The organism is candidate division WOR-3 bacterium (genome assembly GCA_039801245.1).
Taxonomy (GTDB): domain Bacteria; phylum Hydrothermota; class Tepidihabitantia; order Tepidihabitantales; family Tepidihabitantaceae; genus JAOABP01.
In genome coordinates, this window is sequence record JBDRUF010000010.1 from 1 (window position 1) to 44,306 (window position 44,306).

General features: G+C 48.7%; 32 protein-coding genes. 23 read left to right on the forward strand and 9 right to left on the reverse strand.

What is annotated here, in order from left to right:
- Both ABIK47_02465 and ABIK47_02470 read left to right on the forward strand, forming a co-directional pair.
- Nucleotides 1-110: JAB domain-containing protein (locus tag ABIK47_02465; protein MEO0019488.1), on the forward strand; the 110-nt coding region annotated here is incomplete at its 5' end.
- 52 nt (nt 111-162) lie between these two features.
- Complete coding sequence (locus ABIK47_02470) at nt 163-1,359, forward strand: Wzz/FepE/Etk N-terminal domain-containing protein (protein ID MEO0019489.1); 1,197 nt, start codon at nt 163-165, stop codon at nt 1,357-1,359.
- Nucleotides 1,360-1,362: 3 nt separating this feature from the next.
- Here the strand turns inward: ABIK47_02470 and ABIK47_02475 are convergent, their stop codons facing one another.
- Nucleotides 1,363-2,712, reverse strand: a complete 1,350-nt coding sequence (locus ABIK47_02475) for a hypothetical protein (protein ID MEO0019490.1) — start codon at nt 2,710-2,712, stop codon at nt 1,363-1,365.
- A 93-nt stretch (nt 2,713-2,805) separates the two neighbouring features.
- Here ABIK47_02475 and ABIK47_02480 point away from each other — a divergent pair, with 93 nt between their 5' ends.
- The 11 genes from ABIK47_02480 to thpR all read left to right on the forward strand — a co-directional run bounded on the left by ABIK47_02480 (nt 2,806) and on the right by thpR (nt 15,082).
- Entirely contained in the window at nt 2,806-4,284 is a 1,479-nt protein-coding gene (locus tag ABIK47_02480; GenBank protein ID MEO0019491.1) for a flippase, read from the forward strand.
- Nucleotides 4,277-5,710 (forward strand): O-antigen ligase family protein, encoded by a 1,434-nt coding sequence (locus ABIK47_02485; protein MEO0019492.1) that lies wholly within the window; start codon nt 4,277-4,279, stop codon nt 5,708-5,710. Before ABIK47_02480 ends, ABIK47_02485 begins: the two co-directional genes overlap by 8 nt.
- 266 nt (nt 5,711-5,976) lie before the next feature.
- Nucleotides 5,977-7,089, forward strand: a complete 1,113-nt coding sequence (locus ABIK47_02490) for a glycosyltransferase family 1 protein (protein ID MEO0019493.1) — start codon at nt 5,977-5,979, stop codon at nt 7,087-7,089.
- Nucleotides 7,082-8,248: a glycosyltransferase family 1 protein gene (locus ABIK47_02495; GenBank protein MEO0019494.1), complete on the forward strand. Its 1,167-nt coding sequence runs from the start codon at nt 7,082-7,084 to the stop codon at nt 8,246-8,248. Before ABIK47_02490 ends, ABIK47_02495 begins: the two co-directional genes overlap by 8 nt.
- Nucleotides 8,241-9,395 (forward strand): glycosyltransferase family 2 protein, encoded by a 1,155-nt coding sequence (locus ABIK47_02500; protein ID MEO0019495.1) that lies wholly within the window; start codon nt 8,241-8,243, stop codon nt 9,393-9,395. The genes ABIK47_02495 and ABIK47_02500 overlap by 8 nt, the downstream gene beginning before the upstream one ends.
- A gap of 64 nt (nt 9,396-9,459) precedes the next feature.
- Nucleotides 9,460-10,179 carry a pyridoxine 5'-phosphate synthase gene (locus ABIK47_02505; GenBank protein MEO0019496.1) on the forward strand — a complete coding sequence of 240 codons (720 nt, stop codon included), beginning with the start codon at nt 9,460-9,462 and terminating at the stop codon, nt 10,177-10,179.
- Entirely contained in the window at nt 10,176-11,843 is a 1,668-nt protein-coding gene (secD, locus tag ABIK47_02510) for a protein translocase subunit SecD (protein MEO0019497.1), read from the forward strand. Before ABIK47_02505 ends, secD begins: the two co-directional genes overlap by 4 nt.
- A 1-nt stretch (nt 11,844) precedes the next feature.
- Nucleotides 11,845-12,750 carry a protein translocase subunit SecF gene (gene secF, locus ABIK47_02515; GenBank protein ID MEO0019498.1) on the forward strand — a complete coding sequence of 302 codons (906 nt, stop codon included), beginning with the start codon at nt 11,845-11,847 and terminating at the stop codon, nt 12,748-12,750.
- A gap of 78 nt (nt 12,751-12,828) precedes the next feature.
- Nucleotides 12,829-13,299, forward strand: a complete 471-nt coding sequence (locus ABIK47_02520) for a phosphatidylglycerophosphatase A (GenBank protein MEO0019499.1) — start codon at nt 12,829-12,831, stop codon at nt 13,297-13,299.
- Nucleotides 13,300-13,301: 2 nt separating this feature from the next.
- Nucleotides 13,302-14,525, forward strand: a complete 1,224-nt coding sequence (locus tag ABIK47_02525) for a competence/damage-inducible protein A (protein ID MEO0019500.1) — start codon at nt 13,302-13,304, stop codon at nt 14,523-14,525.
- Entirely contained in the window at nt 14,522-15,082 is a 561-nt protein-coding gene (thpR, locus tag ABIK47_02530; GenBank protein MEO0019501.1) for an RNA 2',3'-cyclic phosphodiesterase, read from the forward strand. The genes ABIK47_02525 and thpR overlap by 4 nt, the downstream gene beginning before the upstream one ends.
- A gap of 193 nt (nt 15,083-15,275) precedes the next feature.
- Here thpR and ABIK47_02535 read toward each other — a convergent pair whose 3' ends face one another.
- Nucleotides 15,276-17,648, reverse strand: coding sequence for a T9SS type A sorting domain-containing protein (locus tag ABIK47_02535; protein MEO0019502.1), 2,373 nt, complete (start codon nt 17,646-17,648; stop codon nt 15,276-15,278).
- A 189-nt stretch (nt 17,649-17,837) separates the two neighbouring features.
- Between ABIK47_02535 and ABIK47_02540 the strand changes: the two genes are divergently transcribed.
- The 6 genes from ABIK47_02540 (at nt 17,838) to priA (ending at nt 28,919) form a co-directional block, all read left to right on the forward strand.
- Entirely contained in the window at nt 17,838-18,281 is a 444-nt protein-coding gene (locus ABIK47_02540) for an NfeD family protein (protein MEO0019503.1), read from the forward strand.
- Nucleotides 18,278-19,201: an SPFH domain-containing protein gene (locus ABIK47_02545; protein ID MEO0019504.1), complete on the forward strand. Its 924-nt coding sequence runs from the start codon at nt 18,278-18,280 to the stop codon at nt 19,199-19,201. The genes ABIK47_02540 and ABIK47_02545 overlap by 4 nt, the downstream gene beginning before the upstream one ends.
- A 66-nt stretch (nt 19,202-19,267) precedes the next feature.
- Entirely contained in the window at nt 19,268-22,027 is a 2,760-nt protein-coding gene (locus ABIK47_02550; GenBank protein MEO0019505.1) for a cation-translocating P-type ATPase, read from the forward strand.
- On the forward strand, nt 22,024-23,739 hold the full coding sequence (locus tag ABIK47_02555; protein ID MEO0019506.1) for a BamA/TamA family outer membrane protein: 1,716 nt from the start codon (nt 22,024-22,026) through the stop codon (nt 23,737-23,739). The genes ABIK47_02550 and ABIK47_02555 overlap by 4 nt, the downstream gene beginning before the upstream one ends.
- Before the next feature lie 9 nt (nt 23,740-23,748).
- A complete protein-coding gene (locus ABIK47_02560) occupies nt 23,749-27,147 on the forward strand; it encodes a translocation/assembly module TamB domain-containing protein (protein ID MEO0019507.1) in 3,399 nt (1,132 codons plus the stop codon).
- A complete protein-coding gene (gene priA / locus ABIK47_02565; protein ID MEO0019508.1) occupies nt 27,147-28,919 on the forward strand; it encodes a primosomal protein N' in 1,773 nt (590 codons plus the stop codon). Before ABIK47_02560 ends, priA begins: the two co-directional genes overlap by 1 nt.
- Here the strand turns inward: priA and ABIK47_02570 are convergent.
- Nucleotides 28,912-29,706 carry a hypothetical protein gene (locus tag ABIK47_02570; protein MEO0019509.1) on the reverse strand — a complete coding sequence of 265 codons (795 nt, stop codon included), beginning with the start codon at nt 29,704-29,706 and terminating at the stop codon, nt 28,912-28,914. The genes priA and ABIK47_02570 overlap by 8 nt on opposite strands.
- A 330-nt stretch (nt 29,707-30,036) precedes the next feature.
- Between ABIK47_02570 and ABIK47_02575 the strand changes: the two genes are divergently transcribed.
- Together ABIK47_02575 and ABIK47_02580 are read left to right on the forward strand one after the other, a co-directional pair.
- A complete protein-coding gene (locus ABIK47_02575; protein ID MEO0019510.1) occupies nt 30,037-31,293 on the forward strand; it encodes a HAMP domain-containing sensor histidine kinase in 1,257 nt (418 codons plus the stop codon).
- A 1-nt stretch (nt 31,294) separates the two neighbouring features.
- Complete coding sequence (locus tag ABIK47_02580) at nt 31,295-32,806, forward strand: bifunctional response regulator/alkaline phosphatase family protein (protein MEO0019511.1); 1,512 nt, start codon at nt 31,295-31,297, stop codon at nt 32,804-32,806.
- A 12-nt stretch (nt 32,807-32,818) separates the two neighbouring features.
- On the opposite strand, the gene ABIK47_02585 is transcribed toward ABIK47_02580, so the two are convergent.
- The 5 genes from ABIK47_02585 to asnS all read right to left on the reverse strand — a co-directional run bounded on the left by ABIK47_02585 (nt 32,819) and on the right by asnS (nt 41,807).
- Nucleotides 32,819-35,977, reverse strand: coding sequence for a UvrD-helicase domain-containing protein (locus tag ABIK47_02585; GenBank protein MEO0019512.1), 3,159 nt, complete (start codon nt 35,975-35,977; stop codon nt 32,819-32,821).
- Complete coding sequence (locus ABIK47_02590; protein ID MEO0019513.1) at nt 35,978-38,779, reverse strand: PD-(D/E)XK nuclease family protein; 2,802 nt, start codon at nt 38,777-38,779, stop codon at nt 35,978-35,980.
- A gap of 105 nt (nt 38,780-38,884) precedes the next feature.
- Complete coding sequence (locus ABIK47_02595) at nt 38,885-40,270, reverse strand: hypothetical protein (protein ID MEO0019514.1); 1,386 nt, start codon at nt 40,268-40,270, stop codon at nt 38,885-38,887.
- Nucleotides 40,245-40,502, reverse strand: coding sequence for a hypothetical protein (locus tag ABIK47_02600; protein ID MEO0019515.1), 258 nt, complete (start codon nt 40,500-40,502; stop codon nt 40,245-40,247). Before ABIK47_02600 ends, ABIK47_02595 begins: the two co-directional genes overlap by 26 nt.
- A 12-nt stretch (nt 40,503-40,514) precedes the next feature.
- A complete protein-coding gene (gene asnS / locus ABIK47_02605; protein ID MEO0019516.1) occupies nt 40,515-41,807 on the reverse strand; it encodes an asparagine--tRNA ligase in 1,293 nt (430 codons plus the stop codon).
- Between the two features lie 430 nt (nt 41,808-42,237).
- On the opposite strand from asnS, the gene ABIK47_02610 reads away from it, so the two are divergent.
- Entirely contained in the window at nt 42,238-42,621 is a 384-nt protein-coding gene (locus ABIK47_02610) for a hypothetical protein (GenBank protein MEO0019517.1), read from the forward strand.
- A gap of 44 nt (nt 42,622-42,665) precedes the next feature.
- Here the strand turns inward: ABIK47_02610 and larA are convergent, their stop codons facing one another.
- Nucleotides 42,666-43,898 (reverse strand): nickel-dependent lactate racemase, encoded by a 1,233-nt coding sequence (gene larA / locus ABIK47_02615; protein ID MEO0019518.1) that lies wholly within the window; start codon nt 43,896-43,898, stop codon nt 42,666-42,668.
- Between the two features lie 63 nt (nt 43,899-43,961).
- On the opposite strand from larA, the gene purE reads away from it, so the two are divergent.
- Nucleotides 43,962-44,306: 5-(carboxyamino)imidazole ribonucleotide mutase (purE, locus tag ABIK47_02620; GenBank protein ID MEO0019519.1), on the forward strand; the 345-nt coding region annotated here is incomplete at its 3' end.

Consider the following 44,306-nt stretch of genomic DNA (forward strand, 5'->3'; position numbering starts at 1 on the left):
TGACTAAAAGGCTTTTTGAGGCGGGAAGGGTTTTAGGTATCAGGCTCGTTGACCACATCATTATCGCGCAGGATAGATATTACAGTTTTCGCACCCATGGGCTACTTTAGGGAATAGGGATGCCCTAATTGACAATTGATATAGTTTTTTTAGACTCTGGGCGTGAACCGATTGGTTAATTACCTCGCCATAATTCTGAAATGGCGCAAGCTGATTGTTCTTAACACCGTTATTATCACCGTGATTGTGTTAGCGGTTTCGTTTATATTGCCAAAGCGTTATACCGCTACCGCGCAACTGTTACCGCCAACAGATGAAGGGGATATTTTTGGCTTGACCAGTGTGCTGGGAACAGGGTTGGGTGGTTTGAGTAAGTTGCGCATCAGTGGTCTGGGGGGCGCGGCAACCGCTTCGGATATTATGGCAGGCATACTCTCCAGTCGGACAATCGTGGCTAAGGTTGCTGATGAGTGCAGTATCGCCTACTACTATCGGATTAAGCCGACAAAAACCGAGCTGGTGCAGAGGCAACTGCGAAAGATGACAAAGGTTGGTGTGGGGAGCGAGGGGATTGTGCGGATAAGTGTGGAGGCAAAGACCCCGCACCTCGCAGCGAAGATTGCCAATGCCTATATCAGCGAACTGGACAATTTTCTCCGCACATCAAATATCAGCCGGGGTCATAATATGCGGGTTTTCTTAGAAAGGCGGCTGGGAGAGATGGAGAAAACGCTCGCTATTGCCCAGGAGTCGTTAAAGGTATTTCAGGCTCGGCACAAGGTTGTTGCCGTTGATGAGGAAACCAAGGCGGCAATTGATGCCTATGCCCGGCTCAAATCCCAGGCTTATGTAAAACAGGCAGAACTGGAGGCGATTAAGGATATCTCCAGCCCTGACAACCCTTACTACATTAATCTTCAGCGGGAGGTGCAGGCTTTCTCAGACCAGTTGCGGCAGCTGGAGCATGGTGGAGCAAAAGGTTTTGGCGTTGGCTTTGGTGTCTCTTTTGAGCATCTGCCTGAGGTGGGTGCGGAGTTTGCGCGGCGTTATCGGGACTATCGGATTTTGGAGGAGGCGTATGCGATGCTCTATCAGCAGTATGAGTATGCCAAGGTGTTGGAGGCTCGGGATGCGCCGACATTAACCGTCTTGGACTATGCGGTGCCACCGCAGCGCCACAGTTTTCCCAAACGGAGTATCTTCACGATAGGAGGGTTTGTATTTAGTCTTGCCCTTGGGGTTGGTTTTGCCTTTATTAGTGAGTATTTTGAGTATCTGCGCCGGGTGAAGGCAGAAGAGTATGCCTCTTGGGTGACTCTTTGGGCTGAGGTGAGGCGGGCATTCCGTGGGCATCTGTAGCTTCTACTTACGAATGATTCCCCGCAGGAACTGAGGGTCATACCAGTCCCAGACCCGTGCGGGATTTTTGTCAACATCAACAGGCTCGGCGTTCCATCTTTCTGTTGCCCGGTTCATGGCACAGTTGAGATGGATAAGAAAACTTATTGTGGCACTAAAAATAAATAGCGATGTTAAAACCGTTCTTTTAAAGTGGTTGAGGGTGGGGAGTTTTTTAAAAACCGGGATTAGGAAGTAGATAAAATAAGGGATGACATCGGTAAAGTAACGAGGACCCAGGGTATGGCCACCATACCAGTTGGGAAAGGCGGAGATGACAATCCAATGGAGGAGGATGATAATGATCAAAACGATATCAATCTCCTCCTTTTGATGCCGCAACTTTTCAACCATCCCGTAGATTGAAAAGAGTAATACCGGCGAGAAAACGAATACCCCCCGACTGGGGCTGAAAAGGGTGCCCAAAAGTCCCTCAAGGAGATGCGTGGTTGAGGTGGCACTTTGGAGATAATATGGCGAGAGGGGAAGATGATAAATATGGAGGTTATAAAGAACAAACGGGACAAGGATGGCAAGACCCCAGAAGAGATAAAGTAGGAAATAACGGCGATAGTAAAGAAAGACATAGATGGAAAAGGCGATGATGGCGATGGCGTTGGTGGGGCGGCAAATAAACGAAAAACCCAGGGGCAGGCTGAGAAACTGCACGAGGGCTGGTTTTGTTTTTGCTTTAATAACCAAGAAAAGGGCGATGGTTAAAAGCAATATGGAGGGCGTATGTTGCCACAGAGCCCGACTGGCAGTTGACCATGCCGGAGTGGCGAAGGCAAATAGAAGGGCTATTGCGAGCGCGCCGTTCCTCTTTAAATGAAACAGGGCTAAAGAATAGATAAATAGGGCGGTAATGGCAACAAACAGGGATGCTATTATCACCTCGGCAAGTTGGTGAGCGGTGATAACTGTTAATTGTGATGGTGGTTGACTCATTAATCTTTTCACAAGGGCTTCCAGAGGAGGAAAGGTTTGGAAGAGGAGGGGAAATACCTTATCAAGAATATAAACAAATGGTATTGCCAAAATGGAGGCACCGATGGGATAACGGAAATAGATATGACCATCGACAAATTCATACAGATAGGAGGGTTCCTTGAGGACGAGAGGGCGATATTCATCTAAATCGGTGTTTCCTTCCTTAATAATACTCATCGCGGTATGAATAGACCAGCGGGAGTCATCAGAGGTGGCGTTAAGGCTGACGGAATGAAGGAGAAAGACAACGAAAAACATAACAATCGCTGTCAGGGTGTTTTTGGATTTTGAACCTCCTGAACATTCAGTTTGGTTTGACCACATAACAGCATCGTATAAAAAAAACCTATCTAAGTCAATGAGTAATTTGACACCCTTCAGGTATTTTTTAAACTTGGTTGTGGGTGAGATTTTATAATGGCTTCTTTACCATCATTGGACGCTGACCACCCCGTCGTAACCGGGCGGCTGATTGCTGCCAATACCTTTTTCCTTGCGATTGCCGATATTGCCAATAAATTGATTATGTTTGGATTTTATGTGGTAATAGCCCGGAAACTTAGTGTTGAGGATTACGGGGTGCTTTCCTTCGCACTGGCATTTGTAACAATGCTGGCGGTCTTCTCGGATCTGGGGTTAGGAACAATAACCGCCCGTGGTGTTGCTCGGGATAAAAGAAATGCTGCCAAGTATGTGAGAAACGCCTTGGGGATAAAACTTTTTGCCGCCTTTGGGGTAGTAATCTTGATTATTGTCTTGGTGAACATTTTGGGCTACCCTTGGCGGACGGTTAAAATAGTCTACATCACCAGTGTGTTTGTTCTTGAGACCGCGTTTACCTCCTATTTTGTATATGTATTTCAGGGATTCGAAAGGATGCATTGGACCTCGTTGACCCGTCTACTGCAGAGTGGAATTTTAATTGTGGGGGCGCTACTTATCCCTCCAGGTGCGAAAGCGGTGGAGATGTTTGCCCTTTTATATGTCGTGAGTGGTTTTATTGCCGCCCTTTTTGCCTTCGTAGTTATTTCCTGCTTTTTTGTCAGACCGGGACTCAGTTTTGACCTCTCAGAGTGGCGCAATATGATTCAGGCGGCAGCACCTGTGGGAATAACACTTATCCTTGTTACCTTTTATTACTGGAACGGCTCAACATTTCTCTCCAAGATTCACGGGGATGCGGCAGTTGGCATCTACACTGCGGCTTACAGGTTGGCGCTGGCGGTCACCTTCCTCGGGCTTGCCTTTTCCAGTGCCCTTTATCCGGTGTTTTCCCGGCTTTTCGTCTCCGATTTGCCCCGGTTGCAAAAGGCTTTTGAGAGAGCGTTGAGGTATATGACATTACTGATGGCACCAATTGCGGTAATCGGGAGCGTCTTACCAAAACCCATTACACTCCTGGTGTATGGTTCGAATTATGGAGGGACGGTTGGGGTGTTGGCGGTAATGATATGGTGGAGTTTTTTTGCCTGCCTCAATTCCTTAATCAGCAATTACTTTATCGCAATAGATAAACCGGTTGTCGGGACAATTCAAGCGGCAATCTCTTTGGGGGTTAATGTCTTGGGTAATATTATTCTTATCCCCAAGTGGGGAGCGATTGGTGCGGCAATTGCGATTGTGAGTGCGGAGGCGATTGGCACAGGCTACCTGTTTATCAGGCAGTTGAAAACTGCCGCTGGAATCAAATTCAGCCGTTTTGTGATAATTTTGCTGTTAGGGTTTGGCGCTGCAATTCCAGTGGGAGTGGTTGCGCTGGTTGGGCGGAGCTGGAATCTTTTGGCGGTTTTGGTGTTGAGTGCGATTGTTTATATGATTTTTCTCCTATTAACAGGTGGTATTAATCGCCAGGATTTGAAGTTTGGCTATGCGTTGTTGAAAAAACAGAATGAGTGAGGTTTTAGGGGTAAAGGCGTTTTCTTTTAAAAAAGGGCAGTTGCACCTTTTCCTCATATTTGAGACGGGTCTTATTCTAATCTTTCTTTTTTTGCTCTATTTGGGTCTTCCCGGTTTGGCAATTGCGGTGCTGATAGCCCCTTTTCAACTGTTATTATGGGCTTTGCTCGTTAATGATATCCAAAGGGTGCTCGTGGCCTTTATGACCTTTTTGCCATTTTCTGGTGTCTCGTTTTTTCCCCCGCCTTATGACAGGTATATTTTTTTCACAGGAACAGTTTTTCTTTTGGTTTTTTTGAAAATGACAGATTACCTGGGTGCGGAGGGGTTAAGACCGAAGACCGAAGAGGAAAGGGCAAGGTCTGCTGGTTCGCACACACCGGTGATTTCTCTTAAATGGGTGCCATTTCTCTTGTTGGGAATATGGACGGTTCTTTCCACGGTCAATGCCATCCGGCATGGGTGGGGTCGCGGCTTTCTATTAGTGATGACAGCAATTACCGTTGAGGTGTTGATAATCGCCTATTTCTTGGCAACAGCGCCTAAGGCAATTGAGGATGTGAAAAGGTTGTTATATCTTCTGGTGGGGATGACAGTTTTGGTGGTGATATTAATCACTCTCCTTTCCCCCTCGCGTGATGTGATCTGGGGTCTAGGAGGAAGAATGATTAGGTTGCCTCTCACCGAGGTCAATCTTAATACCGTGGGCTTTTTTGTAGGTCCTGTGGCGGTTTTGGCATTGGGGATGGCAGAGGGAGAGAGTCAAAAAAGGGAGCGTTTTTTACTTAGGGTCGCGGTGGTTTTCCTTGTGATTATGCTTGTTCTCACAAAGTCACGCGGCTCTTGGTTTGGATTTGGTGCTGCTTTTCTTTATCTTTTGATAAGAGCCCGCTCCCCGTGGCTGCTTTTCCTGGCGGTGGTCTTAGCTATAGGGATAACCGGGCTTTCCATTTTCCGGGGTGTCTTTTTAGGAAGGCTTGAGAGTGTGAGTGCCTATGACCCCTCGCTTTTTGGACGGGCGATATTATGGAACTTCGCCTATAATATTGGCAAGGCCAACTGGCTTTTTGGTGTGGGGATAGAGAACTTTCGTTATGTGAAGCACTTTTACGGTTTTCCGCTACCTCTTTCCCGAGGATTGGACTTCAATTCCCATAATATCTATCTGGAAATTTTTGTGGATTTAGGGGTTGTTGGGCTTTTTGCTTTTATCTGGTTGTTGGCTGGTGCCTTTATTCGGTATTTAAAGGTGAAAAGGGAGTGGGAGGGATGGGGATTAAGTCTTGGTTTGAGCGCAGCGCTTGTTGCCTATTGCATCCACGGGCTGGCTGACTGTGTTTTATTTATGCCCGGCGTTTTTGCCTTGCTGGGAGTTTTTATAGGGTTGAGTATCGCTATCGAGCGCTTGGCGGCTAAGTATACATAAAAATATACAAAATTAGAGGGATAAAATTGAGTTATCTTTCGGATTTCCGTAACTTAGCCGTAGTTCACTTTTTCCGAGATACTATCCCCGGGGCGATTTTGGTCCTCGTCGTCATATCAGCCCGAAAGAGCAAAACCAGGTTTTGGGTAATTTAAGGGCGTAAGGGAATTTTTGCGGGGGGAGATGTGGTTGAGTTGTAACTTGGCTTGACTGAGGGTGATTTGCCTCTATACTTTGCGAGGTGAATATTTCCTGCGGCTATCATTATGCGGATTGGCGTTGACGGCATCTCCTTTGCCTTTGAGTTTACCGGGGTGGGCAGGTATTTGCTCAGTATGCTCCAGGAGCTGGTGCAAGTGGTTAGTGCCGATGAGGTTATCATCTATTCACCAAAGCCAATTGACCTTTGCCTTCCGGGAAGCAACTATCGCATCCGCACAGTGCCGAATTTGTTGTCTCGCCGACCCACGCTTTGGACACAGTTTATTCTGCCGGGGTTGCTGAAAGAGGATAAAATTGATGTTTTCTGGGCGCAGCCGACCAATCTGCCACTCCGACTCAAACATCCTTGCCGCCGGGTTTTGACCCTTCACGACCTGGTCCCATATATTGCACCGGAAAGTATGCAGTTGCGGGCGCTTTTGCGGATGCGGCTGCTTTTGAAGCCGGTTGCCAATGCGGCAGATGTTGTTGTGTGTGTGTCGGGGTTTACGGCAAAGATGGGAGAGAGGTTTTTAAGACTTAACGGCAAAAAGATTAGAGTGGTGAAGGAGGCGGCTGCCTTTGGTTTTAAGCCGCTGCCCAAGGAAACGGCACGGGCAATTGTGAGGGAGAGGTTTCACCTTGATGGCGACTATCTCATTTTTGTCAGCACGATTGAGCCCAGAAAAGACCATCCCACCCTATTCAAGGCGCTCAGGCTGGTTCCTGAGGCGCCGTTATTGGTTTTAGTGGGCTCCAGGGGCTGGAGGTCAAAGGGGGTCTTTCAGGAGATGGCGAGGCTCGAGAAAGAGGGAAGGGTGCGTTATCTCGGAAAGGTTGCCGACGAGGACCTGAGAGCGCTTTACAGTGCGGCGCTCCTGGCGGTTTACCCTTCACGGTATGAGGGGTTTGGCCTGCCGGTGTTGGAGGCGATGGCTTGTGGGTGTCCGGTCCTTTCCAGCGACTCGTCAAGCCTGCCCGAGGTCGGGGGTGAGGCGGCGGAGTACTTTCGCAGTGGTGATCACGAGGACCTTGCCAAAAGGTTAAGGGGGTTGCTTAGAAACGAAGAACGGCTAAAGGAAATGGTCCGGCAGGGTTTTGAGAATGTCAATAAATTCAGTTTTCGCAAGGCGGCTGAGGAGTTGGTGAAAATATTCCGGGAAGTGGTTTATGACTAAACCAATTATTGCGCTTGATGCGCGGCGGGCGGTCAGGCGGATGAGTGGCATCGGGAACTATGTTTTGCAACTGGCGCGTTATCTACCCAAATTGGCCCCTGAGTTCAGATTTGATTTGCTCCTTGACCGCCCCCTAAGACCGGATACGGTACCCGATGGCTGCAGGCAACAGGTGATGGGTAGGTTTGTCGGTGATGGCACACCCTTGGCAAAATTTTATTCGCCATTCTGGTTGAACCTTTATGTGCCGAAGTATCTTGAGCGAAATGAGGTAGCGCTTTTTCACGGGACAAATTTCGTCAAGCCGCTTTGGGCAAAATGCAAAACGGTGGTAACAATTCACGACCTTTCGTTTCTGCGCCTCCCTAAGGCATACGGTCCTATTTACCGGCGCTATATGAAACTGCAGGTCCAATTAGCCTTGCGAACAGCAAAGGCAATCATTACCGGCAGTAACTCGGCAAAAAGGGATTTAATTGAGATTTTAAGGGTTCATCCGGAGAAAATTACAGTCATTTATAACGGGGTTGGGGATGATTTTCTTAAAAGACACCCTGAATCCTATCTCCAACAGGTGCGGTTGAAGCTGAACTTGCCCAGCCGCTTCATCCTTTATGTGGGTGTTATTGAGGTGAAGAAGAATCTCATTCCTTTGATTGAGGCGGGTGTCAATGTCATTAAGAAGGGGCTGGCGGATGCACTTATCCTTGCCGGGAGGGATGGGAGAGGTGCGAATAAAATTAAAGGGTTTGTTCGGAAATTGGGGCTGGAAAAAGATGTGAGATTTTTAGGGTTTGTCCCGCAAGAGTTACTTCCAGGACTCTACTCTTTGGCACGGGTGGTGGTTTTTCCTTCCTTATATGAAGGGTTTGGTCTGCCGGTTTTGGAAGGGATGGCTTCAGGGGTGCCGGTGATTCTTTCCGGTTCTTCCTCTCTTCCGGAGGTCGCCGGTGATGCGGGTTTTATTCTTAAAGAAGCTACCTCTAACGAGATTGAACATGCTTTACGAATGGTACTGGGGAATGAGTCATTATGGCAACAGTTGCGGGAGCGGGGGTTGAAGCGCGCCCAAGGGTTTAGCTGGCGAGAGTCGGCGGCAAAGCATCTTGAGGTCTATCGTAAAATTCTACTTGAGACTAAACGTGGAGACAATGTTTAATATCATTGCCATCGTATTTTTTTGGCTACCGCTTGGATTATTGACTTATCACTGGTTTGGTTTCCCTCTTATTCTCTGGCTCTTGGTAAAAATTTATCGCTCGAAGACGCCACAAGGGGAGGGGTATCAATTGCCCAAGGTAACGGTAGCCATTGCTGCTTGGAATGAAGAGTTAACGATAGAAGCCAAACTGCATAATTGTTTGAGCCTTGAATATCCTAAAGAAAAGATGGAAATTCTTGTTGGGACAGATGCGGTTACTGACCGCACTAACGAGATCGTGTTGCGTTTTGCAGAAAATGATTCTCGTATTCACTTGATCACTGTATCGGAGCGCATCGGCAAGAGTGCGGTAATTAACCTTCTCGCAAAGGAGGCAAGCGGTGATGTCATCCTTTTTACCGATGCTGATGTACTCCTCGAGCCAAATACATTGATGGCAGGGGTGAAGCATTTTTATGACCCCAAAGTGGGACTCGTTCTCCCAGCTTACAAACGGGTAAATAAAGAGGGAGTAGCTCCAGAGGGGTTATGGGATAAATATGAGAATAAAATCAAGGAGATGGAAGGTAAGTTAGGAGTGGCTGTTGGGGTTTACGGTTGGGCGATGTTTATGCGGAGGTCCGCGTTTTACCCCCTACCTCCTGATACTATAAATGACGATTATGTTCTCGGGATATTTGCATTCCGCCGTGGTTATAGGTCTGTTTATGAACCCAATTCAATCTCTTGGACGAAGATTGAACCGCCTGAAATCGAGTTCAAAAGAAAGATGAGGATAAGTCGCGGGAACGCACAGCAGTTCTTTCGCTACAGTGACATTCTTTTACCCAAGTACGGACTCGTTGCTTTTGTCTTTTTTTCTCACAAGTATCTACGCTGGCTTGGTCCGTTTTTTCTTTTGTCGATGTTTGCTGCCAGCGGTATAAATGCTCGCACGCCCTTCTTTTTGTGGATGTTTGTTCTTCAACTTATTATATACAGTACCACGCCCTTACTTCTCTGGATGCGGGGATTTTGGCGGAAATTTCTTTTCCCCCAATACTTCATTTGGACAAATCTGGCTTTACTCGCAGGCTATTGGCAATTTTTATTTGGAAAACGATTAAAGTATAATTGGTTAAGGACTGAGCGGAGGATTGATTGAGGTTTACTTTGGACCCAAAGAGATAAATTGACAGTTAGCAGTTTCTTCTATAAAATCGGCAATAATGCGAACACTTTCGGTTAATATTGACCATATCGCCACGCTCAGGCAGGCGCGACAGGAGAGTTTTCCTGACCCGGTGCAGGCAGCGGCTCTGGTTGAGTTGGGCGGTGCAGATGGCATTACCGTGCATCTCCGTCAGGACCAGCGGCACATCAACAGGCGAGATGTAAAACTCCTGCGCACAACAATCAAGACGGAACTGACTGTGGAGATGGCGGCAAAGCCAGAACTGGTTCGTTTTGCTCGGCTGGTGAAACCAGACCAGGTAACGCTGGTGCCCGAGGTGATTACTGAGGTGACAACAACCCAAGGGCTTGATGTGCTCAAAGAGCGGCGACGGTTAGCGCGCGTGGTAGCGGATTTACGAAAGGCAGGAATCAGGGTTTGTATATTTATTGAGCCCGATCCGGCTCAGATTAAGGCAGCAAGAGAGATGGGCGCGCAGGTGGTGGAGTTAAATACCGACCGCTACAGTAAGGAGCCGAAGCGGAGGCAGTTTCATCTTCAGCGTTTGCAAAAAGGTGCGGAGGCGGCGAGAGAGTTAGGGTTAAGCGTTCATGTGGGGCATGGACTTGATTATTTAAATGTCGTGCCGATTTTGGAGAACAATATCGCTGAGGGCTTTTCCATCGGGTTTGCGATTGTTGCCCGGGCGGTTTTTGTCGGTTTGAAGGAGGCAGTGGCAGAAATGAAAAGGCTTATCCAGGAGGTGCGGACTTGAGAGGCGCAAAAATCAAGATCGCCATCTGGCTGATTGTTTTTGTTATTGCCGGGGTAGTACTTTATCCCAGTTTTCAGCTCTATGTGCTTTTACCCAGACAGGAGCGGTCATTGAAGGAGCGGCTGGCACAGGCACCAACCGCAGCGGACAGCCAGCGGGTTTTGACCGAGATTAGCGAGTTCAACCGTCATAAAGCTGCACTTTATGAAAAGAGGATTCTCCATCTTGGGCTGGATTTGGTCGGTGGGATGCATGTGGTTCTGGATGTGGATAGAAGTCAGTTGACTGAAGAGGAGGCAAAAAGGGCGCCAGAGCTGGCGCTTGAAGTTATCAGGAACAGAATTGACCAGTTCGGCGTTTTTGAGCCGACAATTCAGAAGACCGATAAGGGCAGGATTTTAGTCCAGTTACCCGGCGTTGACCGGGAGCGGGCATTGAACATCATCAAGCAGCCAGCGCATCTCACCTTCCAGTTGGTTGAGGAGAAGGCAAAGGTTTATGATGCCCTGAAGACAATCGATGAGCGTTTGCAGGCGTTAGGTGTGGTTAAAACAATCGCAGAATCGGCAACCACACCGGGAATTGATAGCGCGGGTAGGGAGGCGGCGCCGGGTTCTCTTTTGAGTTATCTGCGCGGTGAGGGTGATGAACTGGATTTGATGATTTCTGCTGCCGACACAGCGGTTTTTTCCAGCCTCTTAGAAAAGGGAAAGGAGTTCTGGCCACAGGGTTATGAGTTCAGGTTTGGTCCAGTTGAATCTGAAGAGTATGCCAAGGTTGTGCGGGTTTATCTGTTAAAGAGCGAGCCGGAATTGGTGGGAACAAGGTTGCGTAGGGCAGAGCCGGCAATTTATCAAGGCACAGACCTTGAGCGGGCAAACACCTGGGTGGTGAATTTTGAACTTGATCGGGAAGGGGCAGCAAAGTTTGCCTCGGTTACCGGCAGGAATGTGGGCAGGAGGCTGGCGATTGTCCTTGACGGGGTTGTCCGTTCTGCACCGAGGATTCAGGAGCGGATTCCCAATGGTAGAGGTCAGATTACGATGAATGACCGCAGGGGAGACAAGGCGCGGGATTTGTCCATTGTCCTTAATTCCGGTGCCCTGCCCGCGCCGGTGCAGGTGGTTGAAGAGCGCTCAATCGGTGCATCTTTAGGTGCGGATGCAATTAGGCGAGGGCTTTTGGCCAGTCTTGTTGGTGCGGTTGTGGTGATTGTTTTTATGCTAATTTATTATGGTGTTGGTGGTGTTCTTGCGGATATCGCCCTTTTCTTAAATATGTTTCTATTACTTGCGGTGCTGGCGGCTTTAAGGGCAACACTTACTTTGCCGGGTCTTGCCGGCATCGCTTTGACCATCGGGATGGCGGTTGATGCCAATGTCTTGGTTTTCGAGCGTATCCGCGAGGAGTTGCGTGCGGGCAAGACGCCGATGGCAGCGGTTGATACTGGATACGAGCGGGCGCTGGTGACCATCATTGATGCGAATGCCACGACCATCATCACCGCGATTGCCCTTTATTTCATCGGCACAGGACCGGTGCGCGGTTTTGCCATTACCTTGGCGGTTGGTCTGGTCATCAATGTGCTTACCGCGGTATTTCTGACGAGGTTCATCTTTGACTGGTTCCTTGCCCGTTTTGAGGTCAAAACCTTAAGGATATAATATGAGGATTATTGGCGATACCAACATACCTTTTGTGCAAAGGCGCAGGTTTTTCTTTGTTCTCTCAGCGGTCCTGGTTCTGGCAAGTGTGCTTTTGATTGTTATCAAAGGTTTCCGTTACGGGATTGATTTTACCGGTGGAAGTCTTGTTCAGGTTCACTTTTCTCGCCCGGTGAAGATTGATGCGGTGAGGCAGGCGCTGACAGCAATGGGCGAAGGCGGCGCCTCAATCCAAGAGACCGAGACCGGTGATTTTCTCATCCGGGTGAAACCCTCGGAGAAGTCGGGTGATGAGTCCAGCTTCTCGGTTAAATTGAGGCAGCAGTTTGCCGCATCTTTTCCTGATAACCCCTTTGAAATCCTGCGGGATGAGGCGGTTGGTCCGCGCATCTCCAAGGAGTTGCAGAGCAAGGTTATCTGGGCGGTCCTTCTCGGAATTATCGGCATTCTTATCTATGTCAGTTTCCGGTTTGACTTCAGGTTTGGCACCGGCGCGGTCCTGGCGCTGGTTCATGACACGCTCATTACTCTGGGTTGCTGCTCGCTTTTCAACAAGGAAATCACCATTACCCTGATTGCGGCAATTTTGACCGTGATTGGTTATTCGGTTAATGACTCAATTGTTGTTTCTGACCGCATCCGCGAGGATACGAAAAAGGTGCGTAAGGGAGGCTTTGCCGAACTCTGCAACCGGGCAATAAATCAGACCCTGAACCGCACAACCATAACCGCGCTTACCACCCTTTTTGTTACCATTGCCCTTTTGATTCTGGCTTCGGCAGAGATAAGGGATTTCGCCTTTGTTCTGACCATTGGCATCGTCATCGGCACCTACTCCTCAATCTTTATTGTTGCCAATCTGGTTGTGGAACTGGAGAGCCGTTTTCCGACCAAGCGCCGGCGTTAAATAGTTCTTGGTTATTAGTTTTTGGTTTTTAGTTATCAGTTCTATAACCACCAAACCAAAAACCACAAACTAAAAACTATGAACCCCAAACTCAAATTCTGGTTTCAGGCGGCATTGGGTTCGGGTCTTTTCACCGGTTATTTTCCTATAGCACCGGCAACGGTAACAAGTTTTTTTACCTTAATTCCCGCCTTTTTTCTCTGCCGGCTGCCTTTGCTCTCGGCACTTATTATCGTTATGGTTTTTTTCCTCGGGGTCTGGCTTGCCGATGATTTGGAAAAGGTATGGGGAAAGGACCCGAAAAGGGTGACGATTGATGAGATTTGCGGCACACTTATCACCTTCTTTTATCTGCCAGTATCAATCTGGGGTCTTGTCCTCGGGTTTTTCCTCTGGCGCGGTTTTGATGTTTTGAAACTGCCCTTTATCAACCAGATTCAGAGGGTAAAAGGGGGCTGGGGGGTGATGCTGGATGATGTCCTTGCCGGTGTTTGTGCCAATGTGGTTTTAAGGGTTTTGGTTTTGTTAATTCCCTGGTTAAGGGGTTGAATATGAGATGCGAGATTATCATTGTTGGTGATGAGGTTCTTTTGGGCAGGGTGGTTGATACCAATTCTGCCCTGATTGCGCAGCGGCTGGAAAAAATCGGGATAAGTGTCAGCCGGGTTATCCGGGTCGGTGATGACAAGGAGGCGATCAAGCGGGCGCTTGCCGGGGCATTGGTCCTTTCCCGGCTGATTTTTGTTGCCGGCGGTTTCGGACCGACCCCTGATGACAAAACCCTGGATGCTGTGTGCGAACTCCTTGAGCGCAAGGTTTTAATGCATGAGCCCACACTCAAGAGAATCAGCGCCTTTTTTGAAAAGAGAGGTCTGCGGATGCCAGAGATGGCAAAAAGGCAGGCTCTTGTCCCTGAGGGTGCGGCTGTCTTTGAAAATCCCTTAGGGATGGTGCCAGGGATGGTACTGGAGCATCAGGGAGGCACAGTTGTGCTTTTGCCCGGAGTGCCGCAGGAACTTGAGGTTTTGCTTGACAGAGGGGTCCTTGAGCACCTCAAGGCAAGGTTTGCCCCAGAAAAGGTTTACCATTCAATCCTGAAGACATTTGGTGTGATTGAATCAAGGGTTGCACCAAAGGTAATAAGAACGGTTAAGAAATATCCTTTGGTTTCTGTCGGTTTTTATCCCTCGGTTTTGGGGGTTGACTTGCTTTTTTCTGGCAGGGATGAAGAAATGGTTAATGCTTGTGCCGATGATGTGGCGGGTTTTCTCAAGGAGCGGGTTTACGCCCGGGAGGAGAAGAGCCTGGCTGAGGTTGTGGGTGGGATTTTAAAGGAAAAGGGGCTAACCCTTGCCACTGCCGAATCCTGCACCGGCGGGCTTGTTGGCGACCTCTTGACCAATGTTCCGGGCAGTTCTGAATATTATCTTGGCGGTGTTGTTGCCTATTCAAACAGGATTAAGATGAAGGTTTTAGGTGTGCGGGAAAGGACGCTTGAGAATTTTGGCGCGGTTAGTGCCCAATGCGTGAGGGAGATGGCTCTTGGTGTGTGCCGGGTTATCGGTGCTGATGCGGGTATTGCGGTTTCCGGGATAGCGGGTCCTGGAGGCGGGACAAAGGAGAAGCCGGTCGGTCTGGTTTATATCGGGGTTGCATTTAAAAACAGGGTGAAGATAGAGCGGAGGATATTTTCCGGGACGAGAAGGATAATTAAAGAGCGTTCTGGATATGGTGCGCTTGACCTTCTGCGCCGGGTTTTGACAAAGGGGTTATGAGCGAGAAGGTTCGTTCCTTTGTTGCGGTGGACACATCGGAACAGGTGAAGTCTGAACTTGCCCGGCTGATTGGAGAACTCAAGGTTAGGACCCAACTGAATGTGAAATGGGTAAAACCCGAGCAGATGCATCTCACCCTTGTTTTTTTGGGTGAGGTGAGTTTGGATTTTATCCAAAGGGCAAAGATTGAACTGGGCGCGGTTGCGCAAGGGTTCGGACCATTTGATTGCCGCTTGAAGGGTCTGGGCGGTTTTCCCAGTACCAATAAGGCAAGGGTTTTGTGGGCGGGTTTGGAAAAGGGTGAGGATGAACTCAAAAGGTTGCAATCCGCGGTTGCAGAGGCGCTCAAAAGGATTGGCTATGTGCCCGAAAAGAGACCCTTCAGCCCGCATCTGACCCTGGGCAGATTAAGAGAGCCGGACAGTATTGGATTTATTCAAGGGGTTTCGTTTGCCAGTTCAAACTGGCTTGTTAAAGAACTGATTTTATTCAAAAGTGAACTAAAGCCCACCGGTCCTGTTTATACGAAAATTTCTCAGTTTCCGCTCAAGGGTTGAATTAGAATTTTCCCCCTGAAATCTACCCCCGGGGTCACTCCCCCTGTCATATCCTTTATTTTATTCCATTTTAGATTGGCGGCTGAAATTATTATCGCAAGGCAATGAAAAATAAGGACTTTAATGAAATATGCATCTAAATTATTAAACTGCAAACCAGTAACTATTAAATGTTCTCTAACTTTTGTTTAAATCATTTCACTACTTGGAACTTTCTGACCTGATTGCCACTCTCAAGGAAATAGACACCGGGGCTCATATCTTTGAGAGGTAAGGTCAGTTCCTTTTCATCAAAAGGTGGGGCGATTATCCTTATCAACTTTCCTGAAGGGTCAAAGATTCTTATGAGACCAGCGTTTTGCGGCAGGCTGACAGCAACAGCCGATTTTGCCGGGTTGGGATAGACTCTTAACGATGGTCGGTCAACGGGGCGCGGAGAGCGTTCTTCTGCAACCCCGGGCATTTCATCCCGAATCACCGAAATGCTATGACCGTAATGGTTCGCTACATAGACCCGGTTTTGCGCCGGATTCCAGACCATCGCTTTGGGCCTGTTGCCGACACCGATAGTTGTAACAATCTGGTTGGAACTGCCGTCAATTATTGTCAGGTTGTTGCTGAATGAGTTGGCACAATATACCTTATTGTTGAATGGGTTGTAAAGCAGAGAAGATGGACCATCGCCGACCGCAATCGTTGTTATGATATTAGAAGAGCTGCCGTCAATTACGCTGACATTATTGCTCACCGAATTGGTACAGTAGACCTTGTTATTTTGGGGGTTATAGCATAATGCTGCAGGACCACTATCCACCGCTATGGTTGTCAACACCTCATTGGTCAAGCCGTCAATGATAGTAATATCGTTGCTCCAGTTGTTGGCGCAGTAGATACGGTTGTCCTGACTGTTATAACATAGGGCGCGCGGGTTATCACCAACGCTGACCGTAATAAGAATTTCATTTGTCTCGCCATCAATCACTGTGACATCATCGCTTTCCCTATTGGCACAGTAGACCCGGTTGGTCTGCGGGTTGTAGCAGAGGGTGGGGTCGCCATTTCCAACTGTTAAGGTTGCCAGAACCTCGTTTGTCGCTCCATCAATCACGAACACTCTACCTGCGGAAGCGCCATACACCTTATTGCTCTGTGAATTGTAACAGAGCGCATAAATCCAGTAGGGTTCAAGTTTCACTGTCGTTATCACCTCGTTGGTAGCGCCATTAATTATTGTAACGCTGTAACCGCCGCCGTTGGCACAATAAATCTTATTCTCCTGGGGATTGTAGCAGAGCGCTTCGGGAAATGTTCCCACTCTCAGGGTGGTCAAAAACTGGTGGGTTTCGCCGTCAATTATGCAGAGTTTGTAGTGCGGACGGCCGGTGGCTACATAGAGTTTATTGTTCTCAGAATTATAACCTAAGGCAACCGGTATGAACGCAGCAACTGGAATCGTTGTCAGCACCTCATTGGTTTCGCCACCAATCACGCTGATGTCCTCAGATTCATAATTAACTGAGTAAATCTTGTTGTTCTGAGGATTGTAACAGAGAGACCATGGTGCTTCCCCAACCTCCACATTTCCCAGCACTTCGTTGGTAACTCCATCAATCATGGTAACAGTTTCATGCCCTACATTTGCGCAGTAAACTCTATTATTAAGAGAATTGTAACATAATTTCTGCGGTACAGCGTCGACCTTCACAGATGTCAAGAGCTCGTTGGTGGCACCATCAATTATGCTCACATCGTCGCTCATAGAATTGGCGCAATAGACCTTGTTACCCTGTGGGTTATAGCATAGCGCCCAAGGTCCTTCCCCTACGGGAACCGTTGCCAGCACCTCATCAGTAGTCCCGTCAATAACAGTGACATTATTGCTGTATTCATTTGCGCAATAGACACGGTTAGTCATTGAGTTATAACACAGGGCAGAAGGATAATCGCCAACTGCAACTGTTGCTAACACTTCGTTGGTTGCGCCATCAATGACCGTCACATTGTGGCTAAAGAAGTTGACACAGTAGACTTTGTCGTTCTGGGGGTTGTAGCAGAGTGCGACAGGACGAGCGCCAGTGGAAACAGTTGCAAGCACCTCGTTAGTCTCGCCATCAATTACGGTCACATTATCACTGCGGTTATTTGCACAGTAAACCTTATTATCCCGCTCATTGTGACAGAAGGCAATCGGATAGGTGCCGACCGTAACTGTTGCGATAACTTTATTGGTGGCACCATCAATTACATAAACACCCTCTCTATCATTGCAACAGTATATTTTGTTGTTCTGGGAATTGTAACCCATCGCCCAAGCACCACCGTCTAAAGGTATCTTTGCTGTCTTTTCGTCGGTTGTGCCATCAATGACAAGAACGCAGTCACTCTCCTCGCTGCCGACATAGATGGCGTTGTTTGCAGGATTATAGATAATGTGCTGCGGTTCGTCGACACCAACCATCGTGTCCGGCAGATAGATTGTTGTTTCCAGCCACTGGCTGAAAACAAGCGCTGGGAAAAGAAGGCAAATCGCGCTCAAAATTAATAACGAGCACCGGCACTTCTTCATTTATTCCTCCTTGTTATCTCTATAGTAATTATAACATAGAAATCTAATTTGTCAAGAAGTCTTGTCGGGGATTTCAGGGTTTGTTTGTTGCCATCCGCTTGACTTTTACTGAGAAGCGGGCATATTATATTTATTGAGGCAGAATGAGTTGATGTGGCTGGCGTTAATCCAGAGTAGAAGGAGGCTATTATGCCTGTTTTAAAGCCGATTGTCTGGATTATTTTGGGTCTGGTGTTGGCGGCGCTGGAGATGGTTGTTCCCGGTCTGGTCATTATCTGGTTCGGTCTTGCCGCGGTTATCACCGGTGTTTTGTCAATCTTTATTCATAACCCCTATTTTCATTATGCGGTATTTCTGCTCTTGTCCGGGCTGGGGATTTTTCTGGCGCAGTGGATTGGGAGAAGGATAACAAAGCCCGAGCCCGAGCCGGTTGGGGCGTTGCGATTGTCAGGTGCGATTGGTGTGGTGGTCAAGGATATCAAGCCGCCGGAGTTGGGAAGGGTAAAGGTTACCGGTGAGGAGTGGCTGGCAGAGTCAAATGTGGCAGTTGATGCCGGAGTAAAGGTACGGGTTTTAAGGGTTGAAGGAACCCGTTTGATAGTTGAGCCAGTTGAGGAAAGGAGCGAAAAATGACCGTTTTAATTATCGTCATTGTATTTTTCCTTTTTATCTGGGCGGTTTTGGGTCTGAAGATTGTCCGTCCCTATCAAAGGGGCGCGGTTGAGCGGTTGGGGAAGTATCAGCGCCTGGTTCAGCCAGGTTTGAACTTCATCATTCCGTTTTTAGAGCGGCTGATCAAGGTGGATATGCGGGAGCAGGTTGTGGATGTGCCGCCGCAGGAGGTCATCACCAAGGACAATGCGACCGTGACCGTTGATGCGATTGTCTATTATGAGGTTACCGACCCGGTGAAGGTTTTGTATAATGTAGCAAATTTCCGTCTCGCAACAATCAAACTGGCACAGACCAATCTACGCAATGTGATTGGCGATTTAACCTTAGATGAGTCGCTGACATCAAGGGAGAGGATTAATGCCAAGTTGCGGGATGTTTTGGACGAGGCAACCGATAAGTGGGGGGCAAAGGTAACCAGGGTGGAGTTGCAGCGGATTGAGCCGCCAGGTGATGTGACTGAGGCGATGCACCGGCAGATGAAGGCTGAGCGTGACCGCCGGGCAATCGTTTTGGAGGCAGAGGGTGTCAGGCAGGCAGCGATTCTCAAGGCTGAGGGTGAGAAGCAGGCAAGGATACTGGAGGCAGAAGGTCAGGCAGCAGCGATTCAAAGGGTGGCGGATGCGGAGAAGTACAAACTCTTAACCGTTGCTGAGGGTGAGGCGCAGGCGATTGAGCGGGTTTACGCTGCAATCCATAAAGGCAACCCGACCAAGGATTTGATAACCATCAAGTATCTTGAGGCGCTGGCAAAGATGGCTGAGGGCAAGGCGACAAAGATGTTTATTCCCTATGAGGCGTCAGGTGTCTTGAGTGCGCTGGCGATGATTGCCGATGTCTTGAAGGAGAAAGCGGGCGAAAAGGACGAGGGTAAAGTATAAGATTGGTTCTTAGTTCCTGGTTCTTAGTTATTTGTTTTTGAACTGCGACTATGAACTATTCACGGTATGGCAGATTGGCATCTTAAGAGCATCCAAGAGGTTGTTCGGGAGTTAGGTTCGGACCTGAATAAGGGTTTGAGTTCTGAGGAGGTTCGGCGCCGGCTAAACAGTTTTGGCAGAAATGAGTTGAAAGAACAAGGGGTAAGAACCCCTTTATCAATCTTTCTTTCCCAGTTTAAATCAATTTTGATAATAATACTCATAGTAGCCAGTGTGATTTCTCTGTTCATGCGTGAATTTATTGATGCGATTGCGATATTTGCGATTGTTCTCTTGAATTCCATATTGGGTTTTGTGCAGGATTTCAGGGCGGAAAGGACGATGCAGGCGCTCAAGAGGCTGGCGGTCCCAAAGGTGCGGGTGCGCCGTGACGGACACATAATGGAGGTTTCCGCTCGTGAACTTGTCCCGGGTGATATCGTTCTCTTAGAGGCGGGCGTTCATATTCCGGCTGATGGCAGATTAATAGAGGCGGTGAATTTGCGGGTTTCTGAGGCGACTTTGACCGGAGAGTCCGAGCCGGTGGATAAGAGCATTGCGATTGAAAATACAAAATGCAAAATGGAAAATGGGGATGAGATCCCCCTGGTAGAGCGCAAAAATATGGTCTATATGGGAACAGCGGTAGTTGCGGGTAGGGGTGCAATGATTGTCACCACAACCGGAATGAATACCGAATTGGGGAAGATTGCCGAGATGCTTCAGACAGTCAAACGGGAGCAGACACCCCTGGAGAAGCGGCTCGTGCGATTGAGTAAAGAGCTGGCAGTTGGGGTGTTGATAATAGTAGGTGTAATTTTTGTCATTGGGGTGATGAGGGGAGGCGATTTAAAGACAATGTTTTTGGTGGCGGTGAGTATGGCGGTGGCGGCTGTTCCCGAGGGTCTGCCCGCAGTGGTCACAATCACTCAGACTCTGGGCGCAAGGCGGATGCTTACCCGCAATGCGCTCATTCGACGACTCAATGCGGTTGAGACCCTTGGGTCAGTTACAGTTATCTGCTCGGACAAGACGGGGACATTAACTCAAAACAGGATGACGGTGACGATGCTGGATGTGGCTGGTGACCGTTTGGAACTGTCTATTAACGATGGCGAAAGGGTGAGACTGCTTCAGGGAGCATCGGGTCAGGCGTTTGTGCTTCTGATTGCGGGGGGGGTACTTTGCAACGATGCTGTTATGGAAGAAAGAAATGGTGGTGTCAAGGTAATTGGTGATCCAACCGAAGGTGCGCTCGTTGTTCTCGGGGCGAGATTTGGATTGACTCAGGAGGTTTTGCATAAACTTTTGCCAAGGATTGCTGAGGTGCCTTTTTCATCAGAGCGGAAGAGAATGAGTACCATCCACAGGTTGGAGGGTAATGGGTTATCTTTAGATGAGGCCAGAGGCAATGAGCTCCTCTTGTTGGAGACGCTAAGGGAATTTAGTTTAGATGGCGGCAGGTTTGTTTTTACCAAAGGGGCGGTGGATGTAATTTTGGAGTTATCAGCTTCGGTCCTTATTGATTCAAAATTTCAATCTTTGGATGAAGAGTGGCGGGCACGCATAATCGAGGGGCATAACAGGTTGACACAAAATGGTATGAGGGTACTGGGGGTGGCTTTTAGACCTTTAAAAGATATTGAAACAGCACATTGTCCCGAGATGCTGGAAAAGGAACTGTGTTTTGTCGGTATGATAGGAATGATCGACCCAGCAAGACCGGAGGTGAAGGATGCGGTTAGGGAATGCCGGCAGGCAGGAATAAGACCGGTAATGATTACCGGTGACCATCCCCTTACCGCGATGTATATTGCCTCTGACATTGGCGTTGAAGTTTCAGAAGAAGAGAATGCGTGTGTGACCGGAGCCGATTTGGCAAAAATGTCGGTGGAGGAGTTAAAACCCATAGTAGCGAGGACTAATGTCTTTGCTCGGGTGGCACCAGAGCACAAACTGAAGATTGTTATGGCGCTTCAGAGTTTAAATGAGGTGGTGGCGATGACGGGTGATGGTGTGAATGATGCACCGGCATTGAAAAAGGCGGATATTGGGGTAGCAATGGGGATCACGGGTACGGATGTGGCAAAGGAGGCGGCGGAGATGGTTTTGCTTGACGACAACTTTGCCACGATTGTAGCGGCGGTTAAGGAGGGCAGGACGATTTACGATAACATCAAAAAGTTCATCCGCTATACCTTTGCTTCGAATGCTGGAGAAATTATTGTAATGCTGATTGCACCGTTCTTTGGTATGCCTTTGGCTCTGACACCATTACAGATTCTTTGGGTAAATCTTGTGACAGATGGTTTACCTGGTTTAGCATTAGGTATTGAAGGACCGGAACGGGATGTAATGCGCAAACCCCCAAGACCATTGGGTGAAAGTATTTTTGCCCACGGGATGGCATTTAATATCATCTGGTCTGGGGTATTTTTGGGACTCCTGTCTTTTTTCCCAGGCTGGTGGGCGTGGCGCAATGGTAACCCTGCTTGGCAGACAATTATCTTTACAGTGCTGACGATGGGGCAATTATTTCATTCCCTCTCCCTGCGTTCACAGAGGGAATCTGTATTTACTTTTGGGTTTTTCACCAACCGCACTCTTATAGGCACCTTCATAACTACCTTGATTCTCCAACTTGGATTGATTTATTTGCCGATTGCTCAGCGGATTTTTCAGACACACTCACTCCCGTTACCACAACTTTTGATCATTCTCGCATTGAGTTCTATGGTTTTCTGGGTTGTGGAACTGGAAAAACTCTTTCGGCGGCACTTTCAATGATTACGACCATTTCTTTACTCTTGGTAATAGGGATTACCGGTCAGGTGGACGCTGTGAAGTTTGCCGGCAACCGCTCTTTTCCGACACGCCTCCTGCGTTCCCTCATCCAGACAAAACCAGGTCAGCCCCTAATGAATGCCCAACTGGTAGATGACGTTCGTACACTTGAGAACTTTTACACCCACAACGGGTTTTTTGCCGTCAAGATTGAAAAGGGGATTGAGAAGATAAAAGGGAAAACGGTAGTTAAATTTTATATTAACGAAGGAATGCGCAGTAGGATTAGTGATATCGTGATTACAGGCAATTATTTCTTTTCTGTGTCGCGCCTCAAATCACTTTTGCCATTCGGTGTCAAAGATTATTACAACCGGGACCTCGTAGTTCTTGGTGCCCACAATCTCCGCAACCTTTACCTTGACAATGGGTATCCTTTCGTTCAAGTTCAAGACACCGTTACCGTTACCGCCACCTCTGTTACCGTCTGCTATATTATTGAAGAAGGTCCGTGCTCCTATATCCAGGCGATTCGTGTCAGGGGAAATAAGAGCGTTGCTACCCCTACGATTTTAAGGACTATCGGCCTCGCCCCACGGGAAAAATTCTCCCGTTATCGCTTAGAGATGGCGAAACGTCGCCTTTACGCCAGTCGGCTTTTCTCCCGGGCCCATTACTATGTTATTAAAAACGACTCCTTTCCTGATAGCGTGACGATAAGGTTTGACGTTGTCGAACAAAAACAAAAGGGCATTGGTATCGGCATCGGGGTGGAAACTCCGCCGAGCCGAGTCTTAATCTCTCTTGACTGGGAACATAACAATCTCCTCAATCGGGGGCAAATGCTATTTGCGGCAACTAGCTTCGCAATACCAATTACCAGCTACCGTGAACCACTCAGCGCCTACCGCTTCAACTTTGATATCACTTGGCGTGTTCCTTATTTATTCTATCAGCGAATTGATTTTCAGACGCACCCATTTTTTTACTATGAAAAATTGGACTCTACCAGATTGCGTGAATATGGAATTGAGACCGGAATGAGTCGTGATATCGTTCCTCTTCTGCGGCTCGGGATTTTCAACCGGCTGCGTCTCGTGGCTGATACTAGCAGGGGGATTACAAATTCCCTTGCCCTGAATTTGATTTACGACAACCGTGATAACCTCTTGGACCCACGGCAGGGATTTTATATCCTACCAGTAATGGAAATTGCGGGTGGACCTTTTTTGGGTGATAACCACTTTGTGCGGGGAAGAGCCGATTGCCGCGTCTATCGAACAATCGGCCCGGCATTTGTTGTAGCAATCAGGGTTGCCGGTGGGAGGGTAGTGCCTTACGGCCGGTCAACCACTATTCCTTATTATGAAGAATTTTTTCTTGGGGGTGCCAACACCCTTCGGGGATACAATGAACGTTCCCTTGGTCCTGATACCGCTCAATCCGGAAGATACGGCCCGATAGTGGTTAATACCAATCTTGAGCTTCGAACCCCGTACTTTTTCCGCTGGGTTGGTGTGGTGAGTTTTCTTGACCTTGGCCAAGTTGCTCGGGAGAGTGATATTATCCTTCGAGGCGTTGATGCTGGTGCCGGAATAGGAATCAGAGTGAAAACGCCGATTGGTCCTATTCGCCTTGACTGGGGGAAACGGTTAAAGGCGGCACCGAGAGGGGATTTAGGTAAAATTTATATTGGGGTACTTCATGCCTTCTAATAAAACAGTATGAAATTGTTGAGGCGGCTTTTACTGATTTTGCTGGGATTACTCCTTTTTCTTTTAGTGGGGTTGTTTATATTCCGCCAAGAGATTGGCAGATATGTTCTTAGAAGGACAGTCATTGCATTAGGCAAGGCGATACACTGGGAAGTAAGTTACAAAACAATTGAAGGAGACATCTTTACCCATCCTCGGATAACGGGACTCTGTCTCACCCGGCAGATGGACACCATATTTATATCAAAACTGGAGGTTAAATACGACATCTTCGCACTGGTGCAGCGGCGAATAGTCCTCTCAAGTGTGAAGATTATTGACCCTGACATCCGGATTACCCAAAGGGTAACAAAGGAAGTGATTAAAGAAGGCAAAACAACCTTCGCATTTCCAAATTTGAGCGTGCGGCAGTTAGAAATAATAAATGGCAAGGTGACCCTGGCTGGTTTAAAACGGATTGACTCCATAGGGTTGAAATCAAATTTCTCATGTTCCGGTACGCTCCTTAAACTGCAAGTTGATTCTGCTGGTTGTCGGCTGACACACGAAGGTCTTTCTATTAAGTCCCTAACCACAGAGGTAAGACTTGATGAAGGTTTATTGACCGTAAGCAATTTACAGATACTTACTGTTTCCTCAGAGTTGGCGGCTGGGTTTAGCTTGGATATAAATTCAGGTGCGATTGCGGTTGATACATTCAATCTCAGCTTAAATATTCAAGAAATAACCAAGATTCCCGGGAGGGTGCGGTTACAAGGGAAGGGAAGAATCGGCGAACAAATAAGGTTCCAAGCGAACTCTTGGATAGGAGGTCTTTCCTACCAACAACTCTCCCTCCCCAGTTTCTCGGGTAGTTTTGCCATAGCCGATTCAACCCTAATCCTGCGATTGGGTGGGGCAAATGAAACACTGGGCGGTTTTGCGCTTGACGCCGAATTCAACTTGGCTAATTTTCTTTTCAACGCCCACATTACTCTTGATAATGTGCCCGTTAACAAATTTAAGTCTGGCCTCCCGAAATTTTTGCTTTCAGCGACTATTTCCGCTGATGGCAAACTAGGTACCATTGCCCATTTACTAAAGAAAGAGGATGCAAAAATCAAGGGAGATTCAATTAATCTACTATTACGGGGTAGTGCTAAGGAATTAGGGGTTGATACCCTATATGCTACAGTGAAGTATCATGGGCAACAGACCGAGTTGCGGGAGTTGGTGCTTTCCGGCTCCGCAGGAAAGTTTCGATTTGCAGGTGTGGCAAGAAAAGGCTTTGTTGTTGCTGCCACTGAAATGGGAAATTTCGATCTGGGGGTTGCGGGCAAGTTTTTGTCTCTACCACTCACTGGTAGGGCCGATGGCGCGCTGCAGGTGGTATTGTTAGGTGATAGCTGGAAATTTACTGGGTTAGTGCACTTTGATGGGTTAGGAGTTGGCGGGATGGAAGTGACGCGTGGTCTCATCCAGGCGGACTTAACAGGGAGCGGGTTTTTAAAGAAGCCTCTCGAGAACACGATTTATGGGCGGATAGCAGTCGGTGGTGAGGGTGTGAGGATATTGGGGTATGAGTGGAACTGGGCGCAGTTTGTCTGGACCGGACCTGAGTTTGATTTCCAAGTAGAGAAAGATAGGCAACGGCTTTTGGCTACAGGCGACGTCTCTTTCGAGAAATCTAATATTCTTGCAGTATTACGCACGTTTGAGTTTACTATTAACGAGGAGACGCTGGAACTCTATGATTCCTGCTGGGTCAAGGTAGGAAGGGATTCGCTATTGATCAGCGGGTTGAAGATAAATATTGCAGATGGAGAAATGGAGTGCAATGCCAGTGGCCGGATAGGCACAATGCCGCAACTAGGCATTCGCGCTCGAAATCTTAACCTTCGCAAGATTAAGGAGCTTTTAGGATTGAACGCCGATTTATCAGGAAATTTAAACTTTGACCTCTCGGGGCAGGACACCTTTTTCTTTTCTTGGAGCGGTGCTGATATTGAGCTGCCGGCAGCTAATATTACCTTTAAGTACATTGATGGTAGCTTGCTTCTGACCAAAGGCTTGTTATTTTTGAACTCACTGAGATTTGTTCACGAGCGAGATACCAGTATTATCAGCGGCATTTTCCAATATGAGGTGAAGGATGGGTTTCATTTTACCAGGATGGATTTCGACCTTCACCTTGCAGACCCTGGCACCTGGCCTTTTGTTGTAACAAGACCTTATGTGGAGATACAGGAAGGTAAACTTTACGGAATCGCACAGGTATTCTGGCGGCCCCAAGATTTGAGCGTCACAGGTAGAATCCGGGTTCAGGACGGATTTCTCACTGTTCCTTCAGTCGACGGGAAAGTAGACCGTTTTCAAGCAGAACTCACATTAAAGGACAACCGTATCATCTTGGAAAAACTGAGTGGGACGACCACAAAAGGGATATTGACGGCAGAGGGTTTTCTTCAATTAAATCCATCCGGGCGCTGCGATTCCCTCCGTTATACAATTTCTTTCACCGGCGCCTCCGCTGCGCCCATAACTGGTGTTTATGCAATTGGTGATGGTGAAGTTAGTGTATCTTGGCGGGAGGGGGAAAAGGCATTTATCTCTGGAGGTGCAGTTATTACCGAAGGTTTAGCCACCATCGGATTTGGTGGGCAGCCTTATAAAGTGGCCAGTGATTCAGGGGGTGTAGATTATGATATAACTGTCAAGGCAGAGCGGGGGGTTTGGTTACGTAATCGAGATGCGGACATTGAACTGGCAGCAGACCTAATTGTGAGGAGAGTTGGGGAGGAAGCGCTGTATTCGGGAGAGATGGTTGTAAAACAGGGTAGTGTCTATTACCTTGACCATATCCTTCGCATAACCGAAGGCAGACTCCTATTTGAGAATTCAAGCCAATTTGACCCCCAACTTAATATAACCGCCGAATGTCCCGTACCCGGGAAAAGGGAGAATGCTCCCGAGAAGATTGTTTTAAGCCTAACAGGTAGGCTCTCTTCCCCTTCCTTTAGTTTCTCCTCCGAACCACCTCTCTGGGACGAAACCCAGATTATTACCTACCTTAGCCTAAATGTGACAATGGATGAACTCTCGGCGTTAGAAGAGAAGGAGTTGATTTCGCGGCTGCTATCTGAACGGCTCCTCGGTTACTTTCAGACACAGGCTTCTAAACGGGTGCGGGATTTCATCGGTCTTGATTACCTTGAAATTCAAACTGGGCTTACCGGTGACGAGACCAGGGTCACGGTCGGCAAATATGTTGGGCGGAATCTTTATGTTTCTTATACCCAGAACTTCACGGGAGAACTGCAACCGGCTTTTAGAATTGAATACAATCTCGATCAGCGCTCCGAACTTCTTGCCGAGCGTTCTTACGAGGGTAGGTATTCCTTCCGCTACCGCTTCAAACTCCGCTTCTAATGTACTGCGAAGTTGCCCTTCCCCGAGCCCCGCTTGATGCACTCACCTATACATTTGACCCAACCCAGGTTTCCACATTAGAACCTGGTGATTTACTCCTCGTTCCTTTATGCAAGAAACCGGTTTTAGGTGTGGTATTGAGGATTACCGAGGTTCCACTTTGCCCTGATAAGGATATCCAACCGGTTCTGAAAGTTCTAAAAAAGCAGGTCGTATCCCCAGAACTGCTTTCCCTCGTGCGTTGGGTGGCAGATTACTATCTGTGCCCTGTGGGGGAGGTGTTGGGTCTGGTCGTGCCTAATATTACTCCTTCCTTTTTTTCAGAAGAGCATTGCTCATCCGGAATTGGGAAATCGGTCAAGCAAGAATTTTCTGTTACCGTTGCTACTCGGGTTGATGATTTCAGGGCAAGGGTGCAGAAATTCATTGCGGAGGCGCTTGGTTGTGGTTCGGTCTTGTTTTTAATGCCCGAGCCATATTTTGCTGAATGGCTGCCGTTTCTTCAGAACAGTTTTGTTAATGCGGTGATTGAGTATCACCATCACCTGACCCAAAGACAATTACGTGCTAACTGGTTTTCTCTGCTTGCAGCGGACCATAAAGTGGTCGTCGGCGTCCGGCGAGCGGTCTGGGCACCGGTTAAAAATCTCGCGGGAATAGTGATTATCAGCGAACATTCCCAGGGGTTTAAGGAAGAACGTCAGCCTAAATACCATGCACGGGATGTGGCAATTATTCGAGCGAGGTTTGCCTCCTGTCCGGTTTTAATCCTTGACCCCACACCAACTCTTGAGACCTGGTGGAATGTCAGACACCGGCGTTTTAAGATAGTTGACCGTTTGCGGCTCCCTCGGTTCAGAGAAAATGTTTTCGTTGTCGATATGCGCCGGCACCAGAAGGAGGTTGTTTCACCGAGGCTCTTGCGCGAATTAAATCTTGCCCTCGAGAGAAAGAAGTCAGCGCTTCTCTATATCAATCGGTTGGGTTTGGCGAGATTTGTTGTCTGCGAGGATTGTGGTCAGGTGCTTAAATGCCCCAATTGTCTGGTGCCGGTTTTGGTTACCGGGACGGCCGTGGTCTGCAAGCTCTGCGGTTATACCTCAGGGGCGCCTGACTTTTGCCCTCGGTGTCAAGGGACACAATTCCTCTTCCGGGCCCCTGGGGTGGAAATGGTTGTGCGTAGTTTGGAGAAACTTGGTATCAAGGCGCGGATTTTCAGCAAGGATGATAACCACGCCCAGGTTTTAGTGGGGACAAGAAGGATGCTTTCGTGTGAGGCGGAAAGGGATTTGGGCTTGATTGCGCTTGTCAATTTTGATACTGAGCTTGCCCTGCCCGATTTTCGCAGCCGGGAAAGGGCTTTTACACTGCTTGTTGAACTTCTACAACGGGCGGAGCGCGCACAGGCGCGGTTGGTGATTCAGACCTACCGGCCTTTTGACCCGGTGATTAACCTTGCCCTTGCCGGCGACCTGAGGGGTTTTATCAAAGAGGAGTTGAGGATACGCCAGGAGGCGGGGTTTCCACCGTACCGGCGTTTAGTTGCGCTCACGGTGAAGGGAAAGGACGAGAAAAAGGCAAGGTCTGAGGCTCTGGCACTGATGCGTGATTTAGAAAAAATCCCGGGGGCGGAGGTTTTTAATCCGATGCCCCTGAGGATTATATTAAAACTGCCGCGGGAGGTGATGCCGGGAAGGGTGATTTCCCGAAGCCTTCTGAAAAGAAAGGGTGTTAAAATCAAGGTGGATGTTGACCCGCTGAAGGTTATTTAGGCTTATTTGACAGCCGGGAGATATTTTTGCGCAACCTTGCTGCCATCGTTGTTTGCGTAGTCGTGTCAATGTAGGTGAGTGCGGCCAGATAAGCCTCTCGGGCGGTTATCGTATCAGCGGTCTTTTCTGCAGCAGCACCTAAGTTATTGAAGAGCCAGGCGGCAAGTTCACCTGGCGGTTCGAAGAGAGAGTCAAGCGCCTGGCGGCTCAACTGGTAATAGGTAAGAGCGCTTTCCGGCATTGAGTAGAACTGGAAAAGATAGCCGCTGTTAAAGCCCAAATTTGCGAGTAGTCCGTAGAAGGCGTTCTTCTCGGCTGGGGGTAGGTTTTGCCTTGATGAATTGAGGATTGTGATGCCCTCCTGAAATGCCCTCAGGGCGTTTTGGGGTTGTCCCAGTTCAAAATAGGAGTAGCCGATGTAGAGAGAAATGGCTGCCTGTTCCAATCGGGGACGCTTGGGCTGAAGTTTGGTGAGGCGGGCAATGGCATCCCGCAACTCGCGGTTGGCAATCATCGTGTCCACCTGGGAAAGAGAGCGTTTCAGGTCAAAGGGAAGGGCGGCCAGGGTTAGGGTGTCAATGAAAACCCTGCCCAACATCCGGGTGTAGGTTTCCAGGTCCTCCTGGGCAAGTTCCACAGTTTCTCTATCGGTCTGGCTGCGCGGGGGTTGGGAGAGGATGCGGGCGAGGAGAAAAAGGATAAATACGATGGCGACACCGCTTACAATCCAAACCCAGTATTTGGGTGAACGGGTTTTTGAGAGGGGTTTTCGCTTTACTTTCTTCACGTCAAATTTTAATAACTATTAAGAGGCTGTCAAAATGGTGTATAAGGGGGGATTTTTTATTCAAGTGTGGGGTCAAAATCGTCGGGGGGACCGCCCCTTGGCAAAAACTGTTATTGAGCTAAGTTACGAAACTGCAAGGATTAACTCAATTTCACCCCACTGAATTTAGTATATTTTTATATAAACTTGGTGTTTGGCTTCTGCCCACAGATATTTTTTAAAGAAGGCAATTTTTTATAATAGTCCCAAGGTTGGTGGTTGCCGATTTCTTTTCTTATATTTCTTGACTTTTGAGATTGACGGGCTATGATAGATTGGAAATAAAGGTTATTGAATCGTTTTAAATTCGGCTTCGGACCAAGAGCGTTACAGGTCTATTTCGTCATCGGCCTGTTAGGATTTGCCGGGGTCTGGTTTTTCTATTCCCAGTTTCTATTATTGCGGCTTTCCCGGGAATACCACAGTTATGCGACAACCCTTTTTCAGCAACTGGAAGCCGAGACCCAGTTGCGGACAAGGATTTATGCGCGGTTTATGAGCCAGATTACCGAGCCTGATGAGGCGGGTTCACCAGAACTGGACATTATCTTTGACGAGGTGATTCAGAAGATTGACTTTCCGGTGGTCATTACCGCCCCGAATGGCGCGCCGGTCGCATTTCGCAACATCAGTAATCCTGAAACCGGTTATAGCGCACTTTTACAGGAGGTTGAGCGGCTTGACAAGGAGCATGAGCCGATTCCGGTTTTGGTGCGGGAGGGTGACTCGCTGCGCTGCCTTAATGTTATTCATTACGGGGTATCACCGGCGACCGTTACCCTCAGGCAGATTACCAGTCAACTCACCCAATCGGTCAGGCAGTTGCGGCTTTTTTCGCTGATGCAGGCCTTGCTTTTCTTGGGGTTTGTCCTGATAGGTGTTATGGGCGTGTTGGAATACAAGCGCCGGGAACAGGAGCACATCTGGACCGCGCTTGCCAAGGAGACCGCGCATCAACTGGCAACACCGGTTTCCTCAATATCTGCCTGGCTGGAGGTCCTTAGGGAAAGCGGGCAGGGGGAGATTGCTCAGGAGATGGATGAGGACTTAAAGAGGATGAGGGAGGTCTTGAGTCGTTTCAGCCGCATCGGGCTTCCCCCAGATTTGGAAAGGGCGCCTCTGGGTGCGATTGTTAATCGGGCGGTTGATTTTGTCCGGCGGCGCGCCCCCAAAGGGATAAAGCTCGTGCTGGAGGTTATTGATGACCCGCTGGTTTTGGTGGATGCGGTGCTCCTTTCCTGGGCGATAGAAAATCTCTTGAAGAACTCTCTTGATGCGATTGGCGAAAGGGAGGGCGAGGTGAGGGTTCGGCAGTTTTTGAGTCCGGACCGACGCTGGGTTGAGGTTGAGATAACCGATACTGGCGAAGGTGTCAAGATAGAAAGGCTGTTTGAGCCCGGTGTTACCACCAAGCCTTACGGCTGGGGTGTTGGTCTCACCCTGTCAAAGAGGATTGTTGAGGGGTATCATCAGGGGAGGCTGATTTTGAAAGAAAGCGCTCCGGGCAAAACGGTATTTGCCCTTTACCTGCCGACAGCCGGGAGCTGATATGAAAATCCTCTGGATTGACGACGAGATTGACCTCTTGCGTCCCTTTATCTACTTTCTTGAGAAAAAGGGGTATTCGGTAGCGACCGCCACCAATGGACCGGACGGGCTCAAACTGCTAAAAGAAACGGTGTTTGACCTCATCCTCCTTGACCAGATGATGACCGGAATGCAGGGGTTGGAGGTTCTGCGCCGGATTAAGGAGATTGATCCGAATGTCCTCGTCGCGATGGTGACCAAATCCGATGATGAGGCGTTGATCAACGAGGCGCTGGGCAAACTGGTTGACGACTTTATTATCAAGCCCTTTACCCCGACGCAACTCTTGGCGGTCCTCAAGCGGCTCCTCGAAAAAAGGCGTCTGATTGCCGCCTCAATCGGCGAGGAGTTTGTGCGCACAATTAATGAGGAACGTGACCTTACCACCCCGCAGGACTGGCGCGCATACTACCAGGTGCTCAACTACTGGCAGAATCTCTTGGCGCGCTTTGGTGATGCGGCACTCAAAGAACTTCACTACACCTTTCGTCAAGAGGCAGATACCCGCTTCGGAAGGTTTGTTGAGGACAACTATTCTGACTGGCTTAAAGGCAACGGTCCGTTGATGAGCCACCGGCTGATTACAGATTTTGTCAGACCGAACTGGGAGGAGAAGCAGACCTATCTCATTCTGCTCGATTCAATGCGTTTTGACCAGTGGGAGGCGATTGTCCCCCTTTTGCGCGACCATTACCAAATCCAATCAAACTATTATTACTCCATTTTGCCGACCGCCACCCCTTATTCCCGAAACGCCATCCTCAGCGGACTTTTGCCATTGGAGATTTTCCGGCGCTACCCTCACTGGTGGGTTTTTGAGGAGAGTGGGCAGAATCGGTTCGAAGAAGAGCTCCTCGCCGAAAACCTGCGCCGATTAGGTTTCAAGGGGCGTTTTTCCTTTATCAAGGTCGCCAGGGGCGAAGAACTCGCTGCGGCAAGACCGGTTATCTTTGACACCAATGTCAGACTGACAGTAATGGTTGTTAACTTCCTTGACCTCTTGATTCACTCGGTCAGGCAGACCCGACTTTTAGATGAAATCATCCCCGACGACGCCGCGCTCGTAGGTGCGACGAGGATATGGTTTGCATCCTCCCCAATACTTGAGCTGTTAAGACAGCTCTCAACAAAAAACTGTCGGGTCATTATTACCTCTGACCACGGGTTTATCAGGGCCAATCGTCCGACACTCATTTACGGCTCCAGGGAAATATCGGCAAACCTTCGCTACAAACATGGTGCCGCGCTCAGGGTGGATACCCGAACCGCCCTCCTCTTAAACCATCCGGAGGATTTCTTCTTACCGGTTGAGCATCCGGGGGTGAAGTTTGCCATTGCCCGTTCCGACTATTACTTTATCTATCCTACTAAACCTAAGGAATACGAAAAAACTTATAAACACACCCTCCAGCATGGTGGCATCTCACTTCAGGAGATGATTGTGCCCTTGGCACTCCTCAAACCTCGGTGCTGACTTTGCCTTAACCTATACCTCTACTATTTCCGGTAAGGCGGTGAAGACAACAAATTTCTTGACAGCTCTCCCCGGGAAAAGTTCGGCGCAGGCACGGGCATAATAAATCAACTGGGTGGCGTAGTAATGTTCCTTCAGCGCTAAAATCTCCTCCTCCTTCACCCTTAGAGTCTTGTAATCATAAATATGAACCGCATCCGGCTTGAGAATAACCCGATCGATCCTGCCGGTCCAGATAGTTTTCCCATCGTGATACATTATCGGTAGTTCCACGAAAGAGTTGGGTTGGGGTCGAACTATTTCCCAGACTGGGGATGAGACCAGCCCCTTAACAGTTCTCAGTATTTCCCCATCCAGTTTTTCAGCAATCTCTTTAGAGAAGCCCTTAATTCGGAGAAGGCGGGCTGTTTCCTCTTCCAACCGGGGGCTAAAGGGGTCAAGTTTACCGAGAGAGATTAGTTCCAGTAGCCGGTGCAGGGTTTCGCCAATGCCGAGGGCTTCATCCGAGTGTTTTTGTAGTTCGTGGGGGGTGTATTTTGTTACTGTGCGCACCTGGGGTGGTGGGGAGGGGAGTGGTGGTTCAATTCTGATTAGCGGTACAGAGGTAGGATGCTCCTCTGTTCCTCCTGACACTTCAATCTGCAGGATTTCCTGCGGCGTTGTTATGGAGAGTCCGGGAAGGTTTCTTGCAACCTCAAACCCGTGGTCAGTTCTCTTCAACCCCAAGTGATTAATCAACCATTCCAGCCTTGTTCCTTCAGGAGAGGATGTGTCCCAGACCCCGGTCAGGAAAAGGGCATCACGTGCCCTGGTGCAAGCCACATAAAACACCCTTTTTTCCTCCTCGATTACCTTTTCAAGATACTCAGCGTGGAGGGGGTGTAACCTTCTTACCGAGCCTTCTTCAATGTATGAAAATATTACCTCCCCAAGGGCATTTTCCTCCACCACCAGTTTCTCCTTATATGTCTCCCTTTGCAGGACTCTTTCATGAAGCCCGGGATGAAATACTATCGGAAATTGGAGCCCCTTTGCCGAATGCACGGTCATAATTTGCACCGCGTTCATTTCTTCGTTAGGAATCTCGGCCTTGGGTTCATCCTTATTTGACTGTTCAAGCAAACTTTTAATTCGCAGCGGGGTCTTGCCGGCAAGTTCCTCCTCTTGGATGATGTGGATGAATTTCCTGATGTTGGCCACTCTTTGCGGTTCGCTGAAGACCTCCCACGCCTTTGTTTTGAGTAAAATATGGTCAACGAGAGAATATAAAGGTTCGTAGTTGACCTTTCTCAGGGCGTCCCCTAAGATTTTTCGTGCCCGCTCGAGCCCCTCGGACGGTTCTCGGGCGAGAGCGTCGAGGCGTTCCCATAATGTCGGTTCCTTTGTTTCGCCCTTCGTCATCCAGAGAAAAATGTCCCTTTCCGGGATATTGAACAACGGACCGCGCAGGGTGATGTAGAGCGCGGTGTCATCCGCCGGGTCAACAAGAAAGGAAACCAGGGCGGTGAGATACCTGACTTCGCTTTCTTCATAGAAGCCGGTGCCCCCAACAACCACAAATGGGATGTTTTCCTTGCGCAGAGATTTTTCCAGTGCTGGTAGTATTCCCTGGCGGCTGCGGATGAGAATGGCGATGTCTTTGTATCGGCAGGGGCGAACAATTTCTGATGCATCAAGGGATGAGTCTGAAACCTTGAAGTTGGTGGCAATAAGGGCTTTGATCGCGCGGGCGAGATTTTGGGCGTCGATTTCCCTTTTATCAGCGATACTTAAAACCTCTTGTCTCGGCTCAAGGATTATCGCTACCTTTCCCTGTTCTTTCCCAATGCGTCGGCACACAAAATGTCGGTAACGGGAGCGCCAGGGTTCCTTATTTTCAGTGGGGTTCATAAGTTGCGAAAAAAGGGCGTTGGTGAAATCAATTATTGCCGGCAGAGAGCGGTAGTTCTCTTGAAGAGTTACTGTTTCTACCTTTTCACTGCCCAGCCATTGTTCAAGTTTTTCCTTGGCTTTGAAAAATAACTCCACCCGGGCGTTGCGGAACATATAGATTGACTGCTTATCATCACCAACGATGAATATTGTCGGCGCGACCCCCAGCTCCCTTTTTAACCCCTCTCCTGAGCGCCACTCCTCGGTGAGTTTATCAATAATCCCCCACTGGAGAAATGAGGTATCCTGAAACTCATCCACAAGGATATGGTCGGTGTGCTCGTCAAAGATATAAAGGATATTCTGCCATTCAGATTCCTCGGTCAATAGTCTCAAGGCAAGCAGTTCCATATCGTCATAATCCACCACTCCGAGCCCCTGTTTCATCTCGTTGTAGGTCGCAAGAAAACAGTCCTGAAAAAGGTGCCACCTTTGTTTAAACAGGTTGAAATCATTCAGAACAGCAATCAGATTGCGATAACGAACCATATCAGCTGCCCAACGGCGTTCCCTTTCAGAAAGACCCCTTATTCTCGGCGTGTTTTGCGTAGTCATAAACACAGATTGATGATCGGCGATGGTCTTAAAAATCCGCTCAATCACACCGGGATTACCTAAATCTTCTGGAAACAACTCCTGATAATTTTTAATTCTCTCAAACCCAGCCGGTTCTCTTTTTAACCGCTCAGCCAGTTCCTTAACTGAGTTTATGTCAAAACCCCTTGGTTTCGCTCTGAGGGCAACGGTTCTTTTTTCAAAAAGGTGGTCAAGAAACTTAGAAAAGTTTTTCCAGCCCTGAATGTGTTCGCGAGTTATGAGGCTGATTAAGAGTGAGCGGTAATCTGCGAGGTCGTTGTTTTCAGCGATTTTCATCAGGGCATCGTACTTTGCCTGTCGCCAGAGGTTCTTAGCGTCGGTTAAGGCAGCAGGGTTGGGATCGATATTCAAAAGGTCGGCAAAGCGTCGGACAAGTGAAAAACAGAATGAGTGAATGGTGGAGATGCGCAGGCGCAGGATATTCTCCCGCAATATGTTATAGATTTCTGGATTCCGCTTGCGGGCATTGTTAAGAATTCTTTCCTTCATCTCTACTGCCGCCTTATCGGTAAAGGTTAGGGTCAGAATCCGTTCCGGTTTCACACCCGCCTCCACGAGTTCTAAGTAGCGATAGCTTAACTGTTCAGTTTTACCCGACCCCGCCGGTGCGAAGACGATTTTACTTTTTAGGGGAGGCGTCATCTAATCTCCGGCATCTTTAAATGCTTCTTTCCCGCAGGTGAAGTGGAAATCGCAGTTTTCACAATTACTCAAGCTGCTGGGGGCGGCTAAAAATTTACCTTTACGGATATCGGCAACGATGTTAACCGTCCGCTCAATCGCCGCTTTGATTAACTCCTCAACCCTGGCGTTTTTATTTGCCAAGAATTTTAATCTTACGGAACGGAGGCTGTAAATACCCATATTTTCTATCTGGAGATTTTGGAATTCCTCATCCTGAGACAGGAGATAGGCATAAAGTGGTAACTGGATGTGCGCATGGGCATTGATATCAGGAGAACCGGTTTTGTAATCGATTATACGGAGAAGGTTGTTTTTGCGGTCAATGCGGTCAATTCTGCCCAAAAGGTTAATGTCGGGTTTAATTGACCCATAGACACGTTTTTCTGTTTTTACTGGCTGAAAGCCATCGGCGCGAAGTTCCCTTTCGTATTCCACTAACTTGACAAAGAGATTTTTCAGGATGCGGTAGGTGACTTCTCTCCAAAAGGCAGGTAGAGTAATATTATTTAACTCCTGGTCAATGATTTCACCTGCGATTTTTCCAATATCCTCAACTGGAATTGGTCCCTCTTGATAGATTCTCGCCAGGATCCGGTGGGCGATAGAACCCCACATTCGGGCGTCAATTTCAAATGTCGGTTCGGGCGGTGTCTTTAGACCCAGGATATTATAGAGATAAAATTGATAGGGACAGCGGAGGTAGCTTTCCAGCGTCGTGACATGGAATTTGGCGTTGGCTCCAAACCGCCGGTTCAACTCCTGTTTAATTTCCTCGTCACCTGAGAAATCAACCGTAAGGATGACATCTTCAAAAAGGCAATGCTTTTGGCGACCGCGATAGATTTGCTCCTCAACCTCAGAAAAAATAATCTCGCCATCGTGATACTTCACCGGTTCGGTTTCTATAAATGGTGTGCGCAAGACCGGTTTGCCGTTCCTGGATTCGTGATAGCTCAAAAAGGGGGTGTTCGGGCTGGACTCGAGGGTGCGACGGAAATGGAAACGCTGCCAGTCACGGTGCCACTCAATATCAGGCATCCCGAGTTTCTTGCGCACCGAATCGGGTAGAATTGGGTCAGGGTGGTAAGAGCCCGGCAGGTCGGTTTCGGTGAGACCAGCAAAATAAAGGTTAGTCGGATTCAGACCGAGGGTCTCTTCCATCTTCACAACCGTCACTCCCCCTCGGTCAGATTCAGGGGTTTTGATTTTTAGACCGATAAGGTAGGAGAGGGTCTTAATAAAAGAGGACCTCGAATCCTTTTGTTCACCGAATTCGGCGGCAAAGATAGCGATGGCATCGAGGATGTCGTAGAGTGACTTGCGGTCAAGGCGTAACTGCTCAAACCAGGGTTGTTCTGGGCTGATGTTTGAGCAGAACTCAGCGGTCTTGAGGAACTGCTTCAGTCTGCGTGCCTGATTACCGATCGTCCCTGCTGGTTCGAGAATTTTCTCAGTGAGACCGATTGCCTGACGGACCCGGGTCTGGAGTTCAAGAAGAAAATTCCTTTCCCAATCTTCCGGTTCAGTCTCCTCCTGGGCGAAAATCCGATTGGCGATGTTAAGCCAGTTGTCTTTTCCTTTGATGATGCCGGCGCGGCGAGAGAGGTAATTCAAGGATTGAGCGGCAAGGTTGCGTCCTCTCTCGTCTTTGTCATCAGGAAGTCTCAAAAGATAAGGGAGATAGGGGGACGACAGGGCAGCACAGGTGGCAATCCGTTCATAGTCAGTATCAAGGGCACGGAGCAGTTCCAGGACACAAACAATCGGTGGTGAAGAGGAAAGTGTTGTCCGGGGATAAATTGTAAAGGGGATTGAATACTGGGGGAGGATGCGAGTGATGAGGGGTGCGTAATCTGATAAGCGTGGAAAGACAATATAGGTTTCCGCAAGGTTGGTATCTTCCTCGCGACTTCTAATGTTTCGGGCGATTCCGATTATTTCCTCTTCAGGGTTAGGGAACTTATAGAGCGGTGGGTTGGGAGGTTCAAAATCGACTTTAACCTCTTCAATCTCCAATCCGGGGGACTGGCTGAAGAAATTAACAAAGCGCTCACCAAGGGCATAATCCCTATCCCCCTCTTTAAAATATGTCCCCGCAAATGTCATTTCGGCATTCTCAACCAGGGCGCTCAAGAACTTTTCCTCAAGGTTGTTGGGAGCAACAAAACTGTCAAGGATAAGAATGCGGGGAGAGGGATGGTAATCGGAAATATGGTTTGCCGCCTCAAGGATAGAATCCTCATTGTCTATCGAGCCATGTTTTTCTAAGGTTGCGTTATATAGAGTTAAGGTATACCAGGCATCCAATGCCCGGCGAAGCGGTTTCTCGTAGCCGGCTAAGGTCTCCTTAAGGACCGTAGGGATGTCCTGCTCTTTTTCTCTGGGCACATGCCTTTTGACATCAGCGACAAAGTCTCCAATTGCCCGGGCATAAGCAAGGGTTATCTTTTTACCTTTTTCTACAAACAGGTTTTTGATTAACAGCGGTTTGAGTTCATCAGGGAAAAGCCGCTTATCTGAGGTGTAATCGCAGATTTCGCGGGCGAGTTGCCCTAAGGTGCGAAAAACGGGCGGGACAAAGGCCTTTCTGCCCCAGAGGCGGGCGAAGAGTACTTGCGTTGCGCGCAGTTTGCGCGGGCTTGGTGTGAGGTAGAGTATCTCTTGTGGTTGGGCACCTGTTGCCAGTGCCGCACGGAAAAGGAGTTCGGTACTGTTATAACAGTTAAAGGGAAAAAGGAATAGTTTACGCTTCTTGTTCAACTTTTGCCGCTTTTTTCCTTGCCTCAAGCCGGCGCCGCCTTTTCATTTCCCAGCGGTGTCGCATCCGCTTGAGTTTGGTTTTACTTCTTGCCATAGCGCTCCTTTTTATCTGACAATCACAACCTTTGCTACGCAGTTTTTATACCGAATCAGATACACCCCGCTATTACTTTCTAATTTGATTAGGCCCAGTTTTGTGCCATTGACAGAGTAAAGTTCGCTCTCAGGGTCGGTGAAAACTGGAATGCAGGTATTTTCCCCGCCTCTTATGATAGTGGGTAACAAGTGTGTTTGATAGCGACTGTTTCCCTTTTCCGTAATGCCGGCAAAGGGTGCGCTGTGGATGCAGTAAAGTTCGGTGTCAGCAGGAGTTTCAATAATTGCCAAGACATGACCGCAATGGCTGGTGTCAATGGTAATTGCGCCACCGGTGGTATGTGAATCCGCCCGAATTGGCGAATTGTACCACCGTCCGGTACAGTTGGAGCAGTGATAGAGCTGTTCAGCAATGATGTTGCCGTTGATGAGTTGCCAGGTAATGTGGATATTGGTGTCATCCATACAAAACCCCTGCATCTGGGCACTGGCATCAGCGGTAATTCGCTGATAAGGGTCCCAGTTGGTTGAGTTGGGCGGGCGATGGAGATAATGGGTGCGGAATGGCATACCCCAGCCGTCATTGCCGCTGGCGACCAAAAAGAGTTCCTCACCCGCATAAGCGGCAAGCGCGGAAATATAATCGTAATTGTTGGCGGTGATAAGAACTTCATAGGACCAGTTGGTGTCCCCAGGGGCAGAGTTTTCTGCATGGTGAATGTGGTAATCAGGATAGTTGCCCCCGCGATAGGTGATATGGGCAATACCAGATGGCGAGACCGCAAGATGGGGCATTGCACCGGTACCAAAATCACCAAGTTGGCTCTGGCGGAGGATTGAGGTTTCCCAGATGCCATCGCGTTCCCTTGCATAACCGATGCGATATGCCACCCCTGGTTCCCTTGTCACCCAGGCGATATGGACAGATGAGTCCTTCTCCAGGGCGATTGTCGGTGTCCAGTCCTGGACTGTGTCCTTGGTTAGCCGAATTACCTGCCAGGCACCAGGGCAAAGCTTTTTTGCATAGCAGAGTTCAGCACTGTCGGCAAAATTCTGGATAAAGGCGATATGGGCAACACCGGTGGTCTTTCCCGCTGTCAGGGCAATATGAACGGCAACCATTTCGGCAATGGTCTCAGGAACCGACCAGTTTGAATCTGGTGGTTTGCAGGAGTAAAGCAGATAGTTTGGTCCAGCACCAAGCCTTTCTACCCAGGCGGCATGGAGCGTCCCGGTGTTGTCACAGGCGAGGGATTGCATTGAGACGGTCTTGCGCGCACGGGTGTGGGTGAGTGTATCCATCCCGGTGGTGATCCAGGCGCCAAATAGCGGCAGGGGAGACGCAAGGGTAATAAAAAATGTCAACCCATTAATCGGTAACCTTGAAAACCTCATCATGTTCATGCACCCGGCAAGATACCTTCATCCCTGCCTCCTGTCCGATTTCTATCCGCTGAACCGGCTGGTGCTCTATCTGCAGGGATTCAACAACCTGGGTGTGGTCGGTGGTGTGGCCCTTGATGTGAATTTTGTCGCCAACCGCAATTGCTCCATCAGTAGCCTTGACAACCGCCACACCAATCTTCCCGAAGTAATGGGTGATGATGCCAACCTTTGTTTCGGGCATTTTGACCTCCTTTTAAGGATAGACCTTTTCTAAGAGCCGGGGAAAAGGGATTGTTTCCCGGACATGCCTTAAGCCGCAAATCCAAGCAACGGTGCGCTCCAGACCCAGACCAAAACCGGAATGGGGAAAGGACCCGAACCGGCGCAAATCAAGATACCATTGATATGCCTCTTTTGGCAGTTTGAACTCCTCAAGCCTTTTTTCCAGTTCCTTTAGGTCATCCTCCCGCTGGCCGCCACCGATAATCTCGCCATAGCCCTCAGGCGCCAGCATATCAACACCTAAGGCAAGTTCGGAATTCTCCGGTGCCCGCTTCATATAAAAAGCCTTGATTTTTGCCGGAAAGCGGTGAATCATCACCGGTCTATCAAATGACTGGCTTATAACTGTCTCCTCATCGCCGCCAAAGTCATCCCCGAACTCTATCTTGACATTGGCTTTTTTGAGGACCTCAAGCGCCTCAGCATAGGTGATTCTCGGAAAAGGCTTTTTCACCGCCTCAAGTTTTTTGATGTCTCGCTCAAGGGTGTTGAGTTCCTTTTGCCTTTTCTCTAATACCCTGGTGATGAGTGCGCAAATCATATCCTCCATCAAGTCCATGGTTGCGTTCAGGTCGTAGAAGGCCATCTCCGGCTCAAGCATCCAGAACTCGGTCAGATGGCGTCTGGTCTTTGACTTCTCTGCCCGAAATGTCGGACCAAAACAGTAGGTCTTGCGCACCGCGGCACAGAGCGCCTCATTGTAGAGCTGACCGGACTGGGTAAGGTAGACCTGTTCACCATAGTAGTCAACCGGGAATAGGGTGGTTGTGCCTTCAACCGAGGCGGGGGTGAGGATGGGCGTGTCGCAGCAGAGAAAGCCTTTATCATCAAGGTAGTCGCGCAGACTTTTGATGATTTCCGCGCGGATGCGCAGAATCGCATGCTGGCGCCTTGAACGCAGCCAGAGGTGGCGGTGTTCCATCAGAAATTCTATCCCGTGCTCCTTTGGTGAGATGGGATAAGGGGCAGAGATGGCAATCGGCTTCAGGTCGGTGGCGGAAAGTTCATAACCGCCAGGAGCGCGCCTGTCCTCCCGGACAACCCCCTTCACCTCAACACAGGACTCCTGCGGAATGGAGTCGGCAAGTTCAAACGCCTTTTGTGATACCTCTCCGTTAAGAAAGACGCACTGGATGATGCCGGTCCCATCGCGCAAAAGCAGGAAGTGAATCTTGCCTGAGGAGCGCTTGTTATAGACCCAGCCGGTCAGGGTCACCTCTTTGCCTGTCTGCGTGCCGATTTTATCAATAGTGATATCCACGATTTGATTTTAAGGGTGCAACCGAAAAAGTCAAGCGGTTAAGACCGTCTGGCAAAAACCCGTTCAACTCCCAAAAGACGGGAGACCGAAGACGGAAGACCGGATTAATTCCAACGCATCTTTCACCTTTGATTTTCCCCTGCACATTTCCAACATCTTGACAAACAACCCCATAACCCTTACCCCAAAGGGGGCTTCCCCGGGGGTGGTGGAGGGGACGGGCATCAAATTTCCATCGTCTTAAAAGTCAAATACTTAGCTAATCGGTAAATGCGAAAATTTATGACTTATGGAGTAGGTTGACAGGCGTCTGATAAAAGTATAATTATAGGCAAATAGAGGTAAGAGGAAAATGAGATGGTTTAAGGGAATATTTTGGATGCTGGTCTTGTCCTTCTTTTTTTTCACTGGCTGTAAGTGGGGTTCTCAATTTGTGCCGACAATATCACAGGGTGTCTGGGGAAGGGTTGAATTTTGGGAGGGTAATTTCCAGCCTGGCGAACCTGGAGGCAAGATTACATATGTTAAAAGAACCATTCTATTCTTTGAGAAAACCAGTTTAGACAGTGTAGTTCAGGACAGTTGTGACCCTCGTTTCTTTTTGGTGGTTAATTCCCAATTGGTGGGTTCGACAGAGAGTAACAGGGATGGATATTTTCAAATCCACTTGCCGGAGGGTGAGTATTCGGTTTTTGTATGGGAAAAGGATAGGTATTACGCAAATTTGATTGATGGCAATTACATCTTTCCGGTGAGGGTAGAAAAGGACAAACTGACCAAAATACTTCTTGTTATTGACTATTTGGCATACTATTAATCGGGTTTGGTTAAAGGAACTGCTGATTTCTTAAATTAAAAGGTTTATGTGACCACCGGCACGAGTGAGCCGGCATCAGGGATGATGTAAATGGTGGCGTTTTTGCCGAGTTTTTCAAGGGCAAAGTCAAGCGCAGCCTGGATTGAAGAAAAGGGGTGCATAAATACGCTTCTGATGAGCTCATCTTTGACCCCGGGCATCACCGTATAGAGTTGTGCCTTCTGCATTATCCGGGCAAGACGGGCAGCCTTGTGCCAGCCCAGAACCTCAGGCGGTTTCATATTTAAAAGTTCATCAGGTGTTGAACAGGACTGAAGGACTCTGACAAAATCGTCGTTGCCAACGCCATCATAACAGGGAGAGACGGTAATCTGGATGCCATTTGGTTTTAATGCTGGAATGGCAAATTCAACCGCCCGCTGGGACTGGTAGAAGTTGATGGTATAGGGCGTCTGAAGGACGCTTAAAATGATGTCTGCCTTCTCTTTTAACGGCACCGCAAAGACCTTATAGGCGTCCAGGCAGGCTTTTTCAAACGAGGTGAATAAATCGCCACAGTGAACTGAAAGGAGGTTGTGTTTTGAGTCCTGAACCAGTTGGATGGAAAAGACCGGTTTGGGAACCATCCTTGCCGCCTCGGTCATATCAAGATGAACCGGGTTTTCTTTGAGTGAGAATGGGGCGGATGCCGGGTGGAGCAAAAGGTTGTGGTTCTGGGCGATGGTTTTTATGCCGGCAATCCCCGGGATAAAGCATTTTCTGCCACCGGTATAACCGGCAAAGTAATGGGGTTCAATGGAGTTAATCGTAATAATTCTTTCTGCCCAGATGAGCGCGCGGTTCAGTTCAACCTCGGTGCCAAACCTGGTTTTTCCTAAAAAGTAGAGAGAGGGTCTGTCTCTGCAATCGTGCTGGATGATGCGCCCTTTTATCCGCTCAAGGATTTCCTCGCCGATGATGTTTTTCAGTTCCTCCTCTTTTGCCTGGCGGTGGGTGCCCAAACAGATGAGGTATTTTGTGTCCCTTTTGTTCAGTTCCTCTTCAAGGAGTTTCAGAATCGGCTCGTTGGGTGTTGGGCGGGTGTAGTCGTTTAAAAGGACAAGGATGCGGTGAGAATCGGCGATAAAATTTTTTGCCTCCTGTGCTGCCTTACTGATCGCAGAGTTGATGTCGCAGAATGAGGTTTCAAACCGGTTGGGCTGAAGAACCCCAAGGAGGTTTTTTTCAGGAACCGAGACCTGTTCAGTTCTGTTGTCACAGGCTATTTTCAGGTCCATATCGTTAAATTATAAATCGGCAACCGGACTTTACAAGGATTGAGGATGTTAATATGATTAGTTATGGTAAACAGAGACAAACCGGTGGTAGCGATTTTGATGGGTAGTAATAAGGACCTTGAGGTGATGGGTGAGGCGAAGCGGGTACTGGATGAGTTCGGGGTGGAGAGCGAGATACAGGTGATTTCGGCACACCGGACGCCTGAGAAGTGCCGGCGGTTTGCCCGGGGGGCGGCAAAAAGAGGTATAAAGGTGATAATTGCCGGTGCGGGTAAGGCGGCTCATCTTGCTGGTGTTGTTGCCAGTTATACCACCTTGCCGGTGATAGGTGTGCCGCTTGATGCGGGGTTGGGTGGCTTGGATGCGCTTTTGTCAACTGTCCAGATGCCTGCGGGTGTGCCGGTGGCA

Excerpts from the sequence above, each read along its gene's own strand:
- ABIK47_02475 (MEO0019490.1), bottom strand. The coding sequence starts at position 2,712 with ATGTGGTCAAACCAAACTGAATGTTCAGGAGGTTCAAAATCCAAAAAC.
- ABIK47_02480 (MEO0019491.1), top strand. The coding sequence starts at position 2,806 with ATGGCTTCTTTACCATCATTGGACGCTGACCACCCCGTCGTAACCGGG.
- ABIK47_02485 (MEO0019492.1), top strand. The coding sequence starts at position 4,277 with ATGAGTGAGGTTTTAGGGGTAAAGGCGTTTTCTTTTAAAAAAGGGCAG.
- ABIK47_02490 (MEO0019493.1), top strand. The coding sequence starts at position 5,977 with ATGCGGATTGGCGTTGACGGCATCTCCTTTGCCTTTGAGTTTACCGGG.
- ABIK47_02495 (MEO0019494.1), top strand. The coding sequence starts at position 7,082 with ATGACTAAACCAATTATTGCGCTTGATGCGCGGCGGGCGGTCAGGCGG.
- ABIK47_02500 (MEO0019495.1), top strand. The coding sequence starts at position 8,241 with ATGTTTAATATCATTGCCATCGTATTTTTTTGGCTACCGCTTGGATTA.
- ABIK47_02505 (MEO0019496.1), top strand. The coding sequence starts at position 9,460 with ATGCGAACACTTTCGGTTAATATTGACCATATCGCCACGCTCAGGCAG.
- secF (MEO0019498.1), top strand. The coding sequence starts at position 11,845 with ATGAGGATTATTGGCGATACCAACATACCTTTTGTGCAAAGGCGCAGG.
- ABIK47_02520 (MEO0019499.1), top strand. The coding sequence starts at position 12,829 with ATGAACCCCAAACTCAAATTCTGGTTTCAGGCGGCATTGGGTTCGGGT.
- ABIK47_02525 (MEO0019500.1), top strand. The coding sequence starts at position 13,302 with ATGAGATGCGAGATTATCATTGTTGGTGATGAGGTTCTTTTGGGCAGG.
- thpR (MEO0019501.1), top strand. The coding sequence starts at position 14,522 with ATGAGCGAGAAGGTTCGTTCCTTTGTTGCGGTGGACACATCGGAACAG.
- ABIK47_02535 (MEO0019502.1), bottom strand. The coding sequence starts at position 17,648 with ATGAAGAAGTGCCGGTGCTCGTTATTAATTTTGAGCGCGATTTGCCTT.
- ABIK47_02540 (MEO0019503.1), top strand. The coding sequence starts at position 17,838 with ATGCCTGTTTTAAAGCCGATTGTCTGGATTATTTTGGGTCTGGTGTTG.
- ABIK47_02545 (MEO0019504.1), top strand. The coding sequence starts at position 18,278 with ATGACCGTTTTAATTATCGTCATTGTATTTTTCCTTTTTATCTGGGCG.
- ABIK47_02550 (MEO0019505.1), top strand. The coding sequence starts at position 19,268 with ATGGCAGATTGGCATCTTAAGAGCATCCAAGAGGTTGTTCGGGAGTTA.
- ABIK47_02555 (MEO0019506.1), top strand. The coding sequence starts at position 22,024 with ATGATTACGACCATTTCTTTACTCTTGGTAATAGGGATTACCGGTCAG.
- ABIK47_02560 (MEO0019507.1), top strand. The coding sequence starts at position 23,749 with ATGAAATTGTTGAGGCGGCTTTTACTGATTTTGCTGGGATTACTCCTT.
- priA (MEO0019508.1), top strand. The coding sequence starts at position 27,147 with ATGTACTGCGAAGTTGCCCTTCCCCGAGCCCCGCTTGATGCACTCACC.
- ABIK47_02580 (MEO0019511.1), top strand. The coding sequence starts at position 31,295 with ATGAAAATCCTCTGGATTGACGACGAGATTGACCTCTTGCGTCCCTTT.
- ABIK47_02585 (MEO0019512.1), bottom strand. The coding sequence starts at position 35,977 with ATGACGCCTCCCCTAAAAAGTAAAATCGTCTTCGCACCGGCGGGGTCG.
- ABIK47_02595 (MEO0019514.1), bottom strand. The coding sequence starts at position 40,270 with ATGAGGTTTTCAAGGTTACCGATTAATGGGTTGACATTTTTTATTACC.
- ABIK47_02600 (MEO0019515.1), bottom strand. The coding sequence starts at position 40,502 with ATGCCCGAAACAAAGGTTGGCATCATCACCCATTACTTCGGGAAGATT.
- larA (MEO0019518.1), bottom strand. The coding sequence starts at position 43,898 with ATGGACCTGAAAATAGCCTGTGACAACAGAACTGAACAGGTCTCGGTT.